This window comes from Streptosporangium sp. NPDC000095 (genome assembly GCF_042899335.1).
GTDB lineage: Bacteria > Actinomycetota > Actinomycetes > Streptosporangiales > Streptosporangiaceae > Streptosporangium.
Genome location: NZ_JBIAZS010000021.1, coordinates 1 through 49,688, shown reverse-complemented (window position 1 = coordinate 49,688; position 49,688 = coordinate 1). Strand labels below are relative to the sequence as shown.

The window sequence follows — 49,688 nt, the reverse complement described above, 5'->3', positions numbered from 1 at the left end:
CCTCCGGTCTCCGGTCTCCGGTCTCCGGTCTCCGGTCTCCGGTCTCCGGTCTCCGGTCTCCGGTCTCCGGTCTCCGGTCTCCGGTCTCCGGTCTCCGGTCTCCGGCGAGGGTGCCCCGGGCGGGCCCCGGAAATCCGGCGTCACGGAAACCCGGTAGGAATCGTGACCTCAAAGTGAATCTGACCGCGCCCGACCGATCGAATGACCGTCCATGGGGCACAGCCATCAGATGAGCAGCGGACGATCCGGGCACGACGCGGTGCGGGAGCGGCCTTCGCCGGTGAGAGCGCGGGCAGGCGCGGCGAGCGCGATCGGCACGGCGCTGCTGGGCGCGATGGTCGTCGCGCAGGTCGCCACGGGACTGCAGACCCGGCCGATCCTGCTGACCAGCGTCGTCGTCCTGCTGCTCGCGGCGAGCGCGCTCGCCTTCGCCTGCGCGACCCACTCCCCCGCCAGGGTCTTCGCGGCGTTCGCGGCCGTGGTCGCGACCGGGTACGCCGCCGAGTGGATCGGGATCAGGACGGGCGTGCCGTTCGGCGCCTACCACTACACCGACGTTCTCCAGCCCGCGCTCGGCGGGGTGCCGGTGATCGTGGCGGTGGCGTGGGGTGGCATGGGGCTCGCGGCCCACGCCGTGGCCGCCGCCATCGCGCCGGGGAGCAGGGCCGCGCGGATCGTCACGGGGGCGCTCGCCCTCACCGCCTGGGACCTGTTCCTGGACCCGCAGATGATGCGGCTGGACCTGTGGGTCTGGCATGACCCCGGCCCCTACCGGGACGTCCCCATCAGCAACTTCGTGGGCTGGTTCGTCGTCTCCCTGCTGGTCATGGCCCTGCTGGAGGGCGTACTCACCGAACCGGCGACGTGGAACGCCGGGCTGGTGTCGGTCTACACGGTGATGGCGGTCATGGAGACGATCGGCTTCGCGTTCGTCTTCGACCCGACGGACCCGCTGGTGGCCACGGCCGGTGGCCTCTCGATGGGCCTGTTCACCCTGCTCGCCTGGAGGCGCGGACGCCGCGGAAGGCCTGATTCCGAGGCGGGCCGGGCATGACACCGCACCCATCGAACCCATCGGATTCATCGGACTCGCCGGAAGGGGGCACGAATGCCTGAGACAACGGTGATAGGCGGCGGCGTCGGCGGCATGGTCTCCGCGCTGCTGCTGGCCGAGCAAGGGCATCGGGTGCGTCTGTACGAGCGGCTCCCCCGGCTGGGCGGCAAGCTCGCCGAGCACACCAGGGACGGCTTCACCTTCTCCATCGGCCCCTCCCTGCTCACCCTGCCCGGCGTCTTCACCGACCTCGGGCTGGAGCTCGACCTGGTGGAGCTCGACGAGCTGTGCCGCTACCGCTTCGCCGACGGCTCGACGCTGGCGGCGTACCGCGACCCGGCGCGGATGGCCGCCGAGGTCGACCGGCTCGCGCCCGGCGAGGGTCGCGCCTGGCTCGCCTTCCACGACTGGGCGCGAGGCTGCTTCGACGCCTCGCGTCGCACCTTCTTCACCGGACCGCTCACCCAACCACCTACCGAGGCCCGCCTGTCCGACCTGCTCGCGGTGGCACCCGGCCGGACCCTCGACGGCCTGGCCCGTCGTTTCTTCACCGACCCGCGCCTGCGCCAGTACGTCGGCCGTTACGCGACCTACGCGGGCTCCAGCCCGTACCGCGCCCCGGCCGCGCTGGGGTGCGTCCCGGCGATCGAGCACGGCGAGGGCGGCTGGTACGTTCCCGGAGGGCTGCCCCGCATCGCCGACGCCCTGGTCCCGCTGCTGGAGAAGGCCGGGGTGGAGGTCGTCCTGGGCGCGGAGGTGACCCGGGTGCTCACCGACGGCGAACGGGTCACGGGGGTGCGGCTCGCCTCGGGCGAGCGTGAGCGCGCCGACATCGTGGTCGCCAACACCGACGCCGCCGCGCTGTACGGGCAACTGCTGCCCGACCGGCGGCGGCTGCGGCGCATCGCCGCGCTCGGCACCTCCTCCTCGGCGTTCCTGTTGCTGGCCGGGGTGGAGGGCAGGACAGAAGGGCTCGGCCACCACTCGATCGTCTTCTCCGACGACTACGAGCGGGAGTTCGGTGACATCTTCCGGCGGCGCAGGCCACCGGAGGACCCGACCGTCTACATCGGCTGCTCGGTCGTGGACGACCCCTCGCAGGCCCCGCCGGGCACGGAGAACTGGGTCATGCTGGTCAACGTCCCCGCCCGCGACCCCGGCCGGTGGCCGATGTCCCCCGAGTCGTACCGGGACCTGGTGCTCGAACGCCTGGCGAGCAGGGGCCACGACCTGTCGGGACGGCTGCGTTTCGTGGACCTGTTCACCCCCGCCGACCTGCGCGACCGGTACGGCTCGTGGGGCGGCTCGATCTACGGCGGCGCCTACTCGGGCAGGCTCGCCCCCTTCCGCCGCCCGGGCAACCGAGGTCCCCGGCGCGGCCTGTACCTGGTGGGCGGCTCGGCGCATCCCGGCGGCGGGCTGCCGCTGGTCGCGATGGGCGCCCGCATCGTCGCCTCGCTCGTACGAAAGGACTTCCCCTCCGCCTCTCCCGAACGTCCCGGCGTGGAGGCCCGACGATGAGAGTCCTCACCGCTCTGCAGGCCGCCGCCGCACTCGTCGTGGCGGTACGGCTGGCCAGGGGGCGAAACCGCCTGCCCCCGCTCACCGTCACGCGAGACCGCCTGTCCGCGCCGACTCACGCCCAGGCGGCACGAGACCGCCTGCCTGGGCAAGCTCCCGCCCGGACGGCGCCGCCGCGCGTCTCGGTGGTGATCCCCGCCCGCGACGAGGAGGCCCGCATCGGCCCGTGCCTGTCGGCGCTGCTCGCCGATCCGGACGTCGCGGAGATCATCGTCGTCGACGACGAGTCACGCGACGGCACCGCGTGCCTCGCGGCCGAACTCGGCGCGAAGGTCATCGCGGGAGCGCCGCTGCCCGAGGGCTGGGTGGGCAAGCAGTGGGCGCTGAAGCAGGGGGGCGAGGCCGCCGGAGGCGACGTCGTGGTGACCCTGGACGCCGACGCCAGACCCGCGCCGGGGCTCGTCGGCGCGCTCACCGCGGCCCTGGGAGAGTACGACCTGGTGAGCGCGGGACCCAGGTTCGTGTGCGAAGGAGTGGCCGAGCAGGCGCTGCACGCGTCGTTCCTCGCGACGCTCGTCTACCGTTTCGGCCCGATCGGTCCTTCGGCTCCCCCGGCCCCGCACCGCACGGTGGCCAACGGCCAGTGCACGGCCTTCCGTCGCACGGCGATGCTGGACGCCCGGGGATTCGCGCGGGTACGCGGGCACATGGCCGACGACGTGGCACTGGCCAGGACCCTCGCGGCGGACGGATGGTCCGTGGGATTCCTGGACGCCGGAGGGCTGCTGGAGGTCGACATGCACGATTCGGCCGGCGAGGTGTGGCGGGAGTGGGGGCGGTCGCTGTCGCTGCGCGACGTCACCGCGCCCGGCTGGCAGGCCGCCGACCTGGCCGTGGTCTGGCTCACCGCCGCGCTGCCCGTGCTGCGGCTGGTGACCGGCCGTCCCACCCGGCTCGACCTGGCCCTGCTGACCGTACGGTCGCTGCTCGCCGGTGCGCTGCGCGGCAGCTACACGCGGCCGGGTCCGGGCGTGCTGCTCTCCCCACTGCTCGACCCGCTGGCGGCCCTGCGGCTGACGCAGGCCACGCTGCGCCCGGTGCGCAGCTGGCGGGGCCGTACCTACCCGGCGACCACCACGGTCTCCCGCCTCGGCCAGGTCACGACGGGTACGCCGCCGGAGCAGGCCACGACGGGCGAACGTCCCGGACCGGACGCGACGACCATGCCGCCGGAGCGGGTCACGACGGCCACGCGTTCCCGGCCGGGTCCGACGGCCACGTGGCCGGGCCGGGTCACGAAGGGCGGGAACTCCGCGCCGCCTGACCGAAGCGCAGCCCGATGAGGCACATGAGCAACCCCGTCCCGGCCACGTACCCGATCGGCGCGAAGAGCAGTTGCAGCAGCGGAAGGCCGAAGACACCGACGCGCGCCCCGATCGCGAACGACCGCGTCGCCAGGGCGACCACGATCAGGGCGGCCACGCCGAGCAGGAAGCCCGGCGGGCAGATGACGGCGAAGCCGCCCGCGAAGGTGAGGATCGAGCGGCCGCCCCTGAACCCGGCGAAGACCGGCCAGGCGTGCCCGGCCATGGCCGCGGCCACCGCGAGATACACCGGCACCGTGCTGTCACCGTTCACCCCGCCGGGCCAGGCGATATGCGTGCCACTGACCAACAGGGCGAGCAGGCCCGCGAGCGTGCCCTTGAGCATGTCGCCCGCGAAGACCGGTACGGCGGCCCGCCAGCCGAGCCGCTCCCTGACGTTCCAGAAGCCGGGGTTGCGGTCTCCGACCTCCCGGGGGTCGAACCCGTACGCGCGGGCGACCAGCACGGCGACCGGTACGGACCCGAGAAGGTAGCCGCCGATGACCGAGACGAGCAGAGGAACCATCGCTTCCTTCCATCTCACGAAATATGCGGATCTTAGGGCTATGCGCTACATGGCGTTCGACCGCCCGGTGCTGAGAAGAACGCCGGGGCTGGTGTTCTGGCGGCTGCTCGGCTCGGGGCGCGGAGCGTCGACAGGCATCGGGGCGGACCTGCGCCGCTGGGCCCTGCTCGCGGTGTGGCGCGACGAGCGGGCCCTGGACCGCTTCCTGGACGAGTCTCCGGTGGTGGCGCGCTGGCGGCGCGAGGCGCGGGAGTCCTGGCAGGTGCGGCTCGCTCCCGTCGCCTCACGTGGCAGCTGGAACGGGGTGGAGCCGTTCGGCCCGCTTCCCCCGAGCACGCCAGGGGTCGACCCCGGCGGTCCCCTCGCCGTGCTGACCCGCGCGTCGATCCGGCCCTCCCGGCTGACGGCGTTCTACCGCTCGGTTCCCGAGGTGGACCGCCTGCTGGCGGAGCAGGACGGCTGCCTCGCCTCGGTCGGCGTCGGCGAGTGGCCGCTGGCCAGGCAGGGCACGTTCTCGCTGTGGCGCGACGCCGCGGCGGTGCGGGACTTCGCCCACAAGGGGGCCGCGCACCGGCGCGTGATCGGCAGGACACGTGAGGAGGACTGGTATTCGGAGGAGTTGTTCGCCCGGTTCTCCCCCTACGCCAGCGAAGGCACCTGGGACGGCGCCGACCCCCTGGCCTGACCCACCCCGGCCCGTCCTGCCCCGGGACCGGGGTCCCTCCCCCGCCCGACGCGCGGACATCACCGTGAGACGCGCGCACCGCGAGCACGGGAGCACCCCCGCTCAACAGGTGGACACCATGGTGGGACGCCCGCATCGCGTCCGGGAACTCGGGAGCACCCGGCCGCCCGCCCCCGTTCACCGAGCGGGGCCCGCGGTGAGATGGTCGCCGAAGCGGGTGACGACCCCGCCCTCGGCGAGGTCGTGGGCCACCGCGCAGGCACGCGCGATCGTCGCCGCCCGCGAGGAGCCGTGCGCGACGACGACGGTGCCGCTCAGCCCAAGCAGCGCCGCCCCGCCGTGGGTCTCGGGGTCGTAGCGGTCGGCCACCGTCTTCAGTTCCTCGGCCCCGGCGATCCCCGAGCGCGCCACCAGCGTCAGCGCGGCCCGTACCGAACCCTCGACGTTCTTGAGCACCACGTTGCCGGTGAAGCCGTCGGTGGCGATCACGTCGACGGTGCCCGCGAGCACGTCGTGGCCCTCCACGTTGCCGTGGAAGCGGAACGGCAGTGCGGGAAGCAGCTCACCGGCCCTGCGGGTCAGCCGGTTGCCCTTGCCGGGCTCCGAGCCGATCGACAGCAGTCCCACCGACGGGTCGGCGACGCCGAGCACGAGTTGCGCGTAGGAGACCCCGAGCAGCGCGAACTGGGCGATCATCTCCGGGGTGGGGTCGGAGGTGGCTCCCGCGTCGATCAGCACGGTGGCGCCGCCGGTGACCGAGGGCAGCGCGATCGCCAGGGCCGGCCGCAGGACGCCCGGGGCGCGGCCGATGCCACGGATGGCACATGAGACGACCGCGCCCGTGGACCCTGCCGACACGAAGGCCGATGCCGCTCCTCGCCGTACGAGATCGCAGCCGACCGTGAGGCTCGTCGTGGTGGAGGAGACCGCTCCCGCGCCCCGTTCGGTCATCGGGACGACGTCCTCTGCGTGCACCACGCCGATCTCGGAGACGGCGCCGTGCCGGTCGAGCTCGGCACGGATGGCCCCCGCCCTGCCCACCAGCAGCACGGGGACCCCCAGCTCGCGATGGGCGGCCACCGCCCCGGCGACCGTCTCGACCGGTCCGTGGTCCCCGCCCATCGCGTCAACGACCACAGGCTCTGACATCACACTCTCCCAACGACAACGACAACGACAACAGCGACAGCGACAGCGACAACAGCGGCGGCGAGAGAGAGGACGGCGCCGAACGGCCTCTCACCGGACGCCCTCGCGACCGACGGCCCCGAACCCGCACCCACTCCCCTCGACGGCCTCTCGTCGAACGACCTCACGACCGGAAAACTCGCGACACGTCCGACCGCCGGTTCAAGGAATCTCGACGATCACGCGGCGTTCGGCGCGGTCGGCCGCGGACGCCGCGAGCAGGTGCCGCGCGAAGATCGACAGTCGCCGTCGCCGGGGTACGGCGATCCTCGCGCCGAGGACGTCGTAGCGGGCGGCCTCGATCCGGTCGAGGATGCCTCCGTACAGCTCGAACGCCGCTCGGATGCACGGCCGGGAGGAGGGGGTCAGCATGGCGAACCCCTCCTCGGCCCGCGCGTAGTGGTCCCTGGTCCGCCGGGCCTGGAAGGCGAGCAGCTCGCGCAGTTCGGGGGTGGTGACGCCGCCCTCCAGATCGGCGACCTTCACCCCGAACCTGTCCAGGTCCTCCATCGGAAGATAGACCCGGCCGCGTTCCAGGTCCTCGGCGACGTCACGCAGGAAGTTGGTCAGCTGGAAGGCCAGCCCCAGCTGGCGAGCCGGTTCGCGGGCCTTCTCCTCCATGCCGGGCAGCGGTTCGAGAACGGGCAGCATCATGGTGCCGATCACCGCGGCCGAGCCCTCCATGTAGCCGAGCAGGTCGTCGTAGGTCGGGTAGCGGGCGACGGTCAGATCGGCCCGCATCGAGCTCAGGAACGCCTCGATGTCGCGGTGGTCGATGCCGAAGGAGCGCACGGTCTGCGCGAACGCGGGAAGCACCGGATCGCCGGTGGCCTCGCCCGCCAGAGCCGCGGTGAGCCGGGCGGACAGGTCGTCGAGCGCCCGCGCCCGGTCGCCGGTCATCGTGAAGGAGTCCACGATCTCGTCGGCGTAGCGCGCGAAACCGTACAGGGCGTGCACGTGCGGGCGTTTCCAGCCGGGCAGCAGCAGGGTCGCCAGGTAGTAGGAGCGGCCGTGCCGGGCGTTGAGCCTGCGGCAGAGTTCGTAACTGGCGGTCAGGGTCATCGGGGGGTCTCCAGTACGCGTTCCGCGGCGAGCCGGCCGGAGATCAGCACCGGTGGCACCCCGACCCCCGGCGCGGTGTACATCCCGGCGAAGTGCAGTCCCGGGACGCGTCTGGCCGCCCCCGCCGGCCGGAACCAGGCCGTCTGCGCGAAGCGGTGGTCCAGCGCGAACGGGGTGCCCGCCGAATGGCCGAGCCGCGCCCAGGCGGGCGGGTCGATGGTGAGCCTCGGCGCGGCGGACAGATCGCCGTAACCGAGGTCGGCGAGCCTGCCGAACAGCCGGTCCTCCAGTTTCGGGGTGAGCCGCTCCCAGTCGGCGCCGCCGCGCAGGTTCGCGGTCGGTTCCAGCACGGTGAGGGTGGCGTGGCCCGACGGCGCGGCGCCGGTGTCGGACTCGGGGTAGGTGACCAGCAGGTTCGGGTCGGGCTGCGGCCTCCCGGCGCGCAGCGCGTCGAAGGTGGCCTCCCACTGTCTGCCGAAGTGCAGGGTGTGGTGCGCCTGCCCGGCCAGGCGGCGGTCCAGACCGAAGTGCATGACCAGGCAGGAGGGCGAGTAGCGGGGCCGGCGGAGCCGCCAGTCGCCCGCGCCCTTCGGGAGCAGCCCGGTGTGGGCACGGGACAGGTCGCAGGCGACCACGACGTTGCCGGCCGCGAGGCGCTCCCCGGTGTCGAGCCTCACCCCGGAGACTCCGGAGGATCCGGACTCGACCTTCACGGCGCGGACACCGTACCGGATGCGCGCGCCCGTCTTCTCGGCGAGCGCCGCCAGGGCGACCGGGATGGCGTGCATCCCGCCGTCGCGCGGGAAGAAGACGCCCCCGACGGTGTCCATGTGGGCGATGACCGCGTAGATCCCGAGCGCCTGGCGGGGCGGCAGGCCCACGTACAGGGCCTGGAAGGTGTGCGCCTTGATCAGCCGGTGGTCGGTGAGGTGGCTCCTGACAAGGGCGTCCATGCTGCGAAAGCCGCCCAGGGCCGCGAGGCGCGCCAGGACGCGGGGCTGGGCGAGGTCGCGCAGCCTCGTCATGTCGCGGTCGATGAACGCGGGCCACTCGATGTCGAAGAGTTCGCCGAGCCTGGCGCGGAAACGCCGGTATCTCGCGGCCTCCGCGGCGCCGCTCAGCGCGCGCACCCGCTCGGTCATCGCCTCCTCCCCGGCCACCACGTCCAGGTGGGAGCCGTCGTGGTAGCGCAGCCGGTAGTACGGGTCCAGGCGCCGCAGCGGAAGCATGCTCTCCATGTCCTGTCCGGCGGCGGCGAAGACGTCGGCCAGGACCTCCGGCATGGTCAGCACCGAGGGACCGGTGTCGAAGCGGTAGTCGCCGAGGGTGGCCGTACCGCAGCAGCCGCCCGGCACCTCGTTCGCCTCCACGATCGTGACGTCCCGTCCGGCGGCGGCGAGCCGGACCGCGGCGGCGAGACCTCCGAGACCGGCGCCGATCACCACGACCGGGCTCACGCGCCCCTCCTCGTCACCGGGTCTCCCGCACCGGCCGGCCCGTCCACACCCGCGACGAGTACGCCGGCCGCCCGTACGGCCGGATCCGTCACTCTCCCGCCGGTGACCTGCGGCGGCGCGTCGGCCTGGGTGCGGGCGGGCGGGGTCGCCTTCCGTCCCGGATGGGGGTCCATCCGCTCACGGGACCGGTCGGTCCCACGCGTGACGGCGGCCATGGGCATCACTCCTTCTCGTCCACAGAGGACTTCGCAAGCGACACCACGTCTGGATGCGTTTGTCCGACGGCAGGCGGATGGCCCGTGACCGGTGGCATCTGAAGATCCATCCCCGGGCCGGGCTGCGGGTAAGTCAACCCATGGCGCAAGAAGGCGTAAAAACGGCGAGGCCCGGCGTCCGCCGCGTGGCGGACGCCGGGCCTCGCCGTTCGGGTCAGCGGACCGCCCGGAGGGCGTCGACGATCCCGTAGCCGTAGAAGCCGTTTCGCGACGCGTTTCCCTCACACGTCTGCGTCGAGGTCGCCGTGCTGCCGTCCGGCAGGTGCCGGGTGTAGGTGTGGGCGGGCGGGGTGGGGCAGGGCGTCCTGGTGGCGGTGCCCTTGAGGACCCTCTCCACGACGGTGGGACGGAGCGTCCTGCCTCCGTGCACCCGGTCGCGCCGGCCGTACTCGCTCACGATCAGCGCGGCGACCCCGGCCGCGCGGGGAGAGGCCATCGAGGTGCCCTGGAGATACACGTAGTAGCCGCAGACGTCGTCCTTGCAGCTGCGGACCACGTTGGTGACGTTGGGCGTGCCGTCGGGGTTGAGCTGGCCGCGTGCCTCGGCCAGCGACTTGGGATAGGCGGCCAGTGTCGCCCCGGTGACGTCGCGGTCGCCGTTCGCGGTGTCGTAGACGTCCCCGCCCGGGGAGGAGACGTCGATGTAGCCGTTGCCGTAGTCGGAGTAGTACGCCTTGCGCCCGCTGATGCCGGTCGAGGACACCGAGATCACATGCTTGGCCTCGCTCGGCATGGAGACGCAGCTCGGGGTGATCGTGCGCGAGTGGGGCGACTCGCCGGGCACACCGGCGAAGTCGGGGCTGGAGGTGTCGACGATCTCCTTGGTGTAGTCGAAGGCCCCGTTGCCCGCCGCGGACACCAGGGTCACCCCTTTGTTGTGCGCGTAGGTGAGCGCCCGCTGCATCGCCTTGATGATCGTGGCCTGTTCCTGCCGGTCGGCCGGAGAGTCCGCCGGGTTGTCGACGCAGTTGAACATCCACGGGTCGATGTAGTAACTCATGTTGACCACGTCGACGCCGATGTCACCGGCGTAGGTCAGCGCGTCGACGCTGGGCTGCAGGAAGAAGAATCCCGAGTCCTGGCCGGCCCGCAGGCTCACGATCGAGACCTTGGGCGCCACGCCCGATATGCCGATCCCGTTGATGGGGGAGGCGATCGACGACGCCACGTGGGTGCCGTGCTCGTTCTCGTCGACGTCCACCGGGTCCTCGCAGGAGCGGTCCGGCTCCTCCTCACACGGGCCGTCGACCTTTTTGCCGTCGGCGTCGACGGGAATGTCGACGGTGAAGTTACGGCTCAGTTCGCGGTTGAAGTTGGGGGCGATGTCGGGGTGGGAGCCGTCGACACCGGTGTCGATGACACCGACCAGCACGCCCGGGTCGCCCTGCTGGTGGTGGTAGGAGCCGTCGACGGTCGCGTGGATCTGCTTCATGTCCCACTGCAGCTCCGACAGCGGCTCCGCGGCGGGCGCGGGTGCGCCGAAGGTGGAGGCGGCCAGGGCTCCGTCACCGGCCTTCTCCACGGCGCTCGCCCGCACGGCCGCGTGGCCCGCCGCTCCCCTCCCGGCGGAGGGCACGCTGCCGATGGACCGGTTGTGGGCGAGGTCGTCGATCGAGGCGGCGTCGCGCACCGCCTCGGCGAAGTCGGTGTTCGCCGTCTTGACGGTGGCGACGCCGATCGCGGTGTTCTCCCTGAGGATGCTTCCGCCCGCCGCCCTGATGGCCTGCCGGGCGTCCGCCGGGCGCGCGCCCTCGGTGTAGAGGACGACGTACTCGGCCTCCACGACCGGTTCTGCGACCGCCCGCCGGGCCTGCGCCGGGGATGCCAACGTGGCCGCCGCGAGGGGGACGACGGCCGCGGTGACGATGACGCGTTTCACATATACCTCCGCATATCCAAAGAGCTCCCCGCAAATGTGATTTCACGCGCACCAAGCAATTCATACGTGGACACATTTGCCGCCGATGCGCAATAAAACCAACAGGAGCCGGGGAACCCCGTCACCCCTGTGAACTGCACACATTGGCGAATCATGCCATCAGTGAACCGTTACGAGGGAATTCTCGCGCCGAAAACGACGACGGCATGAAGTCTCGCGCGTCAAACCTGTTGTGAAATAGCAGGAATGAGACTGAAAAAGCGGCAAAAGACAGGGCGGGGCGGGAGGTCAGCCGGGCGGGCCGATTCGCTCCTGCCGTCCCGGCAGTGAGGTCACGTACGAGATGAGCGCGCGGAGCGCGCCCGACAGGTCGCCCTCTCGTGCGCGTGCCGTGAGCACGTGGCCGCCGTCCTCGACGGTGAGCTCGTAGTCGAAACGGTCGGGCCGCCCCTCGGCGCCCACCTGCTGCTCCGGCACGCCGGACAGCCCGGCCCGTTCCACCCGGGTGCGCAGCTCGGTCTCGTCGTCCGGCGCCAGCGACGCGGAGTCGACCGTGGTGACCGTGACGAGGCCGGCGATGCCGCCTCCCCGGACGACCGAGACCTTCATGGACGCGATCCTAGACCGGCCCGCGCGGCCCGGCCGGTCCCGCGCGGGTTTTCCTGGGCGATGACGGCACGTGGCGCCGATATGTCGCGCGCGACAAACCCGAACATCAGTCGCCTGACGTATCCGTCAGGGCGTCGCGCAGTTGCGCGCGAGGTGATGCCGAGCTCGGGGAAGGCCCCGGTACAGACGGGTGCTCACGGTGCGGTGTGACAGGCAGGGAGGTCCTTGTCACCGGGGTTGGGGTCGTAGTCCGTCGAGGATGATTCGAGCGATGCGCGCGGAGCGTTCGCGGTCGGTGTCCGCGTCGGCGTGTCGGATCGCGGCGAAGGCACCGGCGACGATCGCCATCACCTCCTCGACCGTCACGTCGTGGCGTACGACGCCGGCGCGACGGGCGCGATCGAGCAGGTGCGCGACCTGGTGCGTGAGGTCGGCGGCGGCGTCCGGAGCGGCGTCGCGCAGGTCGAACTCGGCGGCCGTGAGCGCGCTCTTCACCGCCGCGTTCTCCGCGCCTGAGGCCATCATCCGGGACAACAGCGTGAACAGGGCGGCTGGATCGTCGGTACCGGTGAGTGCCTCTCCCTCGGCGACCAGTTGTCTGATCTGGTCGATCGCGACGGCGAGGTACAGCGCTTCCTTGCTGGGGAAGTGCCGGTGGACGGTGCCGAAACCGACACCCGCGCGGCGGGCGATCTCATCGAGCGAGACGCCGAGGCCCTGTGAGGCGAACAACCGCTGCGCGGTCCGCAGCACCTGTTCACGATTGCGGCGCGCGTCGGCCCGTAGCTCCCGGTCATGCACGGGAACCGTCGGCGGCTCGGCCGGAGTGTGTTTGGGCGTTCGACTGGACATCTCACGCCTACCCTAACCGGGGCGACGCCCCGTATGCTGTCCACATCTAAACGGGGCGGCGCCCCGTTTATGCGGTCGCGTTGTTCCGCCATGGGGCGGATCCCACCGAACACGAGGAGGTCCCTTCGATGACCACACGAGAGGAAGCCGGCGCCCTGGTGCTGCGGATGCAGGAATGCTTCAACACCCGGCAGTTCGACCAGGCCGCCGATCTGTTCACCCCCGACTTCCTCAACCACCCGCTTGGCGCCACCGGGTTCGAAGCGGGCAAGGAGGCCTGGGTCCAGGTCGTCGCCCGGTTTCCGGCCATGCGCGTTGTCGCCGACGACATCCTGATCGACGGTGACAAGGTCGCCGTCCGCTCGTCGGTTGAGGGGATGGCGGCCCCGGGTGGCGACGCCCGGCCCGTGCTCATCGAGATCTTCCGCATCGACGACGGCCGACTCGCGGAGACCTGGGGCGTCACCGAGGGCCCCGACCCACGTCACTGAGGCCCCGCGGCCTCACAGGTTCCTCCGGGTTTCGAACCTCGAACGGCCCCTAGAGGACTCCGACCTGCTGCCACGCGGCGCGTATCTTCCGTTGCTCGTCCCCGTCCGCGCCGAACAGCTCCCCGGCCACCTCCACGGTCGCCTCCGCCGCCTCCTGGAAATCGGAGCGCGGCCGGAGCCGCTCGGTGAGCGTGACGTACCAGACGCGTCCGGCGCGCTCCCAGGCGTTGCCGCCGATGGCGGTGGCGGCGAGGTAGAAGGCGTGGTTGGGGATGCCCGAGTTGAGGTGGACGCCTCCGTGGTCGTTGGAGGGGTCGCCGTCGTCGGGCAGGTCCACGTAGTCGCGCATGTGTCCCGGCTGGCGGTCGCCTCCCCCGGCCGGGGTCGACCAGGCGGTCCCCGGCGCCTTCATCGAGCGCAGCGCGGTTCCCCGCAGGGCGCTGCCCAGGATGCCGTCACCGATGAGCCAGTCGGCCTGCTCCGCGGTCTGCCCCCTGCCGTACTGCTTGACGAGCGACCCGAAGACGTCGGAGAACGACTCGTTCAGGGCGCCGGGCTGCCTGCTGTAGACCAGGTGCGCGGTGAACTGGGTGATGCCGTGGGTCAGCTCGTGCGCCACGACGTCGACGGCCCGGGTGAGGGAGCCCTTGGTGAAGATCTGCCCGCTGCCGTCACCGTAGATCATCTGGAAGCCGATCCAGGCGGCGTTGTCGTAGTCGGTCCCGTAGTGGACCGAGGAGACGATCTCCAGCCCTCGCCCGTCGATGCTGTCGCGCCCGAAGACCCGCCGGTAGAAGTCGTAGGTGGCCCCCGCCCCTTCGTAGGCCTCGTCGACCGCCGCGTCACCGGACGGCTGCTCGCCCTCCCCGCGCCTCTTCCTGCCGGGAAGGTCGAAGTCGCCGCCGTTCTCGACGTCGTAGACCGTACGCACCATGCCGGGGGCGGGCTCGACGTCGGAGAGGGTGAGACTGAGCTGACGCAGCGCGCCACCGAACGAGGCGCGCTGCGCGCGGGCGCTCTCCGAGGTGGCGAGGGTCCTGAGTGCGGCCTCCCGCTCGGCGGGGGTTCCGTGTTCGGCGACCGCCGCAAGCAAGTCGGGAGGTGCGATACAGCACTGGGGCATGCTGTCGAATGTCGTCATGTGTTAAGGATCGTCACCGCCTGCTCAAACTGTATGAGTATTGCCATACTTGATGCCTTCGGGGGTGGACTGGGGTGTGCCCACGGGAGCGGTCGTGAGAGGGTTCTTCTGCTCGACGATCACGGGGTCGTGACCGCGCCCAGGGAAGAGGGCGAGACGGAGGCGGCGGTGCTGGGAAACGTGGAAGAGAACGAGGGGACGGTGCGGGCGCTCACGGTGACGACGCACGGCGATCGGCTCGGCTCACCGATGACGGGTACACCGGTGACGGGCCTCGCGCGGGGAGAGACCGGCTCGCGAAGCACGCGACTCGCGCCGCGAGACACCGCTTCTCGGAGGACGGGCCGCGCATGACGTCACTGCTGGCCATCAGCGACCTGCACATCGGCTACCAGGAGAACCGCGACATCGTCGAGAAGCTGCGGCCCACCTCCGCCTCCGACTGGCTGCTGGTCGCCGGGGACGTCTCGGAGAAGGTCTCCGACGTCGAATGGACCCTGGGACTGCTCGCCGAACGGTTCGAGAAGGTGGTGTGGGCGCCCGGCAACCACGAGCTGTGGACCCACCCCAGCGACCCCGTCCAGTTGCGCGGCGAGGAGCGCTACCGGCACCTGGTCGAGGTGTGCCGGAACCTGGGGGTCGCGACGCCCGAGGACCCCTACCTCACCTGGACCGGCCCCGGCGGCCCGGTCACCGTCGCCCCGCTGTTCGTGCTGTACGACTACACCTTCCGCATGCCCGGTGTGGCCACGAAGGAGGCGGCGCTCGCCCGCGCGTACGACAAGGGGGTGGTCTGCACCGACGAGATGCTGCTGCACCCCGACCCGTACCCCACCAGGGACGCCTGGTGCGACGCCAGGATCGCCGAGACCGAACGGCGCCTGGAGGCCAGGCCGCCCGGGGTGCCCACGGTGCTGGTCAACCACTACCCGCTGGTGCGCGAACCCACCCTGATCCTGTACCACCCGGAGTTCGCGATCTGGTGCGGCACCGAGCGCACCGCCGACTGGCACCTGCGTTTCGACGCCGCCGCGGTCGTCTACGGTCACCTGCACATCCCCAGGACCACCTGGCACGACGGTATCCGCTTCGAGGAGGTCTCCTTGGGCTATCCCCGCGAGTGGCGTCCCAGGTCCACCGCGCCCGGTCAGCTGAGGCGCATCCTGCCCAGCCCGAAGGCCGCCTCGTGATCGAGAAGATCCTGCCGCCGTGGGTGGCGAGTTCGGAACGCTTCGAGGACCCGCCGGACGTCGTGCTGTTCCCCGAGGAGGAGGAGGCCGTCGCCCGCGCGGTGGAGAAGCGGCGGCGCGAGTTCGGCACCGCGCGCCACTGCGCGCGTCAGGCCCTGGCCGAGCTCGGACTGCCGCCCGCGCCGATCCTGCCCGGTGAGCGCGGCGCCCCCGTGTGGCCGGACGGGGTGGTGGGCGCCATCACCCACTGCGCCGGATACCGTGCGGCGGCCGTCTCCCGCGACGCGCTCACCATCGGCATCGACGCCGAGCCTCACGAGCCGCTCCCCGACGGCATCCTGCCGGCGGTCTCGCTGCCCGAGGAGCGGGCCGCGCTGGAGCGGCTGAACGACGACGTGCACTGGGGCCGGCTGCTGTTCAGCGCCAAGGAGAGCGTCTACAAGGCGTGGTTCCCGCTGGCCAGGCGTTGGCTCGGCTTCGAGGAGGCCCACCTCGTCTTCTCCCCCTCCGGTACGTTCACCGCCCGCCTCCTCGTCCCCGGCCCCGTCGTGGACGGCCGGGAGCTGACCGGTTTCACCGGCCGCTGGCTGGTCTCCGACGGCCTGGTCGTGACCTCCATCGCCGTACCGGGAAAGTCCGCGCCGAGAGAGTCCGCGACGGGATAGTCCGCGACGTCCCCTGCGGGAGGTCGGGACTCCCGTTGACCTCCGCTCCGTCTCGAAGAGCGGAGGTTCCCGCCCGCTACGCGTGCGGTTTCCAGGCGTCGTCGGCCCGCCGCCTTTCGGCGGCGGGCCGACGTGTGCCCGCTCGGCGGGAGAGGGTCAGGTCGCCGTGCAGGTGAGGGTGGGGGCGTTACCGGAGCCGGAGCCGATGAATCCGAAGGTGGTGGAGGCGCCGGCGCCCAGCGAGCCGTTGTAGGCGGCGTTGCGGGCGGTGACCGCGGATCCGTTCGCGGTCACGGTCGCGCTCCAGGACGAGCTGATCCTCTCGCCGTTGGCGAAGGTCCAGTTCACCGTCCAGCCGGTGATCGCCCTGGAGCCGGCGGTCACGCTCACGTCGGCCTGGAAGCCACCGGACCACTGGGAGGTGACGCGGTAGGTGGCCGAGCAGCCGCCGGGACCCGGGGTCGGGGTCACGGTCGGAGTGGGCGTGGGAGTCGGGGTGGGAGTCGGAGTGGGGGTCGGAGTGGGCGTGGGAGTGGGGGTGGGGTTCGTGCCACCGGTGAAGTTGACGTCACTGCAGAAGTAGTACGACTGGTCGAGGTGGCTCGCCTGCCAGACGGTGTAGACGATGTGGTGGCCGGTACGGCCGGGCGCGTTCACCGGGATGGCCGTGCTGGTGCCCGTCGGCCTCCTGCCCAGCTCGTTGACGAGTTCCAGGTCACTCCACTTCAGCGCCTGGGTCTTGGGGTTGAAGCCCTGTTTGGTGACGTAGACGCGGATGTAGTCCGCGCCGTGCGAGGCCTGGTCCAGCAGGTTCATCGTGAACGAGGAGGGACGGTCCACGGTCTTCCACGCGCCCACCGTGTCCATGGTCCGGTAACGGCCGTTCTCGGTCCGGCCGCCGCTGCACAGCTGCCCGTCGGGGATCGCGCCCTGGTGGTTGCCGCCGACGTTCTCGCGGAACAGCCCGTTCCAGTTCCACATCGCGTTGGGGTTGTCCTGCCAGGCCTGCCAGCACATCGGGTCCTGCTGGGCCATGGCCGGGTTCTGGAAGTCACCTCCCCAGCGCTCCCAGCAGCCGTAGTTGCGCGAAGGCGGGTCGCTGATCGAGCCGTGCGCCGAGGCGGGGCCCGCCAGCACGGTGGTGAACATGAGCGCGGTCGCGAGCGCGACGGCGGCCGCGACGACCATCCGCCAGACCGAGACTCGGTGGACGGTGACGCCGTCGGACACGTGCACTTGATCGCGCAGAAGTCGGAGCGTACGTGACCTCATCGTGTGAAGGTCTCCTTTTGAAGGCCGGGATTTCGAATGCCGGGATGACGAGACCTGGCGCGCCGAATGAGGGCGGAGTCCTCACGCCAGAGGGTCACCACCGTCGCCCACCCCCCGGCCCCGGAGCAACCATGGCGCACGCTCCCCGGACGGCGACCGCCCGGGAACTGGCCATACGCTACAAAACGGATGAAAGGTTCATTTCCCACGATTTTCCTAGAGGCACCCCGGCATCCGTTCCCGACATCCCCCCCGGAGATGACGCTCTCACCCCGTCCGCCGAAAATGATCGGCAACCGCGACGAGCGACAACCACGCCGAGCGCGGACACCGTCATGACTCGCCCGAAGGCACCGGCCCGGGGCGCGGCTGTCGACGTAGCCGGCGATGTCACCAGAAAGCGGCAGCACTGTCGGGCTTGCGGTCGGAGGCGATCCATGCCGAGGCCGACTCGGTGGTCACATCCGACGCCGCTTGGGGCGGATCTTGATCTCGCGCATGTCGGTCACCGCGAGCTGCAGGATCTCGTGCGAATGCCCGTGCGCTTCCAGCGCGGCCATCGCACCGAGCGCCGCCTCGTCCTGGCCGTCGTCCGGACCTGCCGGAACCTGGCAGCGGAAGGTGAAGGCCGTCATGCTTTGATCGTGGGTGAACGTCCCGGCCTCGGTGTAGGCGATGTCGCCCGCGGCCAGGACGGCCGCCCGCCCCGCGTCGTCGAGCCCGGTGAACTTCCCTCTGATCGTCACTCTGAACAACTGCTCATCCCTCTCGTACGGCATAGCCGAGCAGGCGCTCCCCCATGAGGCCCTCCGCGGCGTCGATCAGCTTCAGCACGTCCGCGGCGATGACGTCCGGCCGCTCGCCGGCCGCGGTCCGCCTGCCGATCTCCGACAGGACCATGCTGTGCAGGCTCCCCAGCTGCCAGGCGACAGCCTGCGGCACCGGGTCGCCGGGCTCGGCGCCGGTCTCCTGGACCAACTGCGCGGCCAGTTCGGCGGTCATCTGGTGGGCAAGCCGCTCAAGCCGGGCGGTCAGCGTGGGCGCGGCTCGCATCATCTCCAGCACGCGGCCGAATCCCTCGCTCAGCCCGACCCTGCGCTCCTGCCCGCTCACCTCCTGCCGCAGCCGCGCCAGGACCGCATCGGCCGCCGACTGGCCGGGCTCACGCCCGCGCACCATGTCGGCCAGTCGCTGCGGGGATGCCTCCTCCGGTGGCAGAACGAGGTCCTCTTTGGTGTGGAAGTAGTTGTAGACGGTGTTGACCGACACCTCGGCAGCCGCAGCGATCTCGGCGATCGTGACGTTGTCGAAGCCACGCGCTACGAACAGACCGAGGGCCACATCGGAGACACGCTGCCGGGTCTGTCGCTTCTTGCGCTCGCGCAGGCCCTCAGACATGTATGGAGCCTACTGAAAATTTGGAGTCGATTGCAATTTTACGTCTTCCGCACCATCTTGGCGCCCTGGCCGTCAAGCCGTGTCTCACGCACCTCGGCGTGACGCGCGCCTGGGATCGAGCGCGAGCAGTCGGACACCGTCAAACAAACCGTCGAACAAACCCGCAACCGGCCGCCAAGACCCCCGGCGGCCCCTCGGAGGGAGCCGCCCGTGATGCCGATGACCCCGGATGCCCGCTCCGGGAAGCTCGCTCACCGGCCTGGGAGTCCTCACTCACCTCACCCGGCTCCGGCCTGACCACAGACGCGCGAACTCGCCGGAACGGGACGAGGTCTAGCTGAACGACACCGACCGCAGGGTGCAGTTGGTCATCCACGGGCCAGGGTTGACCGGTGCCGTGGAGCACCTCCAACTCGCGGTGATGCTGGTTGTCCCGGCGGGAATGCTGGTGTACTCGGACGTTCCGTCGAAGTCGCCGTACGGGGAGTGGCCGCTGCTGCACAGGGCCCTGACCCCCATGCCCGTGGCCCCGGCGGGCAGTGCCTGGGTGAACTGGAACGCGTACGTGCCGGGAACGGTGACCAGGCCGGGGACTATCTGGGACGATCCGGTGGAGAGCCTCACGTTCAAGGGATACCAGTTGCTGACATTTCCATAGTGGTTGGAATTGGTGCACTCCACCCTGCCGTACAGTACGGCGCTGGTCGCGGCGGCGGGTTGCGCCAGGCTCACGACACCCAACGCGCAGGTGACGATGAGCGCGGATCCGAGCGCCAGCCCTCGACGAAGCAGTTTCGCGGCGAGCATCTCCGTTCCTCCTTAATACTTCTGACATCGGCCACCGCGAATTCAGCATTCTCACCCGGCGCGGTCAACGGTCGAGCGATTTCAACAGAGCCGCAACCGTTACGGCGAGGGGATCTCGAAGTCCGAATCCATCGCCGGTCGATTCGTCGTCTTGCAGGGAAACGACCGCGCGGAAGAACGTGCAACCAGCGACGTTGATGAAATTTCCATGGACGCCGACGCTGAAGGCGTATGTCTGATATTTCGGTCCGCCGATCGCGAGTCGCGTCCCGGCACCCTTGAAAGATTCAAGGGCGCCGGGACGCCGCGTCGGCTCAGACGAGGATCTGGACGTACCCGTCGGTTCCGTGCACGCGGATCCGCTGCCCGTCCCGGATCAGCCGGGTGGCCTGCTCCACCCCCACGACGGCCGGCAGGCCGTACTCCCGCGCGATCACCGCCCCGTGCGTCATCAGGCCGCCCACCTCCGTCACCAGTCCCGCGACGGTGACGAACAGAGGGGTCCAGCCGGGGTCGGTGTAGGCGGTGACCAGGATGTCGCCCGCCTCCAGGTCGGCCCGCGCCATGTCCGTGACGACCCGGGCACGGCCTTCGACGGTCCCGGCCGAGACCGGGAGGCCGGCCAGCGCGCCGGGCGGGGCGTCCTCACGCCGATACCGGCCGGTGATGACCTCGCCGTCCGAGGTGAGGACCCGGGGCGGCGTGAGCGCCTCGTACGACCGGAACGCCTCCCGCCTTCGCAGGATGAGCTCGGCGTCCGCGTCGTTGGTGCGCACGACTTCCCGCAACTCAGGGAAACGAAGGAAGAAGATGTCCTCTTTCTCGCGCAGGACGCCGGAGCGGACGAGGCGATCGGCCTCCCTCAGCAACGCCTGCTTGTAGACGAAGTAGCGGCTGACCTTGCCGTACTTGGGATACTCCCGGTATCCGGCGAAGGTGCGGACGCGGTCGATCATCCGCTTGGTCTCCTCGGCCTTCCGCTCCCCGTCGGGCAGGGCGCGCAGTCGCGTCAGGAGTTCCTGCTCTTTCCTTCGTGACTGCAGGAGTCCCTGTTCGAAGTGTCGTTTGCCGGCGCCCGGCTCGAAGTTCCTGATGTTGCCGAGGATGGCGGGCACGAGCGTGGCGGGCTGCTCGCTCCAGCGCGTCCTGGTGATGTCGATCTCGCCCGTGCAGCGCATGCCGTACTCGTCGAGGTAGCCCCGGATGGCGTCACGTGCCTCCTGCCCGCCGGCGAGCCCGGCCAGCTCGTTCAGGAAGCCGTCGCCCTCCCGGCCTTCGTCCACGACACGGTGCAGGAACGTCACGACGTCCGCGTGCGGTCGGATCGTGTCCGCGACGTCGAGGAGCGCCAGCCCCATCTCGGAGGTGACGTTGTGCGGGACGGACTGCGTGAGCGCGTCGGCCGCGTTCCTCTCCCCCAGCCACGCCTCGAGGTGGTCGTTGAGCCACCAGGCCGCCTCCATCCCCGCCATGATCACCTGAAGGCTCCGCGGATCGAACAGGATGCGCTGCAGCTCCGCGATGTCGGTCTGGATGAAGTCGAACAGCGCCGTCCCCGACAAGAGCTGGATCTCGCTCCGCAGGGTGGCGACGGACTCCTGACTGGGCCGGATCAGCTCGGTGACGACGGCCGGATCGGTCTCGATCGGAGCGGGTGCCGCACCGGCCGGTGCGGCGACGGACTCCTCGTCGGGAACCGAGCGGATGAAGTCGCCGCGGTCGAGGACGGTCTGCAGCGCGTCCCGGATCAGCGGGTCGGACTTCCCCAGGTTCCCGAGGATGCTCGCGCGCCCCGCGGGCGTCGCCAGGGCGGGAGCCACGTCGACGAACAACCGTCCGCCCGCCTCGGGCATCGGCCTCGGGGTCGTCATCTGCCACACGGAGAGTCCCAGCGGCTTCATCGCATCGGTCATCATCTGCTGGTGACCGACGGAGACGTAGAGGTGGTTGTCCTGGTCGTCGGTCTCCGGGACGGGGAACAGGGTGGTGATCGCCCGGCTCTGGACGATGTGGAAGTCTTCGCCGACCAGGCACCACTCGATGTCCTGTGGCCTGCCGAAGTGCGCTTCGATGCGCCGGCCCAGCCGCACCAGACGCACGACCTGTGCGTCCGTCAGAGCCGGCTGCGTCTGGCGCCCCGGCTCGACGGGTACCTCCCGGGTACCGCCTGCCTGCGACGCCTGGACGAACCGCGATTTGGTCGCGACCGTCGTGGTGACGATCTGGTCGTCGCGCACCGCGTAGACGTCCCCGGCGACCAGACCGGAGACCAGCGCCTCACCGAGCCCCCAGCCGGCCTCCACGGCGGCGATCTTCCGGTTCGAGGTCACGGGATCGGCGGTGAAGAGGATCCCGGCCGCGTCGGGGAACACCATCCGCTGTACGACCACGGCCATCCGCACCCTGCGGTCGTCGAAGCCGTTACGACGCCGGTAGGTCACCGCCCGCTCGGTGAACAGCGAGGCCCAGCACATTCGGATGTGCGAAAGGATCGCCGGCAGACCCACGATGTTCAGGTACGAGTCCTGCTGGCCGGCGAAGGACGCGGTCGGCAGGTCCTCGGCCGTCGCGCTGGAACGCACCGCGTAGGATTCCTGCTCCCCGAGCCGGGCGAGCGACTCACCGATCGCCGCCACGAGATCGGCGGGAATCGTCACGCCTTCGACGACGCGGCGGATCTCGGCGCTCAGGGTGCGGATCGCCGCGTGGTCGTCCGGTTTCACGCGCGACAGCAGATCAAGTTGAGCATTGATCGACGGTGCTTCGGCGGCGACCCGCTGGAAGGCCTCCGTCGTGACGCAGAAGCCGTCCGGCACGCGAACGCCTTCGATCCGCGAGAGCTCTCCCAGGTGCGCTCCCTTTCCCCCGACGTCTGCGATATCCGTCGAGTGGATCTCCTCGAAACCCAGTACGTAACCCAATTCCGTTGCCCCCATCGTTCGTCGGGTCGGTTCGCAACGGGCAGTATGAAGTACTTTTTGATGTCTCATGAGGCGCGCGAATCTGGTACAAAATGAAAAGGGCGAGGTGCGGCGCGTTCCCAGTCCTCGGAACGCGAAAAGCCCGGCCCCTCGCGACGCGAGAAGACCGGGCCGTGCGAACCTCGCTACCTGAGCGCGATCCATCGATCCGCCGCCACCACCGCGATCCACGCCATCCCGGTGAGCGCGCCGATCGCCAGGGTCAGCGATCCGGCCGTCCCGCCCGCCATCGCCCACCCGTCGCCGAGGGCGAAGACCAGACCGCTGAGCCGCGAGGCGACGGCGAAGCCTGGGCGGCCCGCCCGGGAGAAGTGGCGGCCCAGCACGAAGCAGGCCACGATGTACGCGGTGAACGCGATGGACCCGGCGACCATGTGCATGAGGCCGCTCGCGCTCAACGTACCCGTCTGACCCAGCGGAGTGCCCGCCGGGAAGCCGTCGCCCGGATCCATGACGAACACCCCGGCCGCGGCCATCGCGACCCCCGCGACCAGGACCAGCCGGGGCGCCCAGGTGCCACCGGGCGCACCTCGCAGCGCACGGCGCAGGCCGATTGCGCCGGCCACCGTCAGAGCCCCGCTGAGCAGGAAGTTGGCGATCTGCAACCAGCCCAGGTCGCCGGTGCTCAGCATGCTCAACGGGTGGCGCGTCAGATCGAAGCCCTCGCGGGTGAACACCTGCGCCAGCGACACGGCCGCGAAGAGCGGCGCGGCGGCGACGGCGCAGGCGAGCAGCACACGCGTCGCCGGGGTGACGGAACGGGTGACGGTGGCTCCGGGGTGCAAGGCGGTCATGACGGTTTCCTCTCTGCCGCGACGGATCCCCGTCGCCGTACTCGTTCCGCCGGTCTCACCCGGCCTCGCTGACGCGTCGAACGAGGAGGACGGGATTCGACGCCGCCACGCCATCACACCCCTGAACTGCGCCGATGCCGATCCGGGACGCATTCCCTGTCACATCGAACCGCACTCTTGGGCGACGGGCGGTTCACCGCACGCTCCGGGTAGTGGCGGCGCAGAACCTGGAACGCCTCAGATGCCACCCACCGGGTGGTGCCCGCTCAGATCTGGTTCGTGCCGCCGTCGACGTAGATGTTCGTGCCGACGACGTAGCTGCTCTGTTCCGAGGCCAGGAAGGCCACGACCGCAGCGGCCTCCTCAGGCTGACCCATGCGGCCCTTGGCCACGGTCGCGGCGACGTTCTCCTTGACGGCCCTGGCGGTCTCCTCGTCGCCGAAAACGGCGGTGCCCCCGGGAGTCTCGATCCATGCCGGCGAGACCACGTTGACCCGGATGCCCCGGCCCTTGAGCTCGTTGGACCACGTCCGCGCGAAGGACCGGACGGCCGCCTTCGACGCCGCGTACGCGCCGAACGCCTCCACTCCACGGTCGCCGGCCGTCGAACCGACCAGGACGATCGAGGCTCCGTCGTTGAGCAGCGGTAACGCCTTCTGCACGGTGAACAGCGTGCCTCGGACGTTGACCGCGAAGGTCTGGTCGAAGTGCTCCTCGGTGGTCTGCTCCAGCGTCACGAACGAACCGATCGCCGCGTTCGCCACGAGCACGTCCAAACCCCTGCCCCGCGCCCGGACCGCCGCGTAGAGCCGGTCCAGGTCCTCCGGCTTCGAGATGTCGCCGACGACCGCGGTGGCCCGGTCCGCTCCGATGGTCTTGACGGCGGCCTCCAGTTCTGCCTCGCGCCGGCCGGTGACGAACACGTACGCGCCCTCGTCCGCCAGCCGGACGGCGGTGGCCAGACCGATACCGGTGCTGCCCCCGGTGACCACCGACGTCTTGCCTTCCAGCTGTCCCATGTGGGTATCTCCATCACTCTCTCGATGCCGATCCGTTCGCCATCGATACTGCGGGAGATCGGGGATACCATCCATAATGCAGAATCCGGCATTCTTTACGTATCGTCCAGGAGGTGTCGTCAGTGCTCGGATTTCGGGATCCGGTGGCCGACGCGATCGGCCTGCTCCGGCCCCACACGGTGATCGGGCCCGGTCTCCGGGCCACGGGAGAGTGGGCCTTGCGCTTCGACACGTTCCTGCACGTGCGGATCGGCGGCCTCGTACGCGGCACGTGCTGGTTGATCCTCGAAGGGCACGAGCCGGTGCTCCTGCGGGAGGGTGACACCTTCATGCTGGGCAACCCGCCGCCCTACGTGCTGGCCGGCGCGCTCGACGCGAGCCCGCGCCCCGCAGAGCCGGTGTTGGCGGGCGCCGAAGACGGGTTCGTGCGGATCGGCCCGGAGTCCGAGGAGGACTTCTACCTCTGCGTCGGGCACATCGCGTTCGACGACGGGAACGCGGCCCTGCTGACCGATCTTCTGCCGCCGCTCGTGATCGTCCGCAGGGCCGATCCTCACGGCAGGCGGCTCGCGCAGCTGATCGATCTCCTCGCCACCGAGATCGGGATCGCCGCCGCCGGCGGCCCGCTGGTGCAGAACCACCTCGCACAGATCCTGCTCGTACACATGCTGCGTGCTCACGCCGGTCAGACAGACCGGCCAACCGGCTGGCTGGGTGCCCTGAACGAGGACGGCATCGGTGCCGCCCTGCGTGCCGTGCACGCGGACGTGGCCCACTCCTGGAGCCTCAAGGAGCTCGCCGAGATCAGCCACATGTCGCGTTCCGCGTTCGCCCAGGCCTTCAAGAACCACGTCGGGATCCCGCCGTTGGAGTACCTGATCCAATGGCGCATGAGCCTCGCGCGCGACGCCCTCGCCCGCGACACCCTGTCGATCTCCGAGCTCGCACGGGCCACGGGCTACCTGTCCGAGAGCGCCTTCAGCACCGCGTTCCGCCGCGTGGTCGGCTTGTCGCCCGCACAGTTCCGGAACCAGGCCCGGCAGCCACCGTACTCGGCCGCGAACGAAAGCTGAAGCAGTCGTCCCGTGCTCAGCCGCGCCGCTCACATCGGCGACGAAGACACCGGCACACCGCCCGCCTGCCGCTGTCGAACGCCCTCTTGAACCATCTCGCCGACCTGATGCGCGGCCACTCGAAGAAAATCGGCTCGCGGTGGCAGTGCCTGCAGTGCTGCGCTGTGACCGGCGGCCAGGCGACCTGGGTCACGTCCATCGGGGATGATGGCACGCGAACGCGGACCCTGTTCCTGATCGACTGGCTTAGACACCGACGATCATCAGGGGTCGCGTTTGCCATCTACGCATCGGGGCGCTCTCGATCACCAGCCCGGTACAGGGCAGCGACCATCTCACCAGCCGAGAACGCCTCCGCCTTGCCCGCGGTGGAAATCGGCGGCAACCTGGCCGGATCATCGACGGCAGATACGAGCGTGTCGTCGTCCTCGGCAGAGCGACGTAAGGAACGGGTGTCGCCGACGTCCAGGGCACGCTCCACTACCGCTTTCATAGGCCCTGCCGCTATCAACTCCAACGAGGTTTTGCAATCTCGCCCGAGGATGTCCGCGAGGTCCAGAGCTTGGACCTTGAGGTGCCCTGCATATTCCGGACAGTCGGCTACATGAGATGACAGAAGTCCGAAAGAGGTAGGTACGCGTCTTGTGCTGCTATCGCGTGGAGGCGAGAGGAGTCCGATAAGAGCGCCGTGAGAGCGAAGAAGGACCGGCGCCCTCCATGGTCGGATGTGTAAGCCAGGTGGCCGAAAGGGTCGGCTTTCGATTCATGATTACAAGGAGGGTCGAATCTCGTCGTGAGCGTCTCTGTCCGGGTCGTTAACGGCATCCAGGGAAGGCCGGCCGCCGGACTTACGGTTAGCCTCAGTCGAGAGGTCGATGGTGGATTTGTGCAGCGATGGACCGGGCGAGCAGACGAAAGTGGGCAGGTCTTGAGCTTGTAGGAACTTTCACTACCGCCTGGAGCGTACAGGCTTGAATTCGATCTTGTTGACTACTTCTGCGCGCCGGCACGCGCCCTATAATTCGGCGATTGGGGTGTACTTCTTCATGGCCAACCGTGGCCATGTTCATAGGATCACGCTGCTGGCGACTCCCGCTAACTGCACCATATTCAGGGAGGATGGGTAATGAAAGCTAAGCCAGGAGTGCCTTCGCAGTTCCTGCCCCTGCCCGCAGGTCATATCACAGCCGGTGTCGCCGTTCTGCCCTCAACAGGACTGCGCCTTGACAGTGGGATACCATTTGATAATTGGCTTGGAATTGGCCAGGGGTTGGCCGAGGCCGTGAGCAGCTCGGCATGGTGCCTAGGCGACTGGCTGATTTACGGTGAAACTCGCTTCACCGGACGTTACCGCAGTGCTATCGAGCAAACCTCGCTTGATTACAAGACGCTTCGCAATTATGCGTGGGTCGCCAGGAAGTTCGCGCACGCAAGGCGAAGAGCGGGATTGAGCTTCGAGCATCACGCCGCAGTCGCCAGTCTCCCCGAACCGGAGCAGGACTATTGGCTTCGGAAGGCAGAGTTGTTTGGTTGGTCGAGGAACGACCTGCGGCGCGAGGTGCGCGCCAGCCTCGCCGCGCGCGGCGAGGACCTGGCTGACCGAGGTATCGCGGCTGGGGCAACCGCTGATGATCACGCCAGGGGTCACGATCATGCCAGGCATGAAGGTGCCGGTATCGGCGACAGCGCCATGGCCTTGAAACTGCACCTGGATGTCACCGACGATCAGCTTGCCATGATCACGGAGGCGGCCAGCAAGTCTCAGCTCTCCGTTGGAACGTGGGCGCAGCTGATGCTTGAGCAGGCCGCTCGCGCGGCTCTGGCATTCGCTTCGCGGGACCCGAACCCGGTGACGCGAGCCATTGGCTGACGCTTGGCGGCGGACAGCGACACGGTGCCTGCCGGCAGCTCGGCCTGGTGAATAACAAGTGAGGTCGCCCTGCTCTCCCTCATCAATCAAGCTGGGCGAACCGCTGAACGGCGTCGCGGTACGCCGCAGTCGCATCGGCGCGCGTATGTGAGGAGCCCTCGGAGTAGAGCAGAATGCGGATTTGCTCGCCTGTCTCTTCGCTTCGATTGAAGCTGGCCTCGAACGGGAAGTCCGTGTGGGACCAGTCTTCGACCGCCTCCAGCGTGTCTAGGCCGAGCCGTAGCGCGGCGCCGGCGATGCTATGGAAGCTGTTGAAGCCAAACAGGGAAGCTGGTACTACTGCCCTGCCAACAGTGCGGGCCAACTGGGCCAGCGGAGTCCGGCCGCGCATGGTGACCTTCATCAGCTCCCGATGCGCCCGGGCAATGGCCTCCTTACCAGGTGCTGCGACGTCGATTCGCAGCGGGGCGACGTTGAGGAACATCCCCCGCGCATCCACGCCGTTCGGTACCGCGAGCCGGGTATTGACAGGGACGCCGGTCAGGATGCTCCGCCCGCCGACCAATCGCGCCTGCGCTTCAAGGTGGATCGCGAGAAGCACGGACTTCAACCCGGAGGAGGAACTCGCCGCAAGTCGGCTCAGCATCCGATTCTCCTGGCCTGCGATCTCCACCGAGTCCTGCCAGGTGTGGCAGTCGCGAGTGGTCTCGGCACTCGACCGCGTTTCCAGTCCGTCCAGGTACCGGCTCCACCACTGTGAGTCGGCGAGCGTGAGCGACTGGAAGAGCTGCTGCGCGCTATGCTCGCGGAGTCTGAAGCGGGGCGAGGCGTTCGAGGCAGATGACGCCGGCTGCTCGGGGGGCCGCCCGGTAAGTTCCGCGACGTAGCGCTCCAGGAATTCCACCAGGTTCAGATGGGTGCTCCACCCGTCAGCAATCGCATGCGGCTCGGTAAGGGTCAAGGTGATCGCCGTCTCGCTCAGGAGGTGGACCGTGATCGTGACGAGGGGCGGATCCTTCAGATCGATGGTCCGCGTGTTCTCGGCGTCAGCGAACTCGGCCAACCGTTGTTGCTGTTCACGGTCGTGGAGCCCTCGCAAGTCGCAAACTTTCACCAATGGCCGGTCGACATGGCTCAGTACGATCTGCATCGGGCGCGAGTAGCGGTCCAAGTCCAGCAGCGAGCGGAACATTTCATGCTCCCGCACCAAGCCAAGCCCGGCCGCCTCAAAGGCTGCGGGCTCCACGCGAGGTACGGTCAGACGCGAGGTTGCGACGTTGTGATAGGCCGGGACACCGATGGCGCCGCGGTCTCGGAGGGCAGCGGCCATGAGCATCCGAGTGGCCATCACGGCCTGTTGCTCGCTCATCGGGAAGGCATCCACGGCACCGGCCGGCAGCCGTCGGCGATCATCCGGCGAGACCAGACCCAGCGCGGGTATCTGCACCCATCGGTCGTCTGGAACCTCGAATGCCTCCACCTCGCTGCCTCCGGCTGCCGCGTAGAGCGTCGCGCGGACAGACTCGGAGATGGTGTCGCGGCCCCGACCTGTCACGATCGCTCCCCCGTTGGACGTGCTCGGGCCGCGAGGGACTCGATCTCGTCATCTTCTAGTACGTCGCGAATGGTGAGTTCGACACCCCGTGTGCGCGCGATGGCGACAAAGCGCACACACAAGATTGAGTCGCCGCCAACGGCGAAGAAGCGCGCCGAGCGGTCAGGCGGTGCATCAAGGCCGAGAAGCTCGACCCAGATGCTCCCGATCAGCTCTTGAGTTTCATCGATGGTTCTCACGGCTGCCTCCTGAGGTCCGAGAGCCTGCCTTGGCTACGGGGATCCACGGATCCGCTGGCCCTTCTATCGCGACACCAGATGGTCTCCCATGACCATCGCGTCGATGTCTATCCGAGAGAACGTCGCCACCGCGTCCTCGGGTGAGCAGACGATCGGCTCTCCGCGCGAGTTGAACGAGGTGTTGAGCAGGACCGGAATGCCGGTGATTGCCCGGAAGGCATCGATCAACCGCCAGTAGAGCTCGTTGTCCTCGCGTCGCACCACCTGGATCCGGGCAGTGCCGTCGACGTGCGTCACCGCCCCAAGTCTCGGACGCCAAGCCTCACGGACATCGACGGTTTCGATCATCCACAGATACTCGTCAGGATCGTCGATCTCGAAGCACTGCTCTGCGTACTCGTGCAAGACCGCCGGCGCGAGCGGCCGGAATTCCTCCCGTTGCTTGACCATTGAGTTGATCCGGTCCCTCATCTCGACGGTTCGTGGATCGGCGAGAATGCTGCGGTTCCCCAGCGCTCGCGGGCCGTATTCCATCCGGCCCTGGAAGAGCGCGACGACCTTTCCGTCACTCAGAAGCCCAGCAACCTCGGCGACGAGGTCGTTGAGTTCGCATCGCCGCCATCGCAGGTCGGTGCGCTCCAGCGTGGCCTGGATGCGCTCGGAGGTGAATGCCGGACCGAGGTAGGGCAGCCCGATGCGCGGGCGAACCCGTTTCCTGGGCACCTCGGCGCCCTCCTCCTCCATCACCACCAGCGCCGCACCCAGCGCCGTTCCGTCGTCGCCGGCCGCCGGCTGGGCGAACTGTCGCCGGTACATCCCGCTCTTGCGGATGGCCTGGTTGACGACGCAGTTCAGGGCCACGCCGCCGGCCAGGCATAGATTCTCGCTGGACTGCTCATCCCGGTGCGCCGCCAGGAAGCCGACGACGGTCTCCTCGGTCACGGCCTGCAGCGCCGCGGCGATGTCGAGGTGACGCTGCTCAAGGTTCGCACCCGGTTCCCGGGGCGGGCCGAGAACCGAGGCGAGATGTTCCAGTGACCTCTGGTAAGTAGCGCGTTCCTGTGCTGTTTCGTTCAAGTATGTCAAAGGCGTGGTGTAACGGCCGTCGTTTTGGCGGACGATAAGGGTGTCGAACGCCGGACGAAGTCGCTGCGGGTCCCCGTAGGGCGCCAGTCCCATGACCTTGTACTCGTCGAAGTTCATCCAAAATCCCAAATGCATGGTAACCAGCCCGTAGACGAGTCCCACGGAGTGCAGTCCGCGCACCTGGCCGCGCAACCGCAGTCCCTGCGATCCGCCTGTGTAAAGCGACGTGCTCTCGAACTCCCCAATCCCGTCGGCGACCAGGACATCGGCAGAGCCGAAGCCGGAACAGTGCAACGCGCTAGCGGCGTGGGCCTGGTGGTGCAATATCGGGATGACCTTCAGGTCATCGCTCCAGAGTTCCCTTGGAAATGCTGCGAATAGATCGCGGTGTATGACCTCTGGCGCGTACACGTGCTTGTATTCCTCGATCGCCCCTTCGGATTCGAAGTATGTCTGGTACCGGCCGAAGTCAAAGTTGTGCGCGACCGCACTCACGTCACGCGGAGTGATGCCGGCCGCTCCGAGCACATACTCGATCGCGGCCTGCGGGAATTCTCCGGTGCCCTTGCGTCGCACGAAACGCTCCTCGGCCGCGGCGGCCACGATGCCATCCTCGGTGACGAGGGCCGCTGCCGAGTCCGCCCCCTGGGCGAGCCGATATACGCGCTCGCCCAGCCCCGGAAACGACCGCCGCATGTATGGCTGGCTCTGGCCCAGCCCGCTAATTCCCAGGACATAACGCACGATTGCTGATCCTCTCTTGTCGACACTGCCGGTTCGCATCGGTTTCTTCGATCTCGATGAACCTTGGGCAGGTGTTTCGTCGGCGGCTCCAGCCCGGCCGGGCCTGGCCTGGTCAGGTCAGGTCAGGTCAGGTCAGGTCATCGCCACCGCGATCCGTCGCTCCCCTTCGTACGGTTCGCGTCCGTGGGCCGTCAGCATGTTGTCGATCATCAGCAGGTCGCCTTGCCGGTAGTCGAACCGTGTCGCTGCCTCACGATATTTCTCGCGGATGTGTGCGCATACCTCCGCTGGAATTTCCGCCCCGTCACCGTAGACGGTGTTATTGGGAAGGCCGGACCTTCCGAAAAGCTCCTCAAGGACTCCGATGACACGCTCGGGAAGGGTTGTCCAGTGGAAGAAGGCTATGTGGTTGAACCATAGTTCATCGCCGTTTTCTGGATGGCGATGAAGAGCCACTCGATCGGCTACGGTACGGAGAGTCCCGTCGCTGTTCCAGTGCGTTTGTATGCCGTTGTTTCCGCAGTAGAGATCCACGGCTTCGCGGCTTGTGGTTCCAAATACCTCGCTCCACGGCAGGCCGATCTGTGGATGGTAATTTCGGATGTGCCGCCAGCCGCGCCTGCGGAACTCTTCGACGAGGTCGACGTCAAGCGAGGCGGTGACCTGACGCACGTCGGCTAGTGGCGTTGCCCCGCCTGAAGTGGGCGGCCGCTGGCAGAAGAAGAAGAGCCTGCCCGGCCAGGTCGCCTGGTAAGAGTTTTCATTGTGGAAGAATATTTCCTCCTCCCGGGTGTACTCGGTCGACGTGTAGATTCCGGACTCGAGTTGCTTTCGCGGTGTGGAGCGCTCCGTATATGGCAACGGGTCGCCGCCCAGTGCCTGAACCGCCTTCGCGAAGTCGGCTGTGCTTTCGAGGGGAAATCCTCGGAACAGGACACGGCCCGCTGACATCAGCCGCTCGTTGATATACCGGGACTGCTCGTCATTCAGCCTGGCGGTCAGGTCACCGTTCAGGTCGGCTGGCGTGATCGGGGTGTCCGGCATCTTTCCTGTCACTCCCATGACGCGCTCGACTTTCCACGTTCTGTGACGTTGATCTGTGTGTTGATCCGAATGAAACGCGGCAGCGCATAGGACGGAAATGTCTGGCGCAGGTGCGCGAGAAGATCGCTTTGGGTCGTCCCGCCGTCCCGAGTCACCACGGCCGAGTGGAGGCCGTGCACCTCGTCCGCCTGGACGGCGGCGCTCACCACCCCTGGAAAGGCATTGAGGCAAGACTCAAGAGCGGCCAGGTTGATCCGAAAGCCGGCGACCTTCGCCTCCCGTCCCAGCCGGCCGACGTAGGTGTAGGTTCCGTCGTGGTCGCGCCGCACGCGATCTCCGCTGTGGTAGCTGCGCTTGCCGGCGGAACCGGGGAAAGGTCGCAACTGCCCGCGGCCATCCGCGGCGTCGTCCGAGTTCGAGGCGGTGAGGTAACCAGTCGCCACCTGCACCCCGGCGATCACCAGCTCACCCTCCTCAAGCTCGTCTCCGGCCTGGGGCGGCTGTCCCTCGATACTCAACTCCACACCTGGCGGGGCGGTCCCGATCGGAATCTCGTGACCGGTGAAGCCGACCGGCACGGTGTAGCGGCAGCAGCCCACAGTCGCCTCGGAAGGGCCGTACTCGTTGACCACCAGCGTGTCGGGGAGGCTGTGCCGCCAGCGGGCAATACTTTGCCCGTAGAGGGCCTCACCTCCGACAACCAGGAGTGGCATCGAGCACCGGGCTCCACTCGCCTCCAGCAGCTCACACAGCATGTTGACCTGGCTTGGCGTCATCTTGACGAAACTGGAGCCCTGGAGGATGCCGGGGTCGGTGGCGACCTGAAGCGGCCAACGCAAGGGATCGAGAACCTGTACCCGTCTGCCGTTCAGGAGCGGTCCGAGGAGGCTGGTGATCGTCAGGTCGAAGCCCAGCGAGGTAAACAGCGGTGCCCCCCATCCTCGGGTGCAGTCGTACTCGCGCATCGACCAGTCGAGGTAGGCCCGCACGGCCGGCTCGGGTACGACGACTCCCTTTGGATCGCCGCTGGTGCCTGAGGTGAAGATCACGTACACGGTGTCCTGCGGGACGGTTGGTATGAGGCGGTTGGCGCCTGGATCGTTGGCCACGTCCCCGGGGCTGAGCCAGACGACGCCGTCGGTCGTCCCGCCGGCGTCCCCGAGGATGAAGGCGGCACCGCACAGACGGGCGATCCTGGCGGCAGTGCGTGGCGGCACGCGGAGATCGATCGGAGCAAAGGCGGCTCCGGTCATCAGGATGGCCACGATCTGGACGAGGGCGGTCGTGCTCGGGGCCGCCTGGATAGGCACGATCGCCCCGGGTCCGGCCCCGCGGCGGCGCAAATGGATGGCGACCTCGCGTGCGTGCGAGAGTAGCTGCGCATGGGTGGTGACCGCGCCCTGCTCGATGACCGCGGCGGCGGTGGAACCGGTCAGTTCGCCGACAAGGCTGTGCGCGCGCGTGGTCACGGCCTTGCCAATTCTGCGCAGTCGACGAGGTCGCCGACGGCGACCAGCAAACGACGCACGCCCGTATAGGGGTTACGAGCGTGGCTGCGGCGCAGGTTGTCGACGACTATCGTGCGGTCCGCCTTCCAGGGCACGACTTCCTCCAGGTCGGAGCAGATTTCTACAAGTTCGTCGATGACGGCGTCGGGGATCGGCCTGCCGTCCCCGCGTCGGCACCCTTTGGGAAACTCGTGAGGCTCGTAAAGCAGACTGAGCGAATCGTGAATATCCTCGTCCAGTGCCCGAGGATGCCAATGCAGGATTTGTGCTGTCAGCGAGGGTCGGCCGGTGGCCGGGTCGAGGATGACAGCCGGCCGCCGCTGCTCGGTGGTAAGGATGCCGCCGCGCTCATCCCACCTCCAGGTGGCGCCCTCCCGTTCGCAGGCGCGCTCGACAACGGTTGGATCAGTGGTGCGGTAGACCTTGCGCCAGTCGAGCCCGAGGTCCATCCCCAGTCGGCGAACGTAGGTGACGCCGGTGGCGAGGACGTCCTTGGCCGAGCTGCTAAGCCGCTCGTAGACGGCCGTCATGTCCGCAGTCGGTGTCTGCCCACCGTCCCCGATCTCCTGGCAGCCGAAGATGATTCGCCTGGGCCACATGCGCGCAAACGTGTTCTCGTTGTGCCACAGCAGCTTCCTGGTCCGTGAGTAGGGGGTCGGACTGTTGATCGTGCCCGTGGGGTCATCGTCGATGCTGTTGTGCTCCGGGTTGTCTTTGGCGAGCGGCCCGCAAGCCGCGGCGGCGAGTCGCTGGAAAGTCGCTACGTCCTGGCACAACCCATCGCCGTCGATGACGACCGCACCGTTACGGCGAAGGTGCTCCGCAACCGCCGTGGAGTTGGCGAGCCACCACACTTCCGGTGGGCCGTCGAGCCTAAGGTGCTGCATCGGGGGCCGCCCTTTCACCGTATGCCGCTGCCGAGATCAGGTGCCGGCGTGCCAGCTGCGCCAAACGAGCGATACCGGTGCTGTCAGCGGTGCCGCGTCGTGCGGTCACCGTCACTTCAAGGCTGGTATCGGTGACCGTCACGCCTACTGACAGCTGGTTACGTGCCACCGGCAAGCGGATGTCGACGGGCCGCAGGTGACGCAGACGACGCCGATGCCGGATGTCACGGAAATAGAACTTGCAGGGGTGACCGCCGTAGCCGGCGGCTTCGCTGACCGGGCGGATCTCCTGCCGCATGGCGGCGGCCAGCCGGCGCATCACAGCCGTGTGGACGGCGGCGGCCGCGGCCGGACCGGACGTGCCGCGGTCGACGGTGGCGATTTCCAGTTGAGACAGGTGGAATCCCATCGTGTCCTGGGACGTGCCGGCCAGCGGGCGGAGGTCCACGTCGATGTACGCCATGACCGTCGCCGGCTCCGACCAAGCCGCTGCGGCAGCCGCCAGGTGCCCGACTGTCCAGGCGAACGGGGTGACTCCGGCCCTCCGCGCCGCGGCCGCAAGTTGCTCCCAGACACGGTCGCCATTCGAGATCGCCAGGTGCCGCTGCAGGTCGGTCACGAGCGGGGCATGGTCTCGCGTGGCAATGCGGTGCACGGAAGGACCGCAGCCGGGATGGTGATGTCCCGCGTCGCCTGCCCCGGGTCCGGTAAGCCGGCGGTCGACCTCGGTCCAGAAGATCTCCTCGGAATGTACGTCCCAGACGATGTGGTGGGCCAGAACGAACAGCCGCGTGGCGTTTCCCCTGCGATCGGCCTGTGCGGCCAGGTGGATCAGCGGCCCGGTCGCGAGGGGGGTCGGCAGCCCTGCCAGGTGGGAGACGACGTCCGTGCGCCGCCATTCCGCCGGGAACACAAGGATCTCCGCGGGCAGCGAAGCCGCAGGCGACTCGAGAAACTTGTGAAGTATGCCTTGCTCGTCGACCGCGAACCGTGCCAGCGCCTCGGGATGGCAGGCCAGGGCAGCGGTCATGGCGCCGGCCGCGTCGCGAAGGCTCACCTGCGACCCGGGGCATGGCTCCGCGGCCGCCAGGCACAGGTAACGCCCTCGCAGTTCGGCCGCCTGCTCCTGATACCACAGGCCGAACTCGGCCGCGGTGGCAGGCAGAACCATCGCCATCTCAGCGTCGCCTGGCTGCGATAACGCAACGCGTTATGGTAGCCAGCTGCGGAGCCTCAAAGACCTCGAGCATCGGCAGCGTGACATCGCACGCGGCTTCAACCGATCGCACCAGCCGGATGAAGGTGAAGGAGTCGGCGCCGCTTTCGAAGAGGTCGTCGTGCGGGGCCGGCTTCATCGCGGACTCCGGCGCGATATCACGCCAGCAGGCTTCAACCTCTTCCAGGACCCGCGGGTAATCCATTGGCCTCATCGACCCGCCTCTTCTCGAGCACCGGCTGCGGCGGTCTGTTCCGCGACAAGGTCGCCGGCCAGGTCGTGCCGGAGGAATTGGCGGGTTTGCTCGATGTCGCCGGCCAAGACGCGGTCGTCCTTGAGCCGGGGCACTCGTGTGCGGTAACGCTCGTGTGCGCCGCGGACCGCGGGGGAAAGGACCAGCCCGGCTTTGAGATCGGCGGCCTGGCATGCGGTCATCAACTCGATGGCCAGCACGTTCTCCAGGTTGTCCACGATCTGCCGCAGCTTCAGCACGGAGGTGCCACCCATGCTCACGTGATCTTCCTGCAGTTGGCAGGTTGGAATCGAGTCGACGCTGCCGGGGTGCGCCAGGGTCTTGGCTTCGCTTACCAGTGCCGCAGCGGAGTACTGGCTGATCATGAGCCCGGAGTTGACGCCGGGATCCTCGGTGAGGAAGTCCGGGAGACCGCGGCGTCCGGACAGTAGCTGGTAGGTCCGGCGCTCGGAGATGGCGGCAAGCTCGGTGGCGACGATGCCGAGCATGTCCGCGGCCATGGCGACCGACTCGCCGTGCAGGTTGCCGCCCATGAGCACCAGGTCGTCATCCACGAAGAACAGCGGGTTGTCGGCGGTCGTGTTGATCTCGTTGAGGATCGAGTTCTGGGCGTATGCGATGTGCTCGCGCACGGCCCCGTGGACCTGAGGAGTGCATCGGAACGAGTAGGGGTCTTGCATCGACGGTGCAGCGGAGTCCAGGGCTGCGTGGTTTCCGCCGCGGGTGTAGTGGGAGAGGTTCTTGGCGACCACCGCCCGCCACCGGTTCCCCGAATCGCGGTGGTATCGCTCGTGGAAGAACCTGTCGGCGCAACTGAATGCCTGGGTGCTGATCGCCGCGATCAGGTCGGCCGAGCGCGCGAGCTCAAGGAGGCGCCGCAGTTCGATCACCGCGACGGCCGAGATGTACTGGGTCCCGTTGGTCAGCGCGAGACCGTCCTTGGGACCGAGCTCTACCCGGCCGAGGCCCAGCTGCTCCTCGACGTCCCTGGTGTCGCACACCTGGCCGTCCAGGATGATCTGGCCGAGGCCCAGGAGGGGAAGCGCCAGGTGGGACAGAGGTGCGAGGTCTCCGCTCGCACCGACGGTGCCGCGCTCGGGTACCACGGGGTGGATGCCGTTGTTGAGCATCCTCAGCAGGCTTTCCGCGACCTCCAGCGACACGCCGGTGTAGCCGCCGCGGAAGGTCAGCAGCTTGATCAGAAGCATCATCCGGACGACTTCAACGGGAGCACCGAGCCCGATGCCGCATGCGTGGGAAAGGATGTGGCGACGCTGGAGTTCCGCCTCTTCACCGGGCCGGACGCGGACGTTGGCCAGCGCGCCGAAGCCGGAGTTGACGCCGTACAGCAACTCGGGTCTCGCGGCGAGCGAATCGACCCACTTGGACGAACGTCTGATCGCCTCGGTGACCTCATCCGCCAGGACCACTGTGTTGCCGGGATCGATCCCGGCCATCAGCTGCTCGAGTTCCCAGCGTTCATCGGGTCGAATCACGACGTTGGCCATCGCCGAACCTCCTCATTGAGAACTGTTTTGTCATGGTGGTGAGAGTGGCGTCGGCCTCAGCACACAGTGCACGTGCCATTTCACCGTCGGAGCGGCCCGTGACGACGCAGGTGATGTCCTCGGCCAGTACGTCGGCCCGGAAGTAGCACGCGAGGGCATGGCGCGGGGGCGAGCCGATGAGCTGCGTAGCCGAACTCGCCACGCCGTCGATCTCGACAGCCGGCGCAGGCACGTGATCCTCCAGGACGACGACGACGTCGCCGACGGGTGCCCACCCTTGTCCCGGCCGTACGCTGCCGAATCCCGGGACCAGCGCGGCGAAGTCGACAGCCGCCAACAGGTCGCGGTTAACCGCTTCGATGACGCGGGTGGTGTCCTGACCGGCGGCATCGACCAGCAGGGGCACGTCGACCACGTAATTGCCGATCGAGCGGACCTCATCCGGAGTCCGCGTTGAGACCGGTGTCTCGACAACAACCTGGTCCCGGTCCAGCACCCGGCCGACCGCCCTGGCGATCAACGTGATGAGGACAGCCGCCCGGCTCACTGACAGGCGGTCCGCGAGTTCCCTGATCGGCTGCGTCGGCAGCCGCCAATCGACCACCGACGCTCCCGCGGCGGCATCGTTCGGGCGCAGCCGCTCGTCGTAAGGCTGAGCCTTCAGCCCACGCCTGACCGTGGACCAGTGCCCTGCCGCAGACTGGACGAGACGGGCATCCGGTCTTGCCGGGGGCAGCACGCACAGCGAAGACAGCGATGTCCGGCGTTCCGGTGTGCCAAGGCGGTGCTGCAGCTCCGCTACGAGCAGTCCCATGCTCACTCCGTCGCATACCAGGTGGTGGGCGATCAGATAGACGCCCACCGGTGCGGGCTCCGTGCTCGAGCGGACCAATATGGCCCGGACCAGCTGATCCGCCCCGACGTCAAACGGCTGGTACGCACTGCTGTCCACCTCCGGTTGGGGGAAGGTGTCGGCGGATGCGGAGATCTGGAGTACGTCGACCCGCGCAACGCCTGCTGCGTGCAAAACCCGTCGCGGGCGATCGCGGCCCAGGACGTACCGGACTCTCAGCTGGTCTACGTCCTTGAGCAAGTCCGACAGCGCTTGCCGGAGGCGCTGCTCGGTGATGGCCGCATGCGTGGTGAATCCCCCGACGACGTTCAGTGCACCGTCGCCGGGAAACATCTGACTCCACACCCAGATCGGCCGTTCAGTGGAGGTCAGCTCCTCACCGAGGGTTACTGGGGCAGCGGTCGATACGGATCGCGGAGTCTGACGACGGTTGCGGTCCACCACGCCGGCGAGCCCGGCGACCGTGGGGTGGGCCAGGTAGTCACGAATCGTCAGCCTGACTCCCAGGTCGCGCTCCAGGTGAGCGCTCAGCTCGAGCGCCAGGAGGGAGTGTCCGCCGCTGGCGAAAAAGTCAGTCGAGCCGGTTATGGCCACATCGGGCAGTACCCGCTCGAACGCTGCGGCGACCGCCTTCAGCGTCGTCTCATCCGCCGTCACCTCCACCTGTTCGTCGCCCGAGTCGGCTACCTTGAGCGACCGGTAGTCGACCTTCCCGGAATGCAGGCGCGGCAGGTATGTACAGATCACCACCCGGTCGGGCAGAAGGCGGACCTCCACCGTCTCGGTGATCTGCGTCAGGACCGCGGCACGATCGAGGCGGCTGTCGGACGGCACGATCCAGACGTGGATCATCACCTGCCCGTCTGCCTCGTCGGCTCGAGCGGCCGCCTGCCCCACGGCCGGAAGCGCGTGGAGCACCGCCTCCACCTGGTCGAGATTGATCCGTACACCGCGTCGTTTCACGGTTCGATCGCGCCGTCCCGACAACCGCAGACGACCACGGTGGTCCAGATAGCCGAGATCCCCTGTCCGGAAGACCGGGACGCCATTGGGTGCCGGGAAAGCCACAAGCGAGCCGGCCTGCTCCGATCCGTATCCGCGACATAGGTGCTCGGACTCCACCACGATCTCGCCGGGGTGTTGCGCTGAGGATCCGGATCGGCCGTCCAACGGCTCGATGGACAGTGTCCGTCCTGCGATCGCTTTACCAACCGGAATGTCGCCCGAGTCGGCGTCCTCCGGGGTGATCTGGTGCCAGGTCAGCAGAATGCACTCCGAAGGGCCGTATTCATTGTGCAGTCCGACCTTGGCCCCGCAGCGCTCCGCGGCGTCGAAGACCTGCCTTGCCACTTGCGGGTCGAACCACTCGCCGCTGCACATCACCTCCGTCAGGTGCGGCGGCCACGACGCCCCGGGCCGCACCGCAGCGGACGCCACCCGCCTCAGAATCGACGGGGTGGTCTCAAAATGGGTGATGCGCGCCTCCCTCAGCCACTGAAGCACCGCGTCCCCGTCATTGCGTATGGACATCGGCGCGACAACGCCCGCCGCGCCACTGGCCAGGGCCGAGATCAGTTGGCAGTAGAGGGCGTCGTAGGTGGGGGCCGCCCACAGCGCCAGGCGGTGGCCCGGCGCGAGGCCATATCTGCCGTTGAACTCCGCGCAGTAGGACTCGATCGCCGCACGACTCATCTCGATCAGCTTCGGGTCCGCTGTCGTGCCAGAAGTCCGAACACAGTATGCCGCTGCCTGCGGTGTCCGCACCGCCATGCGTTCGCTGTGCTCGAGCACAGCCTGGTCATCCCATTGCCGGGCGGCTTTGCTCAGGTCCCGCCCGGTAACGGTGACCGGTTCATCCATCAGGTTCGCAGGCGTGGTTTCGGCGGATGGGCCGGTCAGGAGGACCACGTCGGCGGCGAACTGATCGATGAGCCGCCGCCGCACGGCGTTGCTTTCCTGGTCGTCGACGACCATGAAGGTCCGCCCCGCCCAGAGACATGCCGTGATCGACGCGCTGACCTCGATCGACGCCGTACCGACGATGGCGACCCGTTCCGCGTGCCGTTGACCGAAGAACTCATCGCATGCGCAGGCAAGGGCACCGAGGTCGGCGTAAGACAAGACATCGCCCGTGCTGTCCACCAAGGCTGTCTCGGGAGCTCCACGACGGATCCGCTCATCCAAGACCGCGGCTAGCGCTGCCCGTCTGTCCGGACCAGAGCTGATCATGATGGCTTCCCCCCGGTCACTCGGCGTTCGCCATCGTCGCCACGAATTCATTCATGCTGGCCGCAGACATCAGGTCGTTCAGTGAAACGTTGTATCCCGCCTCCCGCAGCCCTCCCAGCAGGGAAAGAATTCCCAGCGAGTCGAGACCGAGCCCGAATACGTCTACCGTCATGTCCGTCAGCTCGCGACCAGTCACTTCGCGGAACTCTTGTTCAAGAACCTTGCGCGCCCGCATCGTCAGCGTCCTTTGTCGAGTAACGCGAATTAGTCATGTCGCCGCGATCACGGCTCATCGGTTCTTCCCTGCGCTCCGCGTGCCTGAAGCCGGCGTGTCGACAGTCCAGTGCATCCGTCACCGTACTTGTCTGTTGCCTGATGATCTCGGGAAAGCCGGCCATCAGTCGATGCAGTGCCGAACGGTCGTTGTTCTGCTTTGCACCGAATACCGCCACGGGCAGAGCAGAATAAAATCGAAGTACCGCACTGTATCGCTCGCTGATATGACGTTGCCACAGATCATCCCCGAGCAGCAACTGCAACCGCTCGGACATCAATTTGCTGTGCTCGAACAGCGCCCGCGGGGCATGGAGATCGAGCCCCGCATCTTCTTCGGGCGGCGTGTCCAGGAGCTCGTCCCGGTACGCTTCAAGCGCCGCCACGCCGTACAGGCGACCATCCGGCATGACCAGGCCCTGGGTAGCCCGCCCCGGATTCCCAGAAGCGAGAAAAAGCTCGAGCTCGGCAACCACAAACCGCGGGTCGAATCGGTAGGATGCCATTGCGTTGAATTTGAAGAGAATGAATGATCGCGTCCACGGCTGGTCCGCGTTCGCGCAGGATTCGTAAGCGGCGTCAAGCTCCGCCCATGAAACACGGGTGGTTTCAAATCGAATCAACTCGTCGTAACCCAGTAGATGCGCGATCCCTGCATCACTGTCTGATCCATGGACAAGAACGTCGTGATGAAAAGAACTCTCCCCGTACGTCGGTCGTCTCGGGATGAAGAACTCATCGACAAACGCGTAGATATACCAGCCATCGAGAAGCTGTGCATGCACGAACTCGGCGAAGCTGTGGCCGATCCACCTTCGCATCCACTCACGGTCTGCCCTGATAGTGTGCAGATACGGATTGGCCGCGAAATCATAGGAATAGAAGCACAGCGACGGGGACTCTATCGGGTGTTCGTCATAGGCCAGGTGTATGAAGTTCGAGAGAATCCAGTCACGGTTCTTGGGGGCATGCGCCTCGATGATGGAGACCGGGTACGCATACGGCTGGTACGCCCGGACGCTGGGATTCGTCGTCACCGGCAAAATTGTGCGGTGACGCCGCAAATCCTCGACGTGTTCCGCCTCTACCCTGTTCACCGATACTGTCCGACTACCCATGCGCGCTCGGCCGGCCCTTGAATTCGGCTGACGGCAAGCGCGTCGGACACGTACTCGAGCGGGGTGACGATTTCATCTCGGACCGCCTCTTCCCATGCGGTCGTCGGGCCGATTCCCCACTTGAACCAGGGAATCATGTCATCGACCACGAGCGTGGCGCCTGGCTTGGCCAGCCGTCGAGCGTTCGCGATGTCCGCCTTCGCACACGAGTACTCGTGGCCTCCGTCGATGAAGACGAGATCGAAACCATCCATCGGGTCGGCTACCTGGAAGGCCGGAACCGTTTGCGTGGAATCTCCGTAGATCAGGCGATGGCGACCCGGGTAACGAGAGTCGATGAACTCCTTTGCCGACTTGACGTGGGTCTCGGTGTTGATTTCAAAGGATGTGACCTTCGCCTGGGGAGAGCTTTCGAGGAAGGCGATGCTCGAGAAGCCGATATTGAAACCTATCTCGGCTATGGAAATGGCCTTCCGGGCACGCGCCAGATACATGAGATACAGGACCTGGGACAGGCAGCTAATTCCTTCGCCCAATGCGCTTCCGTGCCCTTGTGCATGCCGGAATATGTCCTCCATGAGCGAGTTAATACGTGATCGATCGCTGATTCCCGAGTCAGGGAATAGGGCAGACTTGAGTCCCGTTGGAGGCATCGACATGTCCATACGGCAATGTTGGCTTTTTAAAGCTTCCGCTGTCAACACCTCGGTGCTGCCGGCGCTGAGGAAACTTCAGAAGAGCCGTCATAGCAAGAATCCCTACCGAGGTACCCCCGGTAGGGATGGAGTGATTTATTTGCGCAGCGTCACTCGGAAATCGATCATCCGGAAGCGGACATATTACTACCGTCGCCGATCTTGGCGGTCCTTCGCTTACCGGTATTGTCCAACTGCCCACGCGCGCTCGGTCGGTCCCTGAAGCCGGCTGACGGCAAGCGCGTCGGACACGTACTCGAGTGGGGTGACGATTTCATCTCGGACCGCCTCTTCCCATGCGGTCGTCGGGCCGATTCCCCACTTGAACCAGGGAGTCATGCCATCGACCACGAGCGTGGCGCCTGGCTTGGCCAGCCGTCGAGCGTTCGCGATGTCCGCCTTCACGCACGAGTACTCGTCGCCTCCGTCGAAGAAGACGAGATCGAAACCATCCATCGGGTCGGCTATCTGGAAGGCCGGAACCGTTTGCGTGGAATCTCCGTAGATCAGGCGATGGCGACCCGGGTAACGAGAGTCGATGAACTCCTTTGCCGAGCCGGCGTAGGTCTCGGTGTTGATTTCAAAGGATGTGACCTTCGCCTGGGGAGAGCTTTCGAGGAAGGCGATGCTCGAGAAGCCGATGCTAAAACCTATCTCGGCTATGGAAATGGCCTTCCGGGCACGCGCCAGATACATGAGATACAGGACCTGGGACAGGCAGCTAACCCGGTCGTCCAATACATTTGCGCGCCCTTGCACATGCCGGAACATGTCCTCCATGAGCGATTGAATACGTGATTGATCGCTGATTCCCGAGTCGGAGAACAGGGCAGACTTGAGTCCCGTTGGAGGCATCGACATGTCCATGTCGAAATGTTGGCCTCCGGAATCTACCGCTGTCAACGCTTTGGTGATGCCAGCGCCGAGGCAGCCTCAGAAGAGCCTTCCCTCGTGACAGCAGGTCGGCTTCCGAGGTAGCGGAACGTCGCGGCATGTTTGTTGTCCTGCCCGGCAGGACAACAAATTCGCAGTTTCCGGTTGACAGCTCCCTGGCTGACTCTCGGGCAGAGGCGGGGGCGTCTTGGTCACTTCGCGGGTGTGGCCTATGCCGCCTGGCTGGTGCTGGTCGGCTGCCGGCGTTCGTCGAGCAGTGCGGTGACGGCGATCAGGCCTGCCAGCGCGATGAAGGATCCCAGGCCGATGACCCAGCGCGGGCCGAACCATTCCGCCAGCACGCCGCTTGCGAGCATGGTGACGAGCGACACCCCGGCGTAGATGGCGCCGGTCGTACCCACGATCCGGCCGCGCAGCGAGCGCGGCGTGCTGAGCAGCAGCCAGGTCTGCCCGCCCACCCAGGAGATGGTGAAGGGCAGCCCGGACACGACGAAGGCGATCAGCGCCAGCGGCAGCGACGGCCAGATCGCCAGCACCAGGATCGCGCCATTGGAGATCGCGGCGCCGAGCAGGACAGGAAGCCGGTACCCCAGTCGGCGGACCACCGTGCCGATCACCGGGCCCGCGATCACGGCCGAGACCGCGAACGCGCTGTTGACCAGGCCCATCTGCCCGGACGTGGCGCCGATCACGCCCAGCATCAGCACTGGAAACAGGGAAGACAGCGGCCCCTCCTTGATCGCGTCAAGGACTTGCAGGAGTACCAGGCCCCGGACGCGACGGCTGCGTCGAAGCATCGCCAGATACCCGTCGCCGCAGCCTTCTTCGCCTTCCTCCACCGTGCCGCCGGCGGTCGGCGTCTTCCGCCCGGAGCCCCGCAGGAGCAGGCTGAGCAGTGCGGACAGCAGCATCAGCGTCGTCACCCCGATGGCCGTCCAGCGGAATCCGGCCCATCCCATGACGAACCCACCGAGCGCCGGCCCAACCAGCCTGGTGGCATTGGAGGCGAACGAATTCAGGCCGTTGGCCTCGGCCAGGTCCTCGGCGGTGACGTAGTCGGCAATGAGCACCTGCTCGGCGGGAATGTAGAGCTGCTGCAGGACCGCCTGGGCGAACACCGCGGAGACGAGGCCAAGCGGCGAGTCGGCGAGTGCGAAGACGGCCACCAGTACCAGCACCCGCAGGAAGAGCGCGATCCGTATGATCCGCAGGGGGTTGCCCCAGCGGTCCGCGACACTCCCGGCCAGGTGCCCGAAGGCCAACCCGGCCACGGTCGGGACCGCCGCGAGCACGGCTGTCCAGATCGGCGATTGGGTGAGCTGGTAGATATGGACGCTCAAGGCGATGCCCACGCCCGATCCCACCAGCGACGAGACCAGGTTGACGACCAGCAACGTCCCGAGGTTCGGATTCCTCATCAAGAACCCGATCGGTTTGACCCCCTTGTTGACGCTCACCTGGCCGCTCCTTTCGGAAGCATGACCACATCAGCCATACGCGAAGACATAATCGTACGTCAGTTCATGATGTCAAGGTGTGTCTCTAGCTTATTGACGATTACAGATGCCTGCGCTAGAAACAGCCAAAGGCGATGGTCGAACCATCAATTCTTGCACGCCGTGAGCGTGTGTGGAGAAGTGGTATGTCAGTCATCAAACTTACACCGCGATCTTCAGTACCCGTACATTTCTCGGCCGAGACCACCCGGCAAGGACCACTGACTATAGGTCAGCTCAACATTCTGAAGTGGATTGATGATTCCAGTTCGGTAGAGGGTCGTCCGTATCCTGTCGTAACGTGTGCTATCAGCCTGAGTGGAACGGCGAGTGTGGAGGATGTCACTGAAAGCCTTGCCATCCTGATCGCCCGCCATGAAGTGCTACGGACGTCCTTCGCCACCGGGCCGCAGCCATGTCAGCGTGTTTCCTCCGTTGGCACATTGATGGTTGACATCTATTCGCTGGAAGGCGGCCGAGCCAACCGGGTTGACGTTGAAGCCGAGCTCGCCAGGCACCTGGAGATCACAGCCCCAAGGCAGCCTGATGGGCAGCGGCTGGCCGGCCAACAGTTGCGAGTCGCCCTGGCCATGAGCGCTGAAGTGGTATACGCAGGCTTCCTTGAGTTATCTCACATGGCTGTGGATAGGGCAGCCGCGCGAATCCTTGAGCATGAGCTGGCTGAACTGATAAGCGATTCTGCTGCTCGAGTCATAGGACCACCCCGTCATCAGCCTTTGGATCAGGCGGAACTCGAGCGCTCGGAGCGTGAATGCCAGAAACGTCGTAGAGCGCTGGAATACTGGAGCAGCAATCTTGCCGTAATGCCCTCGCCTCTCTACCTGACGCCTTCCGCGGGGTCCGAGCTCACGGAGGCGGACGCTGACGACACGGTGGGCGTCTACATGTCATCACCAGCCGCTGCACTAGCCGTGCAGCGCGTGAGCGCACGCACGCGAACCAGCCGGTCCAGCTGCCTGCTCGCCGCGTTGTGCGCCGTGCTCTCAGTGCGTACCGGCTATCGCGAGATAGTCTTTCCCGTGATGCCCTCAAACCGCTTTGAGCGCCACCTTTACGACTACGTCGGTACGCTTGCTCAAACAGGCATCGCTGCTATCGATGTCGGCTCTGCGAGCTTCGATGAATTGGTAAGGCAGGCATGGCGTGGCATGCTGGAAGGTTGCATGCACAGCGTTTACGATGTCTATGAGCTCGAAAAAATCCATAACCGGATATCGCATGACCGCGGCGTCTATTTCTATTTCGAGGCCATCTACAACTGTAGTGTCATCGAAAGCGGTATACCAATGAATGAACGCGCACCATCGCCCGAGCACATGACCGCCATGCTGAGCCGGACTCAACTGCGCCATTACCCTATGCCGTACCGTCTGGGAACACCCGTCCGATTCGATGTTTCCAGGCTGGAAGGCGAGGTAGAACTGTGTGGCTGGAGTTCCGACGTTGGCCGAGTGCCGGCGGAACACCTGACATCGTTGCTGCAGGCCGTTGAGCGCCTCCTGGTAGCGGCAGTCGGCGGCAACCTCGATCACGAGGATATAATCGATGTCCTTCAGATGGAGCCAGTCCGCCGGGACTCGAACTGGGTGAAGGCCGATGCCCAGTGGGTTGAGCTGACTGAAATCCAGAGACTTCTCGATGACGCGTTCGCACCGGCCAAGGCGCGGATTTTTTCACAGGTAGCCGGCGAACCGCTTGTGGCGTATGTCGAGGCTTCCGATTCCGTCCGTACGCCGGAACAAGCTCACGCACGGTGCATGGCCATGCTGTCCGCACACCCGTCAGCGATGACGCCGCGCTATTACGTTATATGCGAGGCGGTTTCGGTTGACGTTGACGACCCCATCGGTTGGCCGGCAGGGACAAGTGCAGGGACGGGAAGGGGCGCGGGCATCTCCCCGCTGAGCACAGCGAGCAGGGCTGACGCCGGCAGCGGGCCGAGCCTGTAGCGGCGTCCCCGGTGGCTGCGTGGGTCGGGCATGGAATCGAGGACCTCGGCCGGCGTATGCAGGTCAGCGGCTGGGTCGGTGAGGGCGACGTGCTCCAGGTGGCGGGAGAGCACATCGATCGGGGATGATGGCACGCGAACGCGGCCCCTGTTCTTGATCGACTGGCTTAGACAGCCGACGATCATCAGGGGTCGCGTTTGTCATCTCCGCACTGGGGCGCCCTTACTGGGTCACCCGCCCCAGGGACGCAGCAGTCTCACCAGCCGAGAACGTAACGGCCTTGGGAAGCTGTCGGGGGATAATGGCGCCAACCTTGCCTGTAGATTCCGATCCGAGACCATTCCAGGGCGCGATTGTAAGCGAATTTTCCCGTTTCAGGATGGACTTGTGTATCCTATCAAGCTGGTCGGATGGCTCCAGGCCAAGTTCCTCTCCGAGGATGGCCCGGATTTCCTGGAATGATTCAAGAGCGTCTGCTTGCCGGGCTGACCTGTACAGAGCGAGCATGTGCAACGCTCTCAGCGGCTCGCGCAGTGGGTAAGATCTGACGAGCTCACTCAGCTCGGCTACGAGTTCGTGATGCCGATCGAGTTTGAGCTCAAGCTCGATACACTCTTCGGTGGCCCTGATTCGCTCCTCTTCAAGCCGAATCGCCATCGTTCTGACCACCCCGCTCTCGACGTCTGAGGCGACCGCCGTGCCGCGCCAAAGCGCGAGCGCGGCACGAAGCTCGGCTGCTGCATCCCTAATCTTCCCGGCAGCAGCCAGCTCCCGGCCGGAGTTGATCATCCGGCGGAATACAGCAGAGTCGAGCGACTCGGTGGGAATATGGATGGTATAGCCTACCAGGCTGGTGACGATCACATGATCGTCACCGAATTTCCGCAGCTGACGCCGCAAGGCAGATATGCAGGTCTGGATCTGGCCCTTGGCGGTGACGGGTGGATCCTCTCCCCATATCCCCTCAGTGATCCGGTTGAGCGATACGAGATTTCCTACCTGCATGAGCAGCATCGCTAATATGGTTCGCTGGCGGCCGTGCGGAAATTGTAGAGCAATTCGATCAAGTGAAACATCGAGCGAACCAAGGATCCTGAAATGCATAGTATGAAGCCTTTTCGACTTGATGGACACGAGGTGGAAAATTCCGCGTTTTGGCAGACAGTCCCGTGGTCGCCCGGCAGATCCGACGGTCCTCCCCATCGTCGCGGTCCGTCAAAGGGGCGGTGGGGCCTGCAGCAGCCGGGTCGTGTAGCCGGCCCACGCTCCGGTGTACGGATGGGCGAGCACCAGATCGAGGGTGCGGCGGGAAACCTGCTCCACCCGGTCGGGTAGCTCCCAGGCGCGGTCCGGATGCGGCAGGGGACCCATGAGGTCCGGCCGCTTCTTGACTTTCTCGTCAACCGCACGCAGCAGGAGCAGGCGCCGGCTGTGTTCGGCCTGCCGGATCCCGCGGACCGCGCGAGGCGTCGCCTGCCCGTGCGTCAGTTGATCGAAGTCGCGCCGAGGAACCTTGTGCGTTCGGAAGTCCAGGTCATCAAAAGGATCTTCTGCCTGCATCGCAAGCCTTCCTGCGTGATCGACTGCGGCGAGCCGAGGGTCAGCCAACTCCGGTTGCGTTCGAGCAGGAGGTCTTGCTTCTGGTTGGGTCCTCGGCTTCCTCAGCGACATGTGGCAGGGCCGGTCCGAGTGCGGCAAGGGGCATTCCTCGCAGTACCGTCAGTGAAACTCTATCGAGATCAAATAGCTCGGACTCGAAGGCGGGTTGGGCGTTATCAAGCGGGTTCATGTGACGAATCCCCTTTACTGGTCCCCTTTACTGGCCCGACTGTTCGAGCGCGCCATTGACATCATGGCTCATGGTTTGCCGTTCAGGAAGGGCGCTTTTTCCCTTGCGTGGTCCGCGGTGCCTGTCAAACCCAATGAGACATCAGTTTACTTTTGTGGTTTGTGGTGAGGTATTGGCCTGAAGAGTCGTGAGTGACCTATTGATCCACACCCTGGCGGGCAGCGAGGGCGGGACGCGCCTGCCCTGGCTGCCGTCCCCGCAGGGGCGGCGCTCCCACCGCGGACATCCTCCGTATCGTGAACCGAGCCCAGCATCCGGTAGCAATGCGTAGGCATGATTTCCCATCCTGCACCAGGAGCGGCATTGCCGCTCCCCTGTCGACCACTCTGACGTTATCTACCCTTACGGAGGTGATCGCCGGTGCCGATCCGGCCGGAGGACGAGCACGTTGCCGGGTTACTCCGCCGGACGGCCATGCTCCCAGGCTGCACCAAAAAGGAGCAGGGCATAGTCGTACATCAGTCCAGGACGCCGCGCGACGATACATGGCGAGTTACGACCGTGTTCTGCCTGTTGATAGATGGTCAGGTAGGCGACGTTGTCAGTGATGATCACGCGGTGCACGTTGGGCAAATCGTAGAACCGTAGCGAGACGTTTTCTCGATGCCGGGCGACCTCGCGCACGTAAGCGGCATTGACTCGTACTTGTTCGGCGAGCAGGCCGGAGGAGAAGCCCAGATCCACCCGGCGCATCTCCTCCTCCCGTCTGGAAAGCCACGAGTCGGAAACGAGATCGGCGTCGGGCAGGAGCACTTGCACGGATTCCAGCCGTCTACCTGCGGATTCCCAGACGGTCGCGAACCCGTCGCGTGTTAGTTCGTTTCCGCGTCCGGCGAGGACGCGCACCCAACATGCTCGGGTCAACTCGGCCGCCAGTTCCTCGGAGGCCAGACGTTGCCGCGGGATGACGCGCCGAACCCCCAGACCTGTCAGCCGAGAGAGGATCGCCACCGGCCACTGACCGGAGCGCATGGAGAAGACCCAGCCCCCCGCGACGGTGAAGCGCTCCGATGCTCCTATGTTTGTCAAGCGGCGACGCGAAGATCGTTGCTCGTGGTGTTTGGGCTGGTGAGGACTTTGAAGAGCTCTCGGGCGACA

The 49,688-nt window shown here is 67.2% G+C and carries 45 protein-coding genes; 10 read left to right on the top strand and 35 right to left on the bottom strand.

Annotated elements, in window-relative coordinates:
- The first annotated feature begins 229 nt into the window (after positions 1-229).
- The 3 genes from ACFY3V_RS34680 to ACFY3V_RS34670 are packed head-to-tail and all read left to right on the top strand — an operon-like array spanning position 230 to position 3,918.
- The gene (locus ACFY3V_RS34680) at positions 230-1,054 is read left to right on the top strand and encodes a carotenoid biosynthesis protein (protein WP_350946360.1); all 825 of its coding nucleotides are present in this window, start codon (positions 230-232) and stop codon (positions 1,052-1,054) included.
- A 54-nt stretch (positions 1,055-1,108) separates the two neighbouring features.
- A complete protein-coding gene (locus ACFY3V_RS34675) occupies positions 1,109-2,575 on the top strand; it encodes a phytoene desaturase family protein (RefSeq protein WP_389779368.1) in 1,467 nt (488 codons plus the stop codon).
- Positions 2,572-3,918 (top strand): glycosyltransferase, encoded by a 1,347-nt coding sequence (locus ACFY3V_RS34670; protein ID WP_389779366.1) that lies wholly within the window; start codon positions 2,572-2,574, stop codon positions 3,916-3,918. The genes ACFY3V_RS34675 and ACFY3V_RS34670 overlap by 4 nt, the downstream gene beginning before the upstream one ends.
- Here ACFY3V_RS34670 and ACFY3V_RS34665 read toward each other — a convergent pair.
- Positions 3,869-4,465 carry a glycerol-3-phosphate acyltransferase gene (locus ACFY3V_RS34665; protein ID WP_350946363.1) on the bottom strand — a complete coding sequence of 199 codons (597 nt, stop codon included), beginning with the start codon at positions 4,463-4,465 and terminating at the stop codon, positions 3,869-3,871. The two genes, ACFY3V_RS34670 and ACFY3V_RS34665, sit on opposite strands and share 50 nt — an antisense overlap.
- A 40-nt stretch (positions 4,466-4,505) precedes the next feature.
- Here ACFY3V_RS34665 and ACFY3V_RS34660 point away from each other — a divergent pair, with 40 nt between their 5' ends.
- Complete coding sequence (locus ACFY3V_RS34660) at positions 4,506-5,150, top strand: spheroidene monooxygenase (protein ID WP_350946364.1); 645 nt, start codon at positions 4,506-4,508, stop codon at positions 5,148-5,150.
- 177 nt (positions 5,151-5,327) lie between these two features.
- Here the strand turns inward: ACFY3V_RS34660 and plsX are convergent, their stop codons facing one another.
- The 7 genes from plsX to ACFY3V_RS34625 form a co-directional block, all read right to left on the bottom strand.
- Positions 5,328-6,299 (bottom strand): phosphate acyltransferase PlsX, encoded by a 972-nt coding sequence (gene plsX / locus ACFY3V_RS34655; RefSeq protein WP_350946365.1) that lies wholly within the window; start codon positions 6,297-6,299, stop codon positions 5,328-5,330.
- 201 nt (positions 6,300-6,500) lie between these two features.
- Entirely contained in the window at positions 6,501-7,400 is a 900-nt protein-coding gene (locus ACFY3V_RS34650; protein WP_350946366.1) for a phytoene/squalene synthase family protein, read from the bottom strand.
- Entirely contained in the window at positions 7,397-8,857 is a 1,461-nt protein-coding gene (gene crtI, locus ACFY3V_RS34645; RefSeq protein WP_362921655.1) for a phytoene desaturase family protein, read from the bottom strand. Before crtI ends, ACFY3V_RS34650 begins: the two co-directional genes overlap by 4 nt.
- Positions 8,854-9,072 carry a hypothetical protein gene (locus tag ACFY3V_RS34640; protein WP_362921657.1) on the bottom strand — a complete coding sequence of 73 codons (219 nt, stop codon included), beginning with the start codon at positions 9,070-9,072 and terminating at the stop codon, positions 8,854-8,856. Before ACFY3V_RS34640 ends, crtI begins: the two co-directional genes overlap by 4 nt.
- 214 nt (positions 9,073-9,286) lie before the next feature.
- Positions 9,287-11,011, bottom strand: coding sequence for a S8 family serine peptidase (locus ACFY3V_RS34635; protein WP_389779362.1), 1,725 nt, complete (start codon positions 11,009-11,011; stop codon positions 9,287-9,289).
- 288 nt (positions 11,012-11,299) lie between these two features.
- A complete protein-coding gene (locus ACFY3V_RS34630) occupies positions 11,300-11,620 on the bottom strand; it encodes a protealysin inhibitor emfourin (RefSeq protein ID WP_362906417.1) in 321 nt (106 codons plus the stop codon).
- Positions 11,621-11,848: 228 nt separating this feature from the next.
- Positions 11,849-12,472 carry a TetR/AcrR family transcriptional regulator gene (locus tag ACFY3V_RS34625; protein ID WP_389779360.1) on the bottom strand — a complete coding sequence of 208 codons (624 nt, stop codon included), beginning with the start codon at positions 12,470-12,472 and terminating at the stop codon, positions 11,849-11,851.
- Between the two features lie 128 nt (positions 12,473-12,600).
- Between ACFY3V_RS34625 and ACFY3V_RS34620 the strand changes: the two genes are divergently transcribed.
- On the top strand, positions 12,601-12,963 hold the full coding sequence (locus ACFY3V_RS34620; protein WP_362906421.1) for an ester cyclase: 363 nt from the start codon (positions 12,601-12,603) through the stop codon (positions 12,961-12,963).
- Between the two features lie 49 nt (positions 12,964-13,012).
- On the opposite strand, the gene ACFY3V_RS34615 is transcribed toward ACFY3V_RS34620, so the two are convergent.
- Positions 13,013-14,104 (bottom strand): M4 family metallopeptidase, encoded by a 1,092-nt coding sequence (locus ACFY3V_RS34615; protein WP_389779357.1) that lies wholly within the window; start codon positions 14,102-14,104, stop codon positions 13,013-13,015.
- 350 nt (positions 14,105-14,454) lie between these two features.
- Here ACFY3V_RS34615 and ACFY3V_RS34610 point away from each other — a divergent pair, with 350 nt between their 5' ends.
- The gene (locus tag ACFY3V_RS34610; protein ID WP_350946374.1) at positions 14,455-15,294 is read left to right on the top strand and encodes a metallophosphoesterase; all 840 of its coding nucleotides are present in this window, start codon (positions 14,455-14,457) and stop codon (positions 15,292-15,294) included.
- Positions 15,291-15,959 (top strand): 4'-phosphopantetheinyl transferase, encoded by a 669-nt coding sequence (locus ACFY3V_RS34605; protein WP_389779355.1) that lies wholly within the window; start codon positions 15,291-15,293, stop codon positions 15,957-15,959. Before ACFY3V_RS34610 ends, ACFY3V_RS34605 begins: the two co-directional genes overlap by 4 nt.
- Positions 15,960-16,115: 156 nt before the next feature.
- Here the strand turns inward: ACFY3V_RS34605 and ACFY3V_RS34600 are convergent, their stop codons facing one another.
- The 7 genes from ACFY3V_RS34600 to ACFY3V_RS34570 all read right to left on the bottom strand — a co-directional run bounded on the left by ACFY3V_RS34600 (position 16,116) and on the right by ACFY3V_RS34570 (position 24,230).
- Positions 16,116-17,231 carry a lytic polysaccharide monooxygenase gene (locus ACFY3V_RS34600; protein WP_350948730.1) on the bottom strand — a complete coding sequence of 372 codons (1,116 nt, stop codon included), beginning with the start codon at positions 17,229-17,231 and terminating at the stop codon, positions 16,116-16,118.
- A gap of 458 nt (positions 17,232-17,689) precedes the next feature.
- Positions 17,690-17,986: a DUF6204 family protein gene (locus ACFY3V_RS34595; RefSeq protein WP_362921666.1), complete on the bottom strand. Its 297-nt coding sequence runs from the start codon at positions 17,984-17,986 to the stop codon at positions 17,690-17,692.
- 4 nt (positions 17,987-17,990) lie between these two features.
- On the bottom strand, positions 17,991-18,629 hold the full coding sequence (locus ACFY3V_RS34590; RefSeq protein ID WP_389779352.1) for a TetR/AcrR family transcriptional regulator: 639 nt from the start codon (positions 18,627-18,629) through the stop codon (positions 17,991-17,993).
- A 333-nt stretch (positions 18,630-18,962) separates the two neighbouring features.
- Positions 18,963-19,436: a hypothetical protein gene (locus tag ACFY3V_RS34585; RefSeq protein ID WP_362921671.1), complete on the bottom strand. Its 474-nt coding sequence runs from the start codon at positions 19,434-19,436 to the stop codon at positions 18,963-18,965.
- 314 nt (positions 19,437-19,750) lie between these two features.
- On the bottom strand, positions 19,751-22,372 hold the full coding sequence (gene rph, locus ACFY3V_RS34580; protein ID WP_389779349.1) for a rifamycin-inactivating phosphotransferase: 2,622 nt from the start codon (positions 22,370-22,372) through the stop codon (positions 19,751-19,753).
- Between the two features lie 170 nt (positions 22,373-22,542).
- A complete protein-coding gene (locus ACFY3V_RS34575) occupies positions 22,543-23,211 on the bottom strand; it encodes a DUF998 domain-containing protein (protein WP_350948735.1) in 669 nt (222 codons plus the stop codon).
- 266 nt (positions 23,212-23,477) lie between these two features.
- Positions 23,478-24,230 (bottom strand): SDR family oxidoreductase, encoded by a 753-nt coding sequence (locus ACFY3V_RS34570; RefSeq protein ID WP_350948736.1) that lies wholly within the window; start codon positions 24,228-24,230, stop codon positions 23,478-23,480.
- Between the two features lie 113 nt (positions 24,231-24,343).
- On the opposite strand from ACFY3V_RS34570, the gene ACFY3V_RS34565 reads away from it, so the two are divergent.
- Positions 24,344-25,303, top strand: coding sequence for an AraC family transcriptional regulator (locus ACFY3V_RS34565; RefSeq protein ID WP_362921676.1), 960 nt, complete (start codon positions 24,344-24,346; stop codon positions 25,301-25,303).
- A 283-nt stretch (positions 25,304-25,586) separates the two neighbouring features.
- Here ACFY3V_RS34565 and ACFY3V_RS34560 read toward each other — a convergent pair whose 3' ends face one another.
- Positions 25,587-25,784 (bottom strand): hypothetical protein, encoded by a 198-nt coding sequence (locus ACFY3V_RS34560; RefSeq protein ID WP_350948738.1) that lies wholly within the window; start codon positions 25,782-25,784, stop codon positions 25,587-25,589.
- 645 nt (positions 25,785-26,429) lie between these two features.
- Between ACFY3V_RS34560 and ACFY3V_RS34555 the strand changes: the two genes are divergently transcribed.
- Positions 26,430-27,173 (top strand): LmbU family transcriptional regulator, encoded by a 744-nt coding sequence (locus ACFY3V_RS34555; RefSeq protein ID WP_350948739.1) that lies wholly within the window; start codon positions 26,430-26,432, stop codon positions 27,171-27,173.
- Between the two features lie 82 nt (positions 27,174-27,255).
- Here the strand turns inward: ACFY3V_RS34555 and ACFY3V_RS34550 are convergent, their stop codons facing one another.
- The 15 genes from ACFY3V_RS34550 to ACFY3V_RS34480 form a co-directional block, all read right to left on the bottom strand.
- On the bottom strand, positions 27,256-28,728 hold the full coding sequence (locus ACFY3V_RS34550; RefSeq protein WP_350948740.1) for a condensation domain-containing protein: 1,473 nt from the start codon (positions 28,726-28,728) through the stop codon (positions 27,256-27,258).
- The gene (locus ACFY3V_RS34545; protein WP_350948741.1) at positions 28,725-28,967 is read right to left on the bottom strand and encodes a phosphopantetheine-binding protein; all 243 of its coding nucleotides are present in this window, start codon (positions 28,965-28,967) and stop codon (positions 28,725-28,727) included. The genes ACFY3V_RS34550 and ACFY3V_RS34545 overlap by 4 nt, the downstream gene beginning before the upstream one ends.
- 63 nt (positions 28,968-29,030) lie before the next feature.
- Entirely contained in the window at positions 29,031-30,797 is a 1,767-nt protein-coding gene (locus tag ACFY3V_RS34540) for a carbamoyltransferase C-terminal domain-containing protein (RefSeq protein WP_350948742.1), read from the bottom strand.
- Between the two features lie 132 nt (positions 30,798-30,929).
- The gene (locus tag ACFY3V_RS34535) at positions 30,930-31,841 is read right to left on the bottom strand and encodes a TauD/TfdA family dioxygenase (RefSeq protein ID WP_350948744.1); all 912 of its coding nucleotides are present in this window, start codon (positions 31,839-31,841) and stop codon (positions 30,930-30,932) included.
- 8 nt (positions 31,842-31,849) lie between these two features.
- A complete protein-coding gene (locus ACFY3V_RS34530) occupies positions 31,850-33,310 on the bottom strand; it encodes an AMP-binding protein (protein ID WP_389779344.1) in 1,461 nt (486 codons plus the stop codon).
- Positions 33,307-34,236, bottom strand: coding sequence for a TauD/TfdA family dioxygenase (locus ACFY3V_RS34525; protein ID WP_362921681.1), 930 nt, complete (start codon positions 34,234-34,236; stop codon positions 33,307-33,309). The genes ACFY3V_RS34530 and ACFY3V_RS34525 overlap by 4 nt, the downstream gene beginning before the upstream one ends.
- Positions 34,223-35,413 (bottom strand): hypothetical protein, encoded by a 1,191-nt coding sequence (locus ACFY3V_RS34520; RefSeq protein WP_389779342.1) that lies wholly within the window; start codon positions 35,411-35,413, stop codon positions 34,223-34,225. The genes ACFY3V_RS34525 and ACFY3V_RS34520 overlap by 14 nt, the downstream gene beginning before the upstream one ends.
- Position 35,414: 1 nt before the next feature.
- Positions 35,415-35,657 carry an acyl carrier protein gene (locus ACFY3V_RS34515; protein WP_350948748.1) on the bottom strand — a complete coding sequence of 81 codons (243 nt, stop codon included), beginning with the start codon at positions 35,655-35,657 and terminating at the stop codon, positions 35,415-35,417.
- A gap of 5 nt (positions 35,658-35,662) precedes the next feature.
- Complete coding sequence (gene hutH, locus ACFY3V_RS34510; protein ID WP_350948749.1) at positions 35,663-37,213, bottom strand: histidine ammonia-lyase; 1,551 nt, start codon at positions 37,211-37,213, stop codon at positions 35,663-35,665.
- Positions 37,185-40,295, bottom strand: a complete 3,111-nt coding sequence (locus tag ACFY3V_RS34505; protein ID WP_389779339.1) for an AMP-binding protein — start codon at positions 40,293-40,295, stop codon at positions 37,185-37,187. The genes hutH and ACFY3V_RS34505 overlap by 29 nt, the downstream gene beginning before the upstream one ends.
- 16 nt (positions 40,296-40,311) lie before the next feature.
- Positions 40,312-40,530 (bottom strand): phosphopantetheine-binding protein, encoded by a 219-nt coding sequence (locus ACFY3V_RS34500; RefSeq protein WP_350948751.1) that lies wholly within the window; start codon positions 40,528-40,530, stop codon positions 40,312-40,314.
- Complete coding sequence (locus tag ACFY3V_RS34495; RefSeq protein ID WP_350948752.1) at positions 40,508-41,605, bottom strand: hypothetical protein; 1,098 nt, start codon at positions 41,603-41,605, stop codon at positions 40,508-40,510. Before ACFY3V_RS34495 ends, ACFY3V_RS34500 begins: the two co-directional genes overlap by 23 nt.
- Before the next feature lie 56 nt (positions 41,606-41,661).
- Positions 41,662-42,264: a class I SAM-dependent methyltransferase gene (locus tag ACFY3V_RS34490; protein ID WP_350948753.1), complete on the bottom strand. Its 603-nt coding sequence runs from the start codon at positions 42,262-42,264 to the stop codon at positions 41,662-41,664.
- Positions 42,265-42,558: 294 nt separating this feature from the next.
- A complete protein-coding gene (locus ACFY3V_RS34485) occupies positions 42,559-43,248 on the bottom strand; it encodes a class I SAM-dependent methyltransferase (RefSeq protein WP_362921691.1) in 690 nt (229 codons plus the stop codon).
- Between the two features lie 236 nt (positions 43,249-43,484).
- Entirely contained in the window at positions 43,485-44,732 is a 1,248-nt protein-coding gene (locus ACFY3V_RS34480) for an MFS transporter (RefSeq protein WP_350948755.1), read from the bottom strand.
- A 185-nt stretch (positions 44,733-44,917) separates the two neighbouring features.
- Between ACFY3V_RS34480 and ACFY3V_RS34475 the strand changes: the two genes are divergently transcribed.
- A complete protein-coding gene (locus ACFY3V_RS34475; RefSeq protein ID WP_389779335.1) occupies positions 44,918-46,741 on the top strand; it encodes a condensation domain-containing protein in 1,824 nt (607 codons plus the stop codon).
- Between the two features lie 222 nt (positions 46,742-46,963).
- On the opposite strand, the gene ACFY3V_RS34470 is transcribed toward ACFY3V_RS34475, so the two are convergent.
- From ACFY3V_RS34470 to ACFY3V_RS34460, 3 genes are all read right to left on the bottom strand, one after another.
- Positions 46,964-47,845 carry a BTAD domain-containing putative transcriptional regulator gene (locus tag ACFY3V_RS34470; protein WP_389779447.1) on the bottom strand — a complete coding sequence of 294 codons (882 nt, stop codon included), beginning with the start codon at positions 47,843-47,845 and terminating at the stop codon, positions 46,964-46,966.
- A gap of 111 nt (positions 47,846-47,956) precedes the next feature.
- Positions 47,957-48,301, bottom strand: coding sequence for a hypothetical protein (locus ACFY3V_RS34465; protein ID WP_362902845.1), 345 nt, complete (start codon positions 48,299-48,301; stop codon positions 47,957-47,959).
- A gap of 685 nt (positions 48,302-48,986) precedes the next feature.
- Positions 48,987-49,562 (bottom strand): hypothetical protein, encoded by a 576-nt coding sequence (locus ACFY3V_RS34460; protein WP_389779332.1) that lies wholly within the window; start codon positions 49,560-49,562, stop codon positions 48,987-48,989.
- Between the last annotated feature and the right edge of the window lie 126 nt (positions 49,563-49,688).

Bases quoted from the DNA above. Each gene is read 5' to 3' on its own strand.
- ACFY3V_RS34680 (WP_350946360.1), top strand. From the start codon at position 230: ATGAGCAGCGGACGATCCGGGCACGACGCGGTGCGGGAGCGGCCTTCG.
- ACFY3V_RS34675 (WP_389779368.1), top strand. From the start codon at position 1,109: ATGCCTGAGACAACGGTGATAGGCGGCGGCGTCGGCGGCATGGTCTCC.
- ACFY3V_RS34670 (WP_389779366.1), top strand. From the start codon at position 2,572: ATGAGAGTCCTCACCGCTCTGCAGGCCGCCGCCGCACTCGTCGTGGCG.
- ACFY3V_RS34665 (WP_350946363.1), bottom strand. From the start codon at position 4,465: ATGGTTCCTCTGCTCGTCTCGGTCATCGGCGGCTACCTTCTCGGGTCC.
- ACFY3V_RS34660 (WP_350946364.1), top strand. From the start codon at position 4,506: ATGCGCTACATGGCGTTCGACCGCCCGGTGCTGAGAAGAACGCCGGGG.
- plsX (WP_350946365.1), bottom strand. From the start codon at position 6,299: ATGTCAGAGCCTGTGGTCGTTGACGCGATGGGCGGGGACCACGGACCG.
- ACFY3V_RS34650 (WP_350946366.1), bottom strand. From the start codon at position 7,400: ATGACCCTGACCGCCAGTTACGAACTCTGCCGCAGGCTCAACGCCCGG.
- ACFY3V_RS34640 (WP_362921657.1), bottom strand. From the start codon at position 9,072: ATGGCCGCCGTCACGCGTGGGACCGACCGGTCCCGTGAGCGGATGGAC.
- ACFY3V_RS34630 (WP_362906417.1), bottom strand. From the start codon at position 11,620: ATGAAGGTCTCGGTCGTCCGGGGAGGCGGCATCGCCGGCCTCGTCACG.
- ACFY3V_RS34625 (WP_389779360.1), bottom strand. From the start codon at position 12,472: ATGTCCAGTCGAACGCCCAAACACACTCCGGCCGAGCCGCCGACGGTT.
- ACFY3V_RS34620 (WP_362906421.1), top strand. From the start codon at position 12,601: ATGACCACACGAGAGGAAGCCGGCGCCCTGGTGCTGCGGATGCAGGAA.
- ACFY3V_RS34615 (WP_389779357.1), bottom strand. From the start codon at position 14,104: ATGACGACATTCGACAGCATGCCCCAGTGCTGTATCGCACCTCCCGAC.
- ACFY3V_RS34610 (WP_350946374.1), top strand. From the start codon at position 14,455: ATGACGTCACTGCTGGCCATCAGCGACCTGCACATCGGCTACCAGGAG.
- ACFY3V_RS34600 (WP_350948730.1), bottom strand. From the start codon at position 17,231: ATGAGGTCACGTACGCTCCGACTTCTGCGCGATCAAGTGCACGTGTCC.
- ACFY3V_RS34590 (WP_389779352.1), bottom strand. From the start codon at position 18,629: ATGTCTGAGGGCCTGCGCGAGCGCAAGAAGCGACAGACCCGGCAGCGT.
- ACFY3V_RS34585 (WP_362921671.1), bottom strand. From the start codon at position 19,436: ATGCTCGCCGCGAAACTGCTTCGTCGAGGGCTGGCGCTCGGATCCGCG.
- rph (WP_389779349.1), bottom strand. From the start codon at position 22,372: ATGGGGGCAACGGAATTGGGTTACGTACTGGGTTTCGAGGAGATCCAC.
- ACFY3V_RS34575 (WP_350948735.1), bottom strand. From the start codon at position 23,211: ATGACCGCCTTGCACCCCGGAGCCACCGTCACCCGTTCCGTCACCCCG.
- ACFY3V_RS34570 (WP_350948736.1), bottom strand. From the start codon at position 24,230: ATGGGACAGCTGGAAGGCAAGACGTCGGTGGTCACCGGGGGCAGCACC.
- ACFY3V_RS34555 (WP_350948739.1), top strand. From the start codon at position 26,430: ATGAAAGCTAAGCCAGGAGTGCCTTCGCAGTTCCTGCCCCTGCCCGCA.
- ACFY3V_RS34535 (WP_350948744.1), bottom strand. From the start codon at position 31,841: ATGCCGGACACCCCGATCACGCCAGCCGACCTGAACGGTGACCTGACC.
- ACFY3V_RS34525 (WP_362921681.1), bottom strand. From the start codon at position 34,236: ATGCAGCACCTTAGGCTCGACGGCCCACCGGAAGTGTGGTGGCTCGCC.
- ACFY3V_RS34520 (WP_389779342.1), bottom strand. From the start codon at position 35,413: ATGGCGATGGTTCTGCCTGCCACCGCGGCCGAGTTCGGCCTGTGGTAT.
- ACFY3V_RS34515 (WP_350948748.1), bottom strand. From the start codon at position 35,657: ATGGATTACCCGCGGGTCCTGGAAGAGGTTGAAGCCTGCTGGCGTGAT.
- hutH (WP_350948749.1), bottom strand. From the start codon at position 37,213: ATGGCCAACGTCGTGATTCGACCCGATGAACGCTGGGAACTCGAGCAG.
- ACFY3V_RS34505 (WP_389779339.1), bottom strand. From the start codon at position 40,295: ATGATCAGCTCTGGTCCGGACAGACGGGCAGCGCTAGCCGCGGTCTTG.
- ACFY3V_RS34500 (WP_350948751.1), bottom strand. From the start codon at position 40,530: ATGCGGGCGCGCAAGGTTCTTGAACAAGAGTTCCGCGAAGTGACTGGT.
- ACFY3V_RS34490 (WP_350948753.1), bottom strand. From the start codon at position 42,264: ATGGAGGACATATTCCGGCATGCACAAGGGCACGGAAGCGCATTGGGC.
- ACFY3V_RS34485 (WP_362921691.1), bottom strand. From the start codon at position 43,248: ATGGACATGTCGATGCCTCCAACGGGACTCAAGTCTGCCCTGTTCTCC.
- ACFY3V_RS34475 (WP_389779335.1), top strand. From the start codon at position 44,918: ATGTCAGTCATCAAACTTACACCGCGATCTTCAGTACCCGTACATTTC.
- ACFY3V_RS34470 (WP_389779447.1), bottom strand. From the start codon at position 47,845: ATGCATTTCAGGATCCTTGGTTCGCTCGATGTTTCACTTGATCGAATT.
- ACFY3V_RS34465 (WP_362902845.1), bottom strand. From the start codon at position 48,301: ATGCAGGCAGAAGATCCTTTTGATGACCTGGACTTCCGAACGCACAAG.
- ACFY3V_RS34460 (WP_389779332.1), bottom strand. From the start codon at position 49,562: ATGCGCTCCGGTCAGTGGCCGGTGGCGATCCTCTCTCGGCTGACAGGT.